The 56,203-nt window shown below is 59.2% G+C and carries 55 protein-coding genes (2 of these 55 cut by a window edge); 35 read left to right on the forward strand and 20 right to left on the reverse strand.

The genetic code is table 11. From position 1 onward, the window contains the following. A protein-coding gene (locus tag AB4Z13_RS19895; protein WP_113320821.1) for a YciI family protein crosses the window boundary here: on the reverse strand, positions 1–367 show its 5' portion. The gene continues 26 nt to the left of window position 1, outside the view; 367 of the gene's 393 nt are visible here — the first part of the coding sequence; its start codon is at positions 365–367; its stop codon lies beyond the left edge, outside the window. A gap of 378 nt (positions 368–745) precedes the next feature. Here AB4Z13_RS19895 and AB4Z13_RS19900 point away from each other — a divergent pair, with 378 nt between their 5' ends. After that, on the forward strand, positions 746–967 hold the full coding sequence (locus AB4Z13_RS19900; RefSeq protein ID WP_442206588.1) for a hypothetical protein: 222 nt from the start codon (positions 746–748) through the stop codon (positions 965–967). 107 nt (positions 968–1,074) lie between these two features. On the opposite strand, the gene AB4Z13_RS19905 is transcribed toward AB4Z13_RS19900, so the two are convergent. Further along, positions 1,075–1,539: an Lrp/AsnC family transcriptional regulator gene (locus AB4Z13_RS19905; protein ID WP_113320823.1), complete on the reverse strand. Its 465-nt coding sequence runs from the start codon at positions 1,537–1,539 to the stop codon at positions 1,075–1,077. 162 nt (positions 1,540–1,701) lie between these two features. Between AB4Z13_RS19905 and AB4Z13_RS19910 the strand changes: the two genes are divergently transcribed. From AB4Z13_RS19910 to AB4Z13_RS19930, 5 genes are all read left to right on the forward strand, one after another. Further along, positions 1,702–2,481, forward strand: coding sequence for an ATP-binding cassette domain-containing protein (locus AB4Z13_RS19910; protein ID WP_113320824.1), 780 nt, complete (start codon positions 1,702–1,704; stop codon positions 2,479–2,481). A 44-nt stretch (positions 2,482–2,525) separates the two neighbouring features. Beyond that, positions 2,526–3,299 (forward strand): transporter substrate-binding domain-containing protein, encoded by a 774-nt coding sequence (locus AB4Z13_RS19915; protein ID WP_442206589.1) that lies wholly within the window; start codon positions 2,526–2,528, stop codon positions 3,297–3,299. A gap of 12 nt (positions 3,300–3,311) precedes the next feature. Then, entirely contained in the window at positions 3,312–4,037 is a 726-nt protein-coding gene (locus AB4Z13_RS19920) for an ABC transporter permease (RefSeq protein WP_442206590.1), read from the forward strand. A gap of 12 nt (positions 4,038–4,049) precedes the next feature. Continuing rightward, on the forward strand, positions 4,050–4,739 hold the full coding sequence (locus tag AB4Z13_RS19925; protein ID WP_113320827.1) for an ABC transporter permease: 690 nt from the start codon (positions 4,050–4,052) through the stop codon (positions 4,737–4,739). Between the two features lie 120 nt (positions 4,740–4,859). After that, the gene (locus tag AB4Z13_RS19930) at positions 4,860–5,768 is read left to right on the forward strand and encodes a homocysteine S-methyltransferase family protein (protein WP_442206591.1); all 909 of its coding nucleotides are present in this window, start codon (positions 4,860–4,862) and stop codon (positions 5,766–5,768) included. Between the two features lie 52 nt (positions 5,769–5,820). Here the strand turns inward: AB4Z13_RS19930 and AB4Z13_RS19935 are convergent, their stop codons facing one another. The 8 genes from AB4Z13_RS19935 to AB4Z13_RS19970 all read right to left on the reverse strand — a co-directional run bounded on the left by AB4Z13_RS19935 (position 5,821) and on the right by AB4Z13_RS19970 (position 13,170). After that, positions 5,821–6,027, reverse strand: a complete 207-nt coding sequence (locus AB4Z13_RS19935) for a helix-turn-helix domain-containing protein (protein WP_442206651.1) — start codon at positions 6,025–6,027, stop codon at positions 5,821–5,823. A gap of 328 nt (positions 6,028–6,355) precedes the next feature. Then, positions 6,356–7,243, reverse strand: coding sequence for an MBL fold metallo-hydrolase (locus AB4Z13_RS19940; protein WP_442206592.1), 888 nt, complete (start codon positions 7,241–7,243; stop codon positions 6,356–6,358). Positions 7,244–7,291: 48 nt separating this feature from the next. Continuing rightward, positions 7,292–8,677, reverse strand: a complete 1,386-nt coding sequence (locus tag AB4Z13_RS19945; RefSeq protein ID WP_442206593.1) for an amidohydrolase — start codon at positions 8,675–8,677, stop codon at positions 7,292–7,294. A 1-nt stretch (position 8,678) separates the two neighbouring features. Next, a complete protein-coding gene (locus tag AB4Z13_RS19950; RefSeq protein WP_113320833.1) occupies positions 8,679–9,299 on the reverse strand; it encodes a cysteine hydrolase family protein in 621 nt (206 codons plus the stop codon). Positions 9,300–9,315: 16 nt separating this feature from the next. Then, a complete protein-coding gene (locus AB4Z13_RS19955) occupies positions 9,316–10,002 on the reverse strand; it encodes an ABC transporter permease (RefSeq protein ID WP_442206594.1) in 687 nt (228 codons plus the stop codon). Next, positions 9,999–10,985, reverse strand: coding sequence for an ABC transporter permease (locus tag AB4Z13_RS19960; protein WP_442206595.1), 987 nt, complete (start codon positions 10,983–10,985; stop codon positions 9,999–10,001). The genes AB4Z13_RS19955 and AB4Z13_RS19960 overlap by 4 nt, the downstream gene beginning before the upstream one ends. Before the next feature lie 2 nt (positions 10,986–10,987). Beyond that, a complete protein-coding gene (locus tag AB4Z13_RS19965; RefSeq protein WP_442206652.1) occupies positions 10,988–12,040 on the reverse strand; it encodes an ABC transporter ATP-binding protein in 1,053 nt (350 codons plus the stop codon). A gap of 14 nt (positions 12,041–12,054) precedes the next feature. Beyond that, entirely contained in the window at positions 12,055–13,170 is a 1,116-nt protein-coding gene (locus tag AB4Z13_RS19970) for an ABC transporter substrate-binding protein (protein WP_442206596.1), read from the reverse strand. Positions 13,171–13,473: 303 nt separating this feature from the next. Here AB4Z13_RS19970 and AB4Z13_RS19975 point away from each other — a divergent pair, with 303 nt between their 5' ends. Genes AB4Z13_RS19975 through AB4Z13_RS19985 form a run of 3 tightly spaced genes read left to right on the forward strand, consistent with a single transcriptional unit; the run spans position 13,474 to position 16,306 of the window. Further along, entirely contained in the window at positions 13,474–14,109 is a 636-nt protein-coding gene (locus tag AB4Z13_RS19975) for a cysteine hydrolase family protein (protein WP_113320851.1), read from the forward strand. A gap of 11 nt (positions 14,110–14,120) precedes the next feature. After that, complete coding sequence (locus AB4Z13_RS19980) at positions 14,121–15,551, forward strand: MATE family efflux transporter (RefSeq protein WP_442206597.1); 1,431 nt, start codon at positions 14,121–14,123, stop codon at positions 15,549–15,551. 35 nt (positions 15,552–15,586) lie between these two features. After that, on the forward strand, positions 15,587–16,306 hold the full coding sequence (locus AB4Z13_RS19985) for a GntR family transcriptional regulator (RefSeq protein ID WP_310381635.1): 720 nt from the start codon (positions 15,587–15,589) through the stop codon (positions 16,304–16,306). 212 nt (positions 16,307–16,518) lie between these two features. Here the strand turns inward: AB4Z13_RS19985 and AB4Z13_RS19990 are convergent, their stop codons facing one another. Further along, on the reverse strand, positions 16,519–17,595 hold the full coding sequence (locus tag AB4Z13_RS19990; protein WP_442206598.1) for a LacI family DNA-binding transcriptional regulator: 1,077 nt from the start codon (positions 17,593–17,595) through the stop codon (positions 16,519–16,521). A gap of 227 nt (positions 17,596–17,822) precedes the next feature. Here AB4Z13_RS19990 and AB4Z13_RS19995 point away from each other — a divergent pair, with 227 nt between their 5' ends. The 13 genes from AB4Z13_RS19995 to AB4Z13_RS20055 all read left to right on the forward strand — a co-directional run bounded on the left by AB4Z13_RS19995 (position 17,823) and on the right by AB4Z13_RS20055 (position 30,663). Further along, positions 17,823–18,656, forward strand: a complete 834-nt coding sequence (locus AB4Z13_RS19995; protein ID WP_442206599.1) for an ABC transporter substrate-binding protein — start codon at positions 17,823–17,825, stop codon at positions 18,654–18,656. A 60-nt stretch (positions 18,657–18,716) separates the two neighbouring features. Continuing rightward, on the forward strand, positions 18,717–20,225 hold the full coding sequence (locus AB4Z13_RS20000; RefSeq protein ID WP_113320840.1) for an amino acid ABC transporter permease/ATP-binding protein: 1,509 nt from the start codon (positions 18,717–18,719) through the stop codon (positions 20,223–20,225). A gap of 254 nt (positions 20,226–20,479) precedes the next feature. Continuing rightward, positions 20,480–21,610, forward strand: coding sequence for an NAD(P)/FAD-dependent oxidoreductase (locus AB4Z13_RS20005; RefSeq protein ID WP_442206600.1), 1,131 nt, complete (start codon positions 20,480–20,482; stop codon positions 21,608–21,610). Between the two features lie 324 nt (positions 21,611–21,934). Then, entirely contained in the window at positions 21,935–22,597 is a 663-nt protein-coding gene (locus tag AB4Z13_RS20010; RefSeq protein WP_113325174.1) for a response regulator transcription factor, read from the forward strand. Beyond that, entirely contained in the window at positions 22,594–23,964 is a 1,371-nt protein-coding gene (locus AB4Z13_RS20015) for an ATP-binding protein (RefSeq protein WP_113325175.1), read from the forward strand. Before AB4Z13_RS20010 ends, AB4Z13_RS20015 begins: the two co-directional genes overlap by 4 nt. Positions 23,965–24,051: 87 nt before the next feature. Next, positions 24,052–24,738, forward strand: coding sequence for an MtnX-like HAD-IB family phosphatase (locus AB4Z13_RS20020; RefSeq protein ID WP_442206601.1), 687 nt, complete (start codon positions 24,052–24,054; stop codon positions 24,736–24,738). A 12-nt stretch (positions 24,739–24,750) separates the two neighbouring features. Continuing rightward, a complete protein-coding gene (locus AB4Z13_RS20025) occupies positions 24,751–26,163 on the forward strand; it encodes an aspartate aminotransferase family protein (protein WP_113325177.1) in 1,413 nt (470 codons plus the stop codon). A gap of 4 nt (positions 26,164–26,167) precedes the next feature. Beyond that, positions 26,168–27,121 (forward strand): arginase family protein, encoded by a 954-nt coding sequence (locus AB4Z13_RS20030; RefSeq protein WP_113325178.1) that lies wholly within the window; start codon positions 26,168–26,170, stop codon positions 27,119–27,121. Continuing rightward, on the forward strand, positions 27,118–27,468 hold the full coding sequence (locus tag AB4Z13_RS20035; protein WP_442206602.1) for a permease: 351 nt from the start codon (positions 27,118–27,120) through the stop codon (positions 27,466–27,468). The genes AB4Z13_RS20030 and AB4Z13_RS20035 overlap by 4 nt, the downstream gene beginning before the upstream one ends. Continuing rightward, the gene (locus tag AB4Z13_RS20040; protein WP_113325180.1) at positions 27,465–28,340 is read left to right on the forward strand and encodes a fatty acid desaturase; all 876 of its coding nucleotides are present in this window, start codon (positions 27,465–27,467) and stop codon (positions 28,338–28,340) included. The genes AB4Z13_RS20035 and AB4Z13_RS20040 overlap by 4 nt, the downstream gene beginning before the upstream one ends. Beyond that, entirely contained in the window at positions 28,330–29,145 is an 816-nt protein-coding gene (locus AB4Z13_RS20045) for an alpha/beta fold hydrolase (RefSeq protein WP_113325181.1), read from the forward strand. The genes AB4Z13_RS20040 and AB4Z13_RS20045 overlap by 11 nt, the downstream gene beginning before the upstream one ends. A 52-nt stretch (positions 29,146–29,197) precedes the next feature. After that, on the forward strand, positions 29,198–30,301 hold the full coding sequence (locus tag AB4Z13_RS20050) for a GNAT family N-acetyltransferase (protein ID WP_442206653.1): 1,104 nt from the start codon (positions 29,198–29,200) through the stop codon (positions 30,299–30,301). A 5-nt stretch (positions 30,302–30,306) separates the two neighbouring features. Continuing rightward, complete coding sequence (locus AB4Z13_RS20055) at positions 30,307–30,663, forward strand: EamA family transporter (protein WP_442206603.1); 357 nt, start codon at positions 30,307–30,309, stop codon at positions 30,661–30,663. A gap of 18 nt (positions 30,664–30,681) precedes the next feature. On the opposite strand, the gene AB4Z13_RS20060 is transcribed toward AB4Z13_RS20055, so the two are convergent. Next, positions 30,682–31,509, reverse strand: a complete 828-nt coding sequence (locus AB4Z13_RS20060; protein WP_442206654.1) for a MipA/OmpV family protein — start codon at positions 31,507–31,509, stop codon at positions 30,682–30,684. 236 nt (positions 31,510–31,745) lie between these two features. Next, positions 31,746–32,558 (reverse strand): helix-turn-helix domain-containing protein, encoded by an 813-nt coding sequence (locus AB4Z13_RS20065; RefSeq protein ID WP_442206604.1) that lies wholly within the window; start codon positions 32,556–32,558, stop codon positions 31,746–31,748. Between the two features lie 109 nt (positions 32,559–32,667). Between AB4Z13_RS20065 and AB4Z13_RS20070 the strand changes: the two genes are divergently transcribed. Continuing rightward, positions 32,668–33,561 carry an NAD-dependent epimerase/dehydratase family protein gene (locus AB4Z13_RS20070; RefSeq protein ID WP_442206605.1) on the forward strand — a complete coding sequence of 298 codons (894 nt, stop codon included), beginning with the start codon at positions 32,668–32,670 and terminating at the stop codon, positions 33,559–33,561. 474 nt (positions 33,562–34,035) lie between these two features. On the opposite strand, the gene AB4Z13_RS20075 is transcribed toward AB4Z13_RS20070, so the two are convergent. After that, entirely contained in the window at positions 34,036–35,043 is a 1,008-nt protein-coding gene (locus AB4Z13_RS20075) for a zinc-dependent alcohol dehydrogenase family protein (protein ID WP_442206606.1), read from the reverse strand. Between the two features lie 92 nt (positions 35,044–35,135). Here AB4Z13_RS20075 and AB4Z13_RS20080 point away from each other — a divergent pair, with 92 nt between their 5' ends. Further along, positions 35,136–36,077 (forward strand): LysR family transcriptional regulator, encoded by a 942-nt coding sequence (locus AB4Z13_RS20080; protein ID WP_113325189.1) that lies wholly within the window; start codon positions 35,136–35,138, stop codon positions 36,075–36,077. Positions 36,078–36,187: 110 nt separating this feature from the next. On the opposite strand, the gene AB4Z13_RS20085 is transcribed toward AB4Z13_RS20080, so the two are convergent. Further along, positions 36,188–36,397 carry a hypothetical protein gene (locus tag AB4Z13_RS20085; protein WP_442206607.1) on the reverse strand — a complete coding sequence of 70 codons (210 nt, stop codon included), beginning with the start codon at positions 36,395–36,397 and terminating at the stop codon, positions 36,188–36,190. Positions 36,398–36,775: 378 nt separating this feature from the next. Here AB4Z13_RS20085 and AB4Z13_RS20090 point away from each other — a divergent pair, with 378 nt between their 5' ends. From AB4Z13_RS20090 to AB4Z13_RS20105, 4 genes are all read left to right on the forward strand, one after another. After that, the gene (locus tag AB4Z13_RS20090; RefSeq protein WP_442206608.1) at positions 36,776–38,566 is read left to right on the forward strand and encodes an ABC transporter ATP-binding protein; all 1,791 of its coding nucleotides are present in this window, start codon (positions 36,776–36,778) and stop codon (positions 38,564–38,566) included. Between the two features lie 302 nt (positions 38,567–38,868). Next, positions 38,869–39,783, forward strand: a complete 915-nt coding sequence (locus AB4Z13_RS20095; protein ID WP_113325192.1) for an esterase — start codon at positions 38,869–38,871, stop codon at positions 39,781–39,783. A 1,043-nt stretch (positions 39,784–40,826) separates the two neighbouring features. Further along, positions 40,827–41,705, forward strand: a complete 879-nt coding sequence (locus AB4Z13_RS20100; RefSeq protein WP_442206609.1) for an alpha/beta fold hydrolase — start codon at positions 40,827–40,829, stop codon at positions 41,703–41,705. Positions 41,706–41,804: 99 nt separating this feature from the next. Next, positions 41,805–43,019 (forward strand): GGDEF domain-containing protein, encoded by a 1,215-nt coding sequence (locus AB4Z13_RS20105; RefSeq protein ID WP_442206655.1) that lies wholly within the window; start codon positions 41,805–41,807, stop codon positions 43,017–43,019. A gap of 97 nt (positions 43,020–43,116) precedes the next feature. On the opposite strand, the gene AB4Z13_RS20110 is transcribed toward AB4Z13_RS20105, so the two are convergent. Beyond that, positions 43,117–44,259 (reverse strand): mandelate racemase/muconate lactonizing enzyme family protein, encoded by a 1,143-nt coding sequence (locus AB4Z13_RS20110; RefSeq protein WP_442206610.1) that lies wholly within the window; start codon positions 44,257–44,259, stop codon positions 43,117–43,119. Positions 44,260–44,321: 62 nt separating this feature from the next. Here AB4Z13_RS20110 and AB4Z13_RS20115 point away from each other — a divergent pair, with 62 nt between their 5' ends. The 5 genes from AB4Z13_RS20115 to AB4Z13_RS20135 all read left to right on the forward strand — a co-directional run bounded on the left by AB4Z13_RS20115 (position 44,322) and on the right by AB4Z13_RS20135 (position 49,288). Continuing rightward, positions 44,322–45,020 carry a GntR family transcriptional regulator gene (locus AB4Z13_RS20115; protein WP_113324374.1) on the forward strand — a complete coding sequence of 233 codons (699 nt, stop codon included), beginning with the start codon at positions 44,322–44,324 and terminating at the stop codon, positions 45,018–45,020. A 105-nt stretch (positions 45,021–45,125) separates the two neighbouring features. Next, positions 45,126–46,370: an ABC transporter substrate-binding protein gene (locus tag AB4Z13_RS20120; protein ID WP_442206611.1), complete on the forward strand. Its 1,245-nt coding sequence runs from the start codon at positions 45,126–45,128 to the stop codon at positions 46,368–46,370. Between the two features lie 69 nt (positions 46,371–46,439). Beyond that, positions 46,440–47,357 (forward strand): carbohydrate ABC transporter permease, encoded by a 918-nt coding sequence (locus tag AB4Z13_RS20125; protein ID WP_442206612.1) that lies wholly within the window; start codon positions 46,440–46,442, stop codon positions 47,355–47,357. A 3-nt stretch (positions 47,358–47,360) separates the two neighbouring features. Further along, positions 47,361–48,206 (forward strand): carbohydrate ABC transporter permease, encoded by an 846-nt coding sequence (locus AB4Z13_RS20130; protein ID WP_113324376.1) that lies wholly within the window; start codon positions 47,361–47,363, stop codon positions 48,204–48,206. Between the two features lie 14 nt (positions 48,207–48,220). Continuing rightward, positions 48,221–49,288, forward strand: coding sequence for an ABC transporter ATP-binding protein (locus AB4Z13_RS20135; RefSeq protein ID WP_442206613.1), 1,068 nt, complete (start codon positions 48,221–48,223; stop codon positions 49,286–49,288). 112 nt (positions 49,289–49,400) lie between these two features. On the opposite strand, the gene AB4Z13_RS20140 is transcribed toward AB4Z13_RS20135, so the two are convergent. From AB4Z13_RS20140 to AB4Z13_RS20155, 4 genes are all read right to left on the reverse strand, one after another. Further along, entirely contained in the window at positions 49,401–50,657 is a 1,257-nt protein-coding gene (locus AB4Z13_RS20140; RefSeq protein WP_442206614.1) for an arsenic transporter, read from the reverse strand. Between the two features lie 276 nt (positions 50,658–50,933). Beyond that, positions 50,934–51,752 (reverse strand): alpha/beta hydrolase, encoded by an 819-nt coding sequence (locus AB4Z13_RS20145; RefSeq protein ID WP_442206615.1) that lies wholly within the window; start codon positions 51,750–51,752, stop codon positions 50,934–50,936. An 18-nt stretch (positions 51,753–51,770) separates the two neighbouring features. Beyond that, positions 51,771–53,258 carry an NAD-dependent succinate-semialdehyde dehydrogenase gene (locus AB4Z13_RS20150; RefSeq protein WP_442206616.1) on the reverse strand — a complete coding sequence of 496 codons (1,488 nt, stop codon included), beginning with the start codon at positions 53,256–53,258 and terminating at the stop codon, positions 51,771–51,773. Positions 53,259–53,274: 16 nt separating this feature from the next. Next, complete coding sequence (locus AB4Z13_RS20155; protein ID WP_442206617.1) at positions 53,275–54,501, reverse strand: iron-containing alcohol dehydrogenase; 1,227 nt, start codon at positions 54,499–54,501, stop codon at positions 53,275–53,277. A 211-nt stretch (positions 54,502–54,712) separates the two neighbouring features. On the opposite strand from AB4Z13_RS20155, the gene AB4Z13_RS20160 reads away from it, so the two are divergent. Next, positions 54,713–55,393, forward strand: a complete 681-nt coding sequence (locus tag AB4Z13_RS20160) for a GntR family transcriptional regulator (RefSeq protein ID WP_442206656.1) — start codon at positions 54,713–54,715, stop codon at positions 55,391–55,393. 22 nt (positions 55,394–55,415) lie between these two features. Next, positions 55,416–56,203, forward strand: partial view of a sugar ABC transporter ATP-binding protein gene (locus AB4Z13_RS20165; RefSeq protein ID WP_162748091.1) — the 5' portion only. 781 nt of this gene lie beyond the right edge of the window; 788 of the gene's 1,569 nt are visible here — the first part of the coding sequence; the start codon lies at positions 55,416–55,418; its stop codon lies off the right edge, out of view.

Raw genomic sequence — 56,203 nt, forward strand, 5'->3', positions numbered from 1 at the left:
CGCAGATCCCCTCTGCACCCGGTTCAAAATAGGCGCGCACTTCACACGTGCCTTCCCAGCCGGGCATGAGATCCTTGTGCAGCTGCATGAACTCGACTGCCAGCGCCACGGCCTCCTCCTTGCTTTGCAGTTCGAAGATCGCATAACCGCCGACGACCTCCTTGGCCTCGACGAAAGGCCCGTCGATCACATTCAGCTTGCCCTCACGGATCGTGACGCGGGCACCGGTCGCGAGCGGCATCAGCCCTGCGGTGTCGAGCATGCGGCCGGCCTTGATTTCCCGATCGGCAAGCTTGCCGATAGCCTCGCCAAGCTCCGGCGTCGGATGCATGAAATCGGTAGATGTGACGATAGACATGAAACGCATTGGAAGATCCTCCGGTAGCGAGACGCCGGCACCATTGCCGCTGAACAAGCCCGCTCATATTGACAACGAAGCAGCCATTCGCAAATCGACAATAATCTTGAAAAATCGGATTGGAGCAAAGCGCCGTCAAACCTGCATGGTCCCCGGAGCTCTTCAAGATCGCCATAAACGAATTCACCGCAGAAAATCCTTGGATCGAACGATCCGCCAAGCCATCGCTGCGCTTTTGACTTCCACTGGGCTCCTTGCGACAACCAGCGGAATAAATGTCGTAGTTCACAAGAACGTCCGATCCTGGACAGATCACGCCACGTCGAAGGCTGGCCTTTCCTGGCGCGAGTGGGTAAATCCTCGCTGCTGATCACAGGAGCCCAGCGCATGAACGATACAATCAAGATCGATAACCGCGGCGATTTCGGACTATGGGCAATCGAAATGGCCAAGCAAATCGTTGGCGACCAGGGCTTCGAGCTTGCAAGGGCAGCGCGGGACGGCACCGATGACGATGTTCGCCAAGCCGGAAACGCGCTGGGTCAGGCGATCACCAACGCGCTCATGGATGTCTATGATGGCCTTCTTGAGGGCGTGCCCGAGGAATGAACTGTCAGGTCTGTTGAGCCTTGATTGTCACCCAATAAGTGGCCGGTGCTACCTGGGACCTCTCCGCTGCCCAAACCCAACGGGGTGGCGGGACCATTGCTTGCGCGCTATTCCAGGGGAACGAACAGGCCGAGCTTGACGTCTCGCAGCACGACATTCGTGTGCATGCGGCGGATCTGCGGGTTTTCCGCCATGATCAGGGCCGCGATGTCGTCATAGTGCTCGACGTCGCGGGCGGTGACGATCGCGATCAGATCGACCGCACCTGTGACGTAATAGACCTGCTGTATGTGATCCTGCTTCTCTGCCCAGAGGCGGAACTTCGCCAGCGCGTCGTAATTGTCCCGCTCGATCTCCATCCCGACGATGAACACCATCGATGTCGCCGTCGCCTTGCGGTCGACGACGGCCACCTCCGCCTTGATGATCCCTTCCTCGCGCAGGCGCTTCAACCGCCTCTGCACGGCCGAGACCGATAGCCCGACCCGTTCGGCGATCGTTTCGGCTTTCAGCTGGCAGTCGCGCTGAACGATATCGAGAATGTCACGGTCAAAGCGATCCAGTTGTTCCATTGTTCAGTCCAATTCTTGCCGCGGCACTTCACGCATTCTGCCGCATTTGCCGCACGGGGAAGATTATTTTGCACAAAATATGCAGAATGGATGAAAATTGCGCGAAAAAACCGCGTTATTTTATCATTATCCTTCGCAAATTCAGTTCAGCCGGAACCATGCATGTCGGATCAACCCTTTCCTGCTCTTCGCGTCGAAGATCTTCATAAAAGCTTCGGCTCGCAAGAGGTTCTCAAGGGTATTTCGGCGCAGGCCCACAAGTCCGATGTGATTTCGATCATCGGTTCGTCGGGCTCCGGTAAGAGCACCTTCCTCAGATGCATCAATTTCCTGGAAATGCCGGATCGTGGCCGGATTGCGGTCAACGGCGAGGAGATTGTGCTGAAGATCGGTCGGGGCGGACGGCCGCAGCCGCGCAGCTGGCGGCAGATCGAGCGGGTGCGGACCGGGCTGGGGATGGTCTTCCAGAGTTTCAATCTCTGGGCCCATCGGACGGTGCTGGAAAATGTCATCGAGGCGCCGGTGCACGTCATGGGCATTTCGCGGCGCGAGGCCATCGAAAAGGCCGAGGCACTGCTCCACAAGGTCGGGCTCTTCGATAAACGCGACGTCTATCCCGCTTTCTTATCCGGTGGTCAGCAACAGCGCGCGGCAATCGCAAGAGCGCTCTGCGTGAACCCTGATGTCATGCTGTTTGACGAGCCGACATCGGCGCTTGATCCGGAGCTGGTCGGCGAAGTTCTGAAGGTCATCCGTGATCTCGCGGAAGAAGGCCGGACCATGCTGATCGTCACGCATGAAATGCGCTTCGCCAGGGATGTCTCGAGCCGTGTTCTCTTCCTGCATCAGGGACGGATCGAGGAAGAAGGTCCGCCGGAGCAGATATTCGGGGCGCCGGTGAGCGCCCGCTGCCGGGAATTTACCGGTCTGCGCGCCCACTGATGCGCGAACTCTCGTCGACAACACAAACCAGGAGAATCCTGCGAATGAAACTGCTCCCCACGCTTTTCGCCGGCGCGGCACTCGTGCTTTCCGCCGTCACCGCACAGGCCGAAGTCCGCTTCGGCGTCATGAACGAATCCTATCCGCCCTTCTTCGCCAAGGACGCGTCGGGCCAATGGCAGGGATGGGAAATCGACCTGATGAATGCCGTTTGCGATGAGATGAAGGAGAAATGCTCGATCGTCGACATTTCCTGGGATGGTCTCATTCCGGCTCTCCAGAGCAAGAAGTTCGACGTGATCTGGTCGTCGATGTCGAACACCGCGGAACGCTCGAAGGTGATCGACTTCACCGACAAATATTACAACACGCCGAGCACCTTGATCGGTCCCAAGGGCCAAAAACCGGGTGCCACTGCCGAGGACGTGAAGGGCAAGACCATCGGCATCCAGGTGTCGACGATCCAGTCGGAATATTACAAGAAGTATTTCGCCGAGGCTGCGGAAGAAAAAACCTACCAGACGCTCGACGAGGCTTTTCAGGATCTCGCCTCCGGCCGTATCGACTATGTCTTTGGCGATTCACTGGCGCTTGACGCTTTCCTCAAGAGCGATGGCGGCAAGGATTGCTGTGCCAAGATGGGTGACGTCACCGACGACAAGGAAATTCTCGGCGCCGGCGTTTCGGGTGGCCTGCGCAAGGAAGACACGGAGCTGAAAGCCAAGCTGAACACGGCCATCGCTGCGGTCCGGGCCAGCGGCCAGTATGACGCCATCACCAAGAAATACTTCGATTTCGACATCTACGGCGCAAAGTAAGCAGTCCTGATAATGGCGACCACGCAACAAGGTATTCTGGACCTGCTGTCTCCCTATCCTCCGGGATGGGGCGGCGTTCTTCTGGCAGGTGCGGTCTCCACGGTCGCCATCTCGGCTTGCGCCTTCACGATCGGCCTGCTGCTCGGCACGGGTGGTGCGCTTGGAAAGCTTTCGGGCAATCGCGGGCTCCGCTTGCTGCTCGATTTCTACACCATGGTGATCCGCGCCGTTCCGGAGCTGATCCTGATCGTCGGGCTTTATTATGCCGGCACCGATGGCCTGAACCGGCTCCTGGCCGCCTTGGACCTGCCACCGGTCAATGTGAACGGCTTCGTCGCGGCCGTCATGGTGCTGGGCTTCGTGCAGGGTGCCTACATGACGGAGGTACTGCGCGGCGCGATCCTCGCCATTCCTGTCGGCCAGATCGATGCCGCCAAGGCCTTCGGCATGGGACCGGTGTTGAGGTTCCGCCGGGTCTTGCTGCCGGCGCTCCTGCCAAACGCCCTGCCGGGTCTTGCCAATCTGTGGATGTCGGTCACCAAGGACAGCGCACTGGTCGCGGTCGTCGGCTACCAGGAGCTGGCGCTCGCCACCCGTCTTGCCGGGGCAAGCACCAAACACTACTTCGTCTTTTTCCTCGCTTCGGCCCTTCTCTATCTCGCCATCACGCTCGTTTCCAACGTCATCGTCAAGCTGATCGAGGGACGGGTACGGCGAGGGCAGCCGCGCCTTGCCTGAAGAAAGCGCCCCATGAGTTTCACCTGGATCTCTTCCTATTGGCCGCTGCTTCTGACAGGCGCCTGGCAGACGGTTTGCCTGCTGGTGATCTCCGTGATGTTCGGCTTTGTCATCGCCATCGGTCTCGCCTTCGCGCAGGTCAGCGGCGGCGGGCTGACACGGCTGCTCGCCCGCAGCTACTGCACCTTCTTCCGCGGTACACCTCTATTGATACAGCTATGGCTCCTCTACTACGGGGTGGGCTCGCTGCTCCCCATGATCCCCGGCATCCGCCAGAGCCTGTTCTGGCCAGTCTTGCGCGAGGGCTTCTTCTTTGCCGCCGTCAGTTTCACGCTGAACTATGCCGCCTATGAGGCAGAGGTGTTGCGCGGCGCGCTGCTTGCAGTTCCCAAGGGCGAGCTCGAAGCGGGCCGGGCCTTCGGCCTTTCACCCTGGATGCTGACCCGCCGCATCTGGCTGCCGCGTGCCATTCGCATCGCCCTGCCGACGATTGCAGGAGAGATCGTCATGCAGCTCAAGGCGACACCGCTCGCCTTTACGGTGACGGTGATGGATCTCTACGCCGTGGCAAACAAGGTTCGGCAGGACACGCTGCTCGTCTATGAACCGCTGCTGGTCGTCACCCTCTTCTATCTCGCGCTGACCGCAGTGATCGCCCGCGTCTTTCGAGGTCTCGAAGCGCAGGTGCCGGTCCGCCGCTAGGCCGACGTAAAAGGACTGGCTCATGAATTCCCTGGCGCACGAACCACGCGCAACTCGCCCACTTTGTTATGAAAAGCCCGCCGCCGCTGACGGCGAGACAGACTGAATGGAGACCTCTTCGTGAGCACGACCCGAATTCTCGATGGCGGCATGAGCCGTGAACTGGTGCGGCTGGGTGCCGAACTGAAACAGCCGGAATGGTCGGCATTGGCTCTGATCAACTCGCCGGATATCGTGCGCAAGGTACACCAGGAATTCATCGCCGCCGGGTCTGAGGTCGTTACGACAAACAGTTATGCGCTCGTGCCCTTTCACATCGGCGAAGACCGGTTTTGGAAGGAAGGGCCGGCGCTGATCCGTCTCGCAGGTCGCCTGGCGCGCGAGGCAGCCGATGCCGTTACGGATCGGAAGGTGCTGGTCGCCGGTTCGCTGCCGCCGATCTTCGGCTCGTACGAGCCGCAGAATTTTCAGCCTTCGCGGGTGCAGGATTATCTCGAGGTGCTTGTCGAAAACCTCGGTCCCTTCGTCGACATATGGCTCGGCGAGACGTTGAGCCTGATTGCCGAGGCAGAGGCTGTCCGCAAGGCGGTGGCGACATCAGGCAAGCCGTTCTGGATTTCCTTCACCGCGGCGGATGACGCGGCAGCCATGAAGGGCGGAGAACCGAAGCTCCGCTCCAACGAAAGGGTCGAGGACGCGGCATCCTGGGCGGCATCATCGGGTGCTGAAGCCCTCCTGTTCAATTGCAGCAAGCCCGAGGTCATGCAGGCGGCAGTGGAGACGGCAGCAAGCGTGTTCCGGAAGATGGACGCTCACCTCGAAATCGGCGTCTACGCCAATGCCTTCGAAGGGGAACAGGGCGATGCAGCCGCCAATGAAGGCCTGCACGACACCCGCAACGATCTGAATGACGATGTCTATTCGCGTTATGCCTGCTCCTGGGTCGAAGCGGGTGCGACAATAATCGGCGGCTGCTGCGGCATCGGTGCTGCTCATATTCATCGCTTGAGGAAGACGTTTTTGGATTGAAGCACCCGCCGAAATCGCTCATAGCCTGGGAATTGGCAGCGGCAGCATTGCTTCAGCGGCTCCTTCCGTTGCTGGTCTGACCCAGCCGATAGGCGAACTGGGCCCGACTGAGCCCGAGCATACGGGCTGCCCGTGCTACGTTGCCATCTGCTTGCCGGATGGTCATCTGGTAGATCTGGCGGTTAAGATCATCGATGGCGAAGCCACCTCGCTCGATTGTCTGCGCCAGAACGGCCGCCAGTGCTTTATCTGTTGCCAGAGGTTATGGCAGCATTCCCATATCCTCGGCCACGGTTTCGAGCGTCGATGCAGTCACCCGATCTTGCTTCGCGGTGAACGATAATGTTGTCGGAAGCTCCCAGTCTGGCAGTTCGAATCTCATCAAGACATCACGCGAGGGGGGCGGGGCAGAGGCTCGATCGGATTGCACATCAGCGTGAGATTGCAGACCGGCATAGCCTGCATGAACCCGAAACTTCAGTCTGATCCCCCGTGCCGCTTGTTCAAGGATGCTCCATAAATCCGGTCATCGCCCAGGCCGGGTCCGTTGGCGTAGTGGATGTCATTGGAGAGCGTTCGTAAACGCCTCACCTTTCTCGGAAGGTCTTCAGCAATGCGATATTGGAGACATGCACATCTTCATAGGCGGGGATGTAGATCAGCGCGCCGCTTTTCACATCCTCGCTCACCGCTTCGGCCAGAGGCTTGCGCCAGATCTCCGGCTCTGGCGCCTCGTCACTCATCGCCTCGACATACCGGATCGTGGCGTCAATGAAGGAAGGCTCGTAGCCGCCTGCCAAAATACGATCCGGATCGCCATGGCAGGGGAGGATACGGGCGATGGGAAAGGAGCGCAGACGTTTCAGTTCTTCCAGATGCTGCGGCAGGGCGGCGGCATCCGTTATGTAGGTGACTGTGTCCTCGAGCGTGTCGCCGGCAAACAGAAGCCGCTCCTCGGGCAGCCATAGGATCGTCGCATCGGGACTATGGATGTTGAACTCGTGAAGTTCAACCGTGCGGCTTCCGACCGTGATCGACCGGCTGCCGTCGAACAGGCTGTTCGGCATGATGACAGGATCGATCTTCGGCAGGCGGGCGGCGATGCGCGGTTTTTCCGCTTCGAGAAGCCGGGCGGTCGCGCCATTCGCGACGATGATGCAATCGGCAAATACCTCGTTGCCGGCGATATGGTCGTTGTGAAAATGGCTGAGGACGACCGTGATCTTCGAGATGTCTCGCGCTTCCAGATGGGCGCGGATGGCGCGGGCATGGTCTAGGCTTATGTGGGTGTCGTAGACCAGCGCCTCATTGCCATCGACGATCGCATAGGATGCGATGCCGAGGCTGAAGGCGCCGTCGTCGAGCCAGTTGGGCCCTTCCGAATAGAGCCGCTTGCCGGCGATGCGCCCGTCATAATAGGCGAATATGCCTGGATATGGTTCGAATATGCGGAAGTCGTCAAGCATGCCCTTCATCCGGTTCCTCCTGGACATCAGCCTTTACATTATGATGAGCGGGGTGCTTCAGCGCGCCCAGGTCGCGTCCCAGAAGGACTGCGGATCCTTTGCCAGCACGTCGGAAATCGTCGGTGCCGGTCCCGGAATACGCTTGCCGCCGGTGCGTTCGCTGAGTTCCGCCTTGGCGGTAGCGATCGTTTCCGGCGATGCCAGCAATGTGATTGCGCCCATGGCAAGCGCTTCCGACGCCATCAGCGGCCCCGGACTGCTCGACGAATGTCCTGACAGCGCCGTCCATGCCCAGTGATGGATCGGCACATTGTCTGGATAGGCCCAGTTAACCCGTCCGAGCGGGATATGCCAACTGATGTCGCCGTCATCCTGGCCGTAATAATCGATGCCAGTGTCGAAATATTCGAGTTCACGATGCAGCTTGAAAGGTTTGCCGGGATCACAGGCGGCGGAAAGCTGCTCCATCCATTCGATATCGGCTTCGGTCCAGCGCGGCGGGCCGATTTCCCTCAGGCACGTATCCAGCACACGTCCGACGGTGTCATTGCCGAGATAACCGCGGCAATTGGCGATCTGCTCGGCCACCAGTTCAACGCCTTGTTCGGCAGCGATCCGGCTGTAGGTGTCGAGCATCAGCTGGTAACCTTGCTGCACTATGTCGAAGTCATGATGTCGGACGGAGGACCAGAGGCGCACTTCCTCAGGCGTCACGCCGGGTGTGATGCCCGCGAAGCGATAGACGTGCTTCAGCTGCAGGCCGGGAACCTCCTTGCGGAGGCCGTCGAATTCCGCATAGGCGGCTTCTGCGGCCAGCAGTGCGTTGCGGGTGGCGGTCTTGCCGCCATGGGCGCTTTCGCCGATGAACTTGAATTCGCCACTCGCCATGGCGTGGCATGGCCGGGCAAGCGAGCCGTTCTGGTAGTCGCCGTGCGAGGTCAGGACGAGGTCGAGCCCGTCAAACAGGCCGGCCGCCTGCAGCGCAAGCTTGCCCCAACCGATTTCCTCGGCCGGGCAACCGACGATGACGATCTCGCCGGGCAGGCCGAGTTCGATCATCGCCTTTGCGGCGGCGATGCCGGCGCCGGTATTGGCCGGGCCGATGTGATTGTGGCCGCAGCCATGGCCGGGCAGGCGACGATTGCCCCGCCGGTAGGGAACCGCGTCATTGTAGAGGCTCGGCAGCGCATCGTATTCGATCAGGATTCCGACTGTGGGGCCGTCGCCTTTGGCGATGCGGGCGATGAATGAGGTCGGCACGCCGCCGACGCCGCGCTCGACCGAAAAACCGTGCCGTTCGATGAAGTCGCAGAGGATCGCCTGCGACTTGTATTCCAGCGCCGGCAGTTCCGGCACTTTCCACATCTCGGCAAACAGTTGCTCGATTTCTGCGGCAAGCCCCGACCAGATGCGGCGTGTTTCCGTCTTCAAGCGATCCTGCATGTCAGGCAGCCTTCCCCTGTTTGAAAGCGAGGAATGCTTCGTTGATCTCTGCAGCGGTACGGCGGGCGCCATGCTGCAGATATTCCATATTGGCGAGCGCGGCGTCATGCGCCTCGATCGAGGATCCCGCGACGCAATCCTCGACGACGCGGCAATGGTAATCGGACTGGTGGCCATCCGCGAAGGTATAATGGACGCAGATATTCGTGAGGCCGCCGACGAGGATCAGCGTCTCAGCTTTCAGGCCACGCAGCAGGATCTGCAGGTCGGTACCGATGAAACCGGAATAGCGGCGCTTGACGATCACGTAATCGTCGTCACGCAAGCCGACTTCCTCGGCGGCGATTTTGGTGCCCTCCCAGTCTTCGCGCAGGTGCATGTCTTCGTCGCCATCCATTTCGCGGCCGTAATCGACGCCGCTCTTGCGGTGGCTTTCCTGCAGGAAGATGATCGGCACGCCACCTTCGCGGGCGGCATCGATGACGGTACGGGCCTTGCGCATGCGCTCGATGATGCCCGGCATAAGAGGGATCGAGCCGTCATCGTCGAAACCGACTTTCTGGATGTCGACGACGATCAGGACCGGCTGGCCGACGATCATGGGATTTTGCTTCTTTGGCATGGGATGCTCCTTCGATCTAGAAACGTGCGCCGAGAAGTTTCGGAAGATTGCCCAGGCGAGCAACGGTGATGAAGCCGAACAGGCCGATCAGCATGAACAGGACGGCGCCGACGCACATGGTCGGCGAGAAGCCGGTGCGCATGTTGGAAAAGATCTTGACCGGCATCGTCTCGGCGGTGAAACCCGCCACCATGAAGGCAATCACATATTCGTTGAGGCTGAAGATCGCGACAAAGATGAAACTCGAGATGACGAAAGGCAGGACCATCGGTATGGCGACAGTTCTGAGGATATCGTTTTCGCGCGCGCCCATCGTCCGGGCGGCCTCGACGAGTGACTTGTCGATCCCCGAAAAGCCAAGTGAGATCATCACCAGCGGCACGGCGATGAAGGTCACGGCATGGCTGATGACGATGTTCTCGATCTGGCCGACATGGCGGACCGTACCCCAGAACAACAGGAACAGGACAGCGATGACGACGGGCGGCAGGATGAAGGGAACGCCCGCCATTCCGGCCAGCAGTTTTGCAAAGCGCGAATTTGTCTTCCACTGCATATAAGCGATCGGAAAGGCGACAGTGATCGTCAGAAGCGAAGAGGCGATCGCGATGACGACGGAGCGCAGGAAGGCCGAGGTCCATGCCGGGTCTTCCATGAAGGTCCAATACCAGCGCAGGCTGATATTCTGCGGCGGAAAAGTCATCTGCGCTGTGGTGTTGAAGCTGACGCCTGCAACGATGATGAGCGGCGCCGCCAGGAAGAAGGCCAGGCAGAGGAGGAAGAACTGGCGCACGAGCTTGAGAGCAAACCGGCTCGTGACGTGTATCCTTTCCCGCCGATGCGGTTAATCACCAGGATCATCGCGCCGGTGACCAGCATCAGGAAGACTGCGATTGCGGAGGCCTGCGGCAGGTTCTGGGCGGAATTGGCGACTTCGCTGATGATGACGCCGATCGTCCAATTGCTCGGGCCGCCGAGCACGAGAGGCGCGACATAAGCACCGATCGTCATCACCACAGTCGTCAGATAGGCGGTGGCGATCGGTTTGCGCATCAGGGGCAGAAGCACGTTGAAAAAGGCCCGGGTCGGAGGCGCCCCCATGGTGGACGCCGCTTCCATATAGGAGGCATCCATGCGCGACAGGCCGGGATAGATGGTCATCACGTTAAAGGGGATGACGACATAGATCAGGCAGCTGACGACGGCATAAAAGCTCGGGGTCAGCGATACCGGCTTGTCGAGGAAGCCGAGGAAGACGGCGATGTTCGATATACCGACCCGCTTGGAGAGAATGATCTGCCAGGAGAAGGTGATCAGCACTTCGGAGAGCGCAAGCGTCGTCAGCAGACCGATCAGCCAGACGATCTGCGCCTTGCGGCTCATCCGGGTGATGAAATAGGTCGCCGGGAAGGCGATGATCATGCTGAGCGTGGCGACCGTCAGCGCAAGCCAGAGCGAGAAAGCGAGCCCGTTCATCACCATCGGCTGGAACAGGCTTGCCATCGCTTCGAGCGACCAGCCGCTGCCCTGGTAATAGGCGGGATCGACGCGGGCGACACTGACGCGCAGCAGAAGCACGAAGGGCACGCCGAAAAAGGCGACGATCATGAAGAACGGCCAGGCGAGACCGAGCGCCACCGACAAGCGCTGCCGGTTCATGCCTTCTTGTCCGGATACGCGCGACATGGTCAGTCCTCCAGCACAGTCACCGATCCCGGTGCGAAGGAAATGGAAAACTCTTGGCCGCCGTCGAGTTCAGCCCAGGCGGCCGGGGCGAGCGAAGCGACCACCTGACGGTCACCGCTTTCGAGAAAGACTTCGACGCTCGAGCCGAGGTCGCGCACGAAGGTGACTGTTCCGAAGGGGCCGTCGCTGCCGGCGGCCGACCGGCTGATGAGTGTGCTTTCCGGCCGAGCGCAGACCGTCACGCGATCTCCGGTCTTCAGCGCGGCGGAAGCGGGGCTGGTGGTAACGACGCTTTCGCCAATCCGTACATGCTCGCGATCGACGAGAATGCCCTCGGCAATATTGCTCTGGCCGATGAAGTCGGCCACGAACCGGTTGACCGGCTTGCGGTAGATATCGATTGGGCTGCCGACCTGCTGCACCTTGCCATGCGCCATGACGACGATCTGGTCGGCAATGGTCATCGCCTCACGCTGGTCGTGCGTGACGAAGATCGTGGTGATCTTCAGTTTCCGCTGCAGCTGCCGCAATTCGACCTGCATATGGTCGCGCAGCTTCGCATCGAGCGCCGACAGCGGTTCGTCCATCAGGAAGAGAAGCGGCTCCTGGGCCAGCGCGCGGGCAATCGCAACGCGCTGCCGCTGGCCGCCGGAGAGCTGATCGACCCGCCTCGACTGCATTCCGGGCAGATCGACCAGCTTCAGAAGCTCGTCGATCCGCTCCTGTTTATGGTGCTTCGCCATCGTGCGATAACGAAGGCTGTAGCCGACATTACCGGCCACATCGAGATGCGGGAACAAGGCAAGAGCCTGGAACACCATTCCGAAGTTGCGTTCGTTCGTCGGAATTCCGGTGATGTCGCGACCGTCAAGACGTACCGTGCCGCTGCTGGGCTGTTCCAGACCGGCGACGATGCGCATCAGGGTGGTCTTGCCGCAGCCGGACGGGCCGAGAAAGCAGACGAACTTGCCCTGTTCGATGGCAAGCGAGACGTCGGAGACGACCGTGTTTGCACCGAAGGACTTCGTGAGGTGTGAAATTTCCAAGCCTTGCATCATTCCGTCCAGACTTACTGACCGAGCATTTTGAGCATCTGCGTCGAGATGTAGTCGGCGTTCTTCACCTTTGCCGCGGACGCGACGACGATCGGCTTGCCGGTAAAGGAAACCGCGTTGAACTCGTCATCCGTCAAACTGAGCTTCGAACGCTCGATCAGCGGTGCTGCGCCGACATTGCGGGCGATCAGTTCGTGGCATTCCGGCGTGGCGCTCCAATCGAGGAAGGCGATCGTCGCGTCGCTCACCTGGGCGACCTTCGGAACGCACCATGTGTTGTAGCCGAGCACGGCACCTTCCTTCGGGAAGATCGAAGCGACGTCGGTGCCTTCCTTTTTCATGATCATCGAGACGTCGTGGAAGTAGAGGCCGCCGACGACCTCGTCGTTCTGATAGGCGCTTTGCATCGAGCCTTCGTCGGTCCACCAGAGCTTTGCATTGGGCTTCAGCTCGGCGATCTTGGCGATGACCTTGTCGATGCCTTCCTGGGTATCGAGCGTCGGGGGGCCGCCGAAATAGACAGAGGCGACGATGTCGAGCAGCACGCTGTTGCCGCCGCCTTGCAGGCCCCAGGCGGAAGCGCGCGGCTTCCAGAGTTCCGTCCAGCTGTCCGGCAGCTTTTCGAATTCGGACGGGTTGGCGATCAGAGTGATGTACCAGGCCATGGCGCCGACGCCGTCGACCTTGCCGCCGTCGCGATAGACGAAACCCTCCATCAGGTTGCCGAGGTTCTTGAGCTTCGAGCTTTCGACCGTTGCCCAGAGGCCGCGCTGGCGGCCGCGGATGACGTCCGCCTGACCGGCGCAGCAGATATCCATGGGTGCCGAGCCAGCCTGGATTGCCTGGCCGAGCTGGACCAGGAACTGCGAGCTGCCGGATTGCGGAATCGACTGAACCGCGATGCCGGTCTGCTTGGTGAAGGCCGGATAGACGCTCTTTGCGAAAGCTTCCTCAAAGAAGCCGCCGAAGTTCGAGACCTTGAGCGTCGCTGCGGCATAGGAGGGACGCACGAAGGGCGCCGAAAGGATCGATACAGCGGCAAGGCCGCCGGCGGCTTTCAGGACCGATCTGCGCGATATCGCCGAGTTGTTGTCCTGACCGGAAGGCGAGGAGGGCTTTTTGGATGCCATGCTGTGTTCTCCTTAACTGTCCCATGAGCGGATGATCAAGAACTATGCAACGGCCGTGCCATGTTGGAAGAATCTCACGAAAACAGATAGATATGGAAGTTGAAGAAGTTTTTGTTTGTCTCTATGCGCCCTAAAACGTGAAGCCAAATAGGCATATGCACAAATAATATGCGTATTGTATGCAATGTTGCATACTGAATTTCAACGTGTATAGTTGCGGCCGTGAAAGCCGTTCCTCCCAACCGAATCTGATGGTCGAGGAGAGGGATGGCGAGGGTGGTTATTCAAAGCGAGCGAGTGAAAATGACGTCTGAAAATCCGATCGTGCCGAAGCCTATGATCGTCGGTCGTGCCGCCCTGATCGTTGTCGATATTCAGAAGTCGGGCTTCATGCCGCGTCCGACGACGTCCCGCCTGGAATTCATGGGCGATCACATCGAGCGCAACTGGCGTGCGAAGTCGGTCGTCGATGCCGCCCGCAAGGCCGGCATTCCCGTCATCTTTGTGCAGGAAGCCCATCGCGACAGCCTGATCGACTTCGGGCGCGAGCTGGATGGCTCGGAAAGCATTCATTGCCTCGAAAGCTCGCCGGGCACGCCCTTCCCAGTCGAGGAAATGGAGATGCGTCCGGATGACCTGCGCATTACCAAGCGCCGCTATTCGGTCTTCTACGGCACCGAAATGGAAATCCTGCTGAAAGCTGTCAAAGCCGAGACCCTGTTCTTCGTCGGCGGCTTCACCGATGTCTGCATTCATTACAGCTTTGTCGATGCGCACCAGGGCGATTATTACTGCCGCGTCATCGAGGATTGCGTATCCGGTTCTGGGCAGGCTGCACATGATGCGGCGCTGGTCGCCATGGAATATCTGCAGGCCGGCGCCCGCCGCAGCGCCCAGGAGGTCATCGATGCCTTCGCCGGTCAGGTTGCTGCAGCCTGATCGGGACAAGCATGAGCCGTACGACATGGAATGAACTGCGCTCGCTTGCAGGCATCGCAGCTCCCCTGGCTGTGACCCAGGCAAGCCAGCTCGTTATGAGCCTGGCGGCGAGCGTCATGCTCGGCCGTCTCAGCGGCTCGGCGCTCGCGGCCGGTGGCCTCTGCGCCATCTTCATCCAGGCGCTGACGGTCGTCTCCCAAGGTGTGATCGCCGGCGCGCACCCGCTGATGGCGGCCGCAAAAGGAAGAAGCGAAACGGGGACGGTTGAGGAGGATGGCGCGGCCTATGCCTATGGCGGGGCCGTGCTGGTCGGCCTCGTTTTTTCGCTCCTATCGGTGGCGATCCTCCTCAATCTGCCGTCCGTACTTGCGCCGTTCGGTGTCGCGCCCGAGATTCTTGGCGATGTAGAGCAGTTCATCAGCCGGGCGGCCTGGGCGCTACCGGCTATCCTGTGGATCGCGCCGATCCGTCTCTATTGCTCGGTATCGGGAAAATCCTGGCTGATCATGGTGTCGGTCGGGCTTGGGGCGCTCTCGTATGTGCCGCTTCTGTCGTATCTTACCTTTGGTGCCTTCGGCGATCCCGGCCATGGGATTGCGGGTGCCGGCCTTGCCTATGTGATCGCCTGGTGGCTGATCGCCGGCGGTTTGACGGCCTATGCAATTGCTCGAGGACATTTGCCGCTTTCGACGTTCCGCAGCGCCTTTCCGACGGCGGCAAAGGCGGCGAGGGATGTCTGGTCGATCGGCTGGCCAATCGCGCTGATCTATGCGGCGGAGCTCGGTATGACGCTGGTGCTGACACTGATTACCAGCGGCTTGGGGACGGTTGCGATCGTTGCCAACCAGATTGCCTATACGCTGAACAACATCGCCTTCAACCCGATCGTTGCGATTGGCCAGGCGACAACCGTCCGCGTCGCCTACCATCTGGGTGCCGGCAGAGACGCGGTCGCCCGGCTGGCTGGCAATCTCTCACTGATCGCCGCAGCCGGCCTGATGGCGCTGTTCGGTGCGATCTTACTCGTGGCGTCGGAAGACATTGCCAGCGTGTTCCTCGCCGAAGGGGCCGCCGAATTTTCGGCGATCCAGGCGCTGGCGCAGAAGCTGATCATGATCCTCGCGGCGTTTCTCATCTTCGATGGCATACAGTCGGCAGCCAATGGCGCCCTGCGCGGTTTGAAGGACACGAGAGTGCCGATGATCATTGGTCTTTGCGGTTATTGGCTGCTCGGCATGCCAATCGCAATCTTTCTCGCCTTCGGGCTCGGTCTCGGCGCCGTCGGCATCTGGTTCGGCGTATTGGTGGGCATTACAAGTGTCGCCTGCACGCTTCTCCTGCGCTGGAGGAGGCTTGCCGATAGCGCGGTTGTATCGGTGACGGGATCGTCTAATACACGCCGAGGTCGAAGCATGTTGCGCAAGCTCACCAGTCCGACATAAGAATACTCGCAAAGATGGCCGCTTTGGACAACATAATGAAGACTAGACCCAGCCGGGGCGAAGACAATTCCTTGATCAAGGAAGCCGGATCGCGGCGGAAGCTGACGCGTGCCGAGGAAGTGCGCACGCGCCTTGCAGACGATATCGTCGATGGCAAGCTCTCGCCGGGAATGCCGCTAGACGAGACCGAGATCGCCGCAAGCTACGGCGTTTCGCGAACCCCTTTGCGGGAAGCGATCCGGGACCTGGCAGCCATGGGCCTCGTTGAGACGCGGCCGCATCGTAGCGCAATAGTCACCCGTCCTTCGCCGGAACATCTGCGGCAGATGTTTCACGTCATGGCGGAGCTTGAAGCGCTTTGCGCAAGCCTCGCCGCCGCCAGCATGACCCTTTCGGAACGGCGCAATCTCGAGACCATTCACGAAGGCCTTGCCCAGATTCTCAAGGAAAACGATCCGAGCCATTACCATGTGCTCAACGAGAAGTTTCATGCCGCGATCTATGCCGGCAGCCACAACGCCTATCTTGTGGAGATCACGCTCGCGACACGTCGGCGGCTATCGCCGTTTCGTCGCGCACAGTTTCTGACCACGGGACGTTTGGCGAAATCGTACAAAGAACATGACGCGATCCTCGTCGCCATCCTGCAGGGCAACCGCGAACTTGCCGCCGATACGATGCGAAGCCATATCCTCACGGTGGAGGATTCCTACGAGGAATATGCCGGCTTAAAAGCCCCGTCCGTTTCTCTGTAGCGCCGGTGCTTAGAGCCCTTGTCGATTGCAAAATAGTACGATTGTGACCACATGCGATTCGGCGGAATTGGTCGTCTGGGCCGCCAAAAAAGGGGCCCTGACGCGCATTTGCTGATGTTTTCGAGCGCGTTTTGCTGATTTAGTAAAGGATCAGTAGATGTGCCGTCATGATGGGCGCAAGGACAGTGCCGTCCGGACCGCGTGGAGGGCTATCACGGTAGGGTCGGAGCGCTGGAGATAGACGCACGTTCAACGAACTCTGTTTGAAGGACGACTTCGCGTCCTGGCCCCGCAAACCCGTTCAAGCGCTCGACGAGAAGACGCGCAGCCATTTCACCGAGCTGATAGACCGGTTGGCGCACGACCGTTACGGGAGGAGAGGTGACCGCGGTCCAGTCAGCATCATGAAACGAGATGAGTGACAGATCATCTGGAATTGCCAATCCGATCGCGCGGCTCGTCTTGAACACTTCCAGCCCGATCACGCTGTCGGAGGCGATGATTGCCGTTGGACGATCCTTTCCCTCGAGCAGCCGCTCGGCGATCTGACGCGTTTGCTCGGGGATTACGGCGCCCATGTGGATCCAACGTTCGACCGGGCCAAGACCGGCCTCGCGACAGGTGCTAAGAAAGCCCTCAATTCGCCTGCGAACGGAACCGGTATTGATGTCACCAGGCGTTCGGAAAAGGTGATCGGGCGTGTCGCAGGCCGTGAGATAGGCGATATGCCGGTGTCCCAACGCGATAAGCTGGCGTGTGACACCCTCGGCTGCCTGCCGGTCGTCGGCAATGACCGTATCAACCTCGAAAGCATTGATGCCGCGGTCCAGCAACGCCAGTGGCCGTCCTGAACCGACAACCTCCCGAAGATGCTCGACGTCGGTCTCCTTGGCCGGAGAGACGATCAGGCCGTCTACCCGCTTGGCAATCAGCGTCCGGATCGCGGCTTTTTCTGCCGATACGTCTTCAGCCGAATTTATAAGGATGACGGTAAAGCCGGCTTGCCGGGCGACGTCCGTGATGCCGCGCATCGCGAGGCTGAAGAAGGGGTTTTCAATATCGCCCACGACCACGCCGATCGTGCCGGAACGTCCCGTCGTCATACTGCGTGCAAGTTCGTTGGGCCGATAGTCGAGCGCGCGGGCGGCGGCGGTGACAGCATCGCGCACCCGATCGCTGACGGTCCCATAGCCGCCCAGCACGCGCGCAGCGGTTGCCTTTGATACGCCCGCCTTGCGCGCGACATCGGCCACCGTAACGGAGACGGTTTGAGGTGAGTTCGGATTCATGAAAACTAGCCTTACAAGAGATATTGACGACTAGCAAATGCGAAGATAACAATTGATAAAAAGCCAATGAGACCGGTCTCAACTCAAAAGAGACCGGTCTCACATAAAAATCCATCGAAATCCGACATGCGCTCGCATGGGCCGGACGTGCGGTTTCTGCCGTCGCCCGGATGGGACCCCTGCGTCGTGGAAAATCGCAAACGATACCACCAGAGGAGAATGAAACTATGAAATTTCCCGAGATTGTCACGTCCCCCTTCGCCAGAGTTCGAGCAGCCCTTTTTGCCATCGCCCTTGGCCTTTCAGCAGGTGCAGTGCCGGCCTCTGCCGAAGACAATCCCTATGGCCTGATCGATCCGGGCGTTATCAGCGTCGGCACGATGGGTGACGCAAAGCCCTACGCTTTCACGACCGCTGACGGCAATTTCACCGGCTTTGACATCGAACTTTTTCTCAATGTCGCCGAGCGCATGGGCTTCAAAAAAGAGCAGGTGGTCTTCACTGGCCAGGAATTCTCGGCCCTTATGCCATCGGTCGCCAACAGCCGCTTCGACGTTGCGGCCGCAGCGATCGGTACCACCGCAAAGCGCAAGGAGACGGTCGATTTCTCTGATGGCTACCTTGCGGGTTACCTCACCGTGTTGACGTCGGATGCCGGCATTACCGACGTTGCGGGCCTCAAGGGCAAGCGGCTCGGCGTCGTGCAGGGAACGCTGCAGGAAATCTATGCGCAGAAGAACTTCACGAGTGCCGACCTCGTGAAATTTCCGGACAACAATTCCGCTGTGTCGGCCCTCAACAACGGAACGGTCGATGCGCATTTCCTCGACTACGAGGCTGCCAAGGACTATTCGGCGCGTTACCCAGTGCTGAAGGTGGCGATCAACATCCCGAGTTTTGATGCGCCGGCCGGCTTCGTCGTCCGCAAGGGCAACGACGCACTGCGCGAAGCTCTGAACAACTGTCTTCATGCCGCCATGCAGGACGGAACATGGAAAAAGCTCCACGAAAAATGGTTCCCCGGCACCCCCATGCCAGACGCCTATCTTCCCAAGCAGTGATGCCACCTTCCGGTCCGACCTCTGTCGGTCGGGCCGGCCTTTCTTGCAAGGGACCATTTGATGAACTGGCTTGAAAATCTGCGTCGCAGCTTCCTTGACTGGAATGCGATGGCCGAAGTCCTGCCGACCATGATCACTGTCGGCCTGAAGAATACATTGATCCTGGCCGCGGCTTCGACCGTGCTTGGCGTCGTCATTGGCATGGTGCTTGCCATCATGGGCATCTCTCGCTCACCTTGGCTGCGCGTTCCCGCTCGCGTCTATACCGATGTCTTCCGCGGTCTGCCGGCCATCGTCACCATTCTTCTGATTGGCCAGGGCTTTGCGCGCATCGGCCGCGAACTCTTCGGCCCGTCGCCCTATCCCCTTGGCATCCTGGCGCTCAGTCTGATTGCCGGTGCCTATATCGGCGAAATCTTCCGCTCAGGCATTCAGAGCGTCGATCGCGGCCAGATGGAGGCGTGTCGAGCGCTGAGTATGAGTTACGGCCAGGGCATGCGGCTGATCGTCGTGCCCCAAGGCGTGCGCCGCGTGTTGCCGGCGCTTGTCAACCAGTTCATCGGCAATGTGAAGGATTCGAGCCTTGTCTACTTCCTCGGCCTGCTTGCATCGGAGCGCGAGATTTTTCGCGTGGGGCAGGATCAGGCGGTCGTAACCGGTAATCTTTCGCCGCTGCTGCTCGCAGGCATTTTCTATCTCATCGTCACCGTGCCGCTGACCCATGTCGTCAACGCGATCGACAATCGCTTGAGACTTGGAAAGCAGCGCCCTGCGATCATCACCAGTGGGCTGGAGGAGGTCAGCGAACTCGACGGCACCGGCAGCATATCTCAACCTACATTCAAGGGGGGCAGCCTCGATGTGTGCCGGCTCGGCATGGCCTATGGCGAACTCGATGTGCTGAAGGGCGTCGATCTTACGGTGAAAGCTGGTAGCGTCACCTGTATCATTGGTCCGTCCGGCTCGGGCAAATCCACTCTCTTGCGCTGCCTCAACCGATTGGTCGAGCCGAAGAGCGGGGATATCCTTGTCGACGGACAAAGCATTCTCGCCATGAAGCCGGAGCGGCTGCGTCGGCGTGTCGGCATGGTCTTCCAGCACTTCAACCTCTTCCCCGATCACACGGCGCTCGAAAACGTCATGCTGTCGCTAACGAAGATCAAGGGCCTGCCGAAGGCTGAAGCCGAACGCATCGCCAAGGCGCGGCTTGCTGATGTTGGCCTTGCAAGCCGCCAGCATCACCGTCCCGGTGGTCTTTCGGGTGGTCAGCAGCAGCGTGTTGCGATCGCCCGCGCGCTGGCGATGGAACCTGAGGTCATCCTGTTCGACGAGGTGACAAGCGCGCTCGATCCCGAACTGGTCAAGGGTGTGCTCAACCTTATGGCCGATCTTGGAAAGCAGGGAATGACCATGGTCGTCGTCACCCACGAGATGGGCTTTGCCCGTCGGGCCGCCGATCAGGTCGTGTTCATGGACGAGGGCCGCGTGGTCGAGGCGGGAACGCCCGAGGCGATCTTCGACAATCCCGAAAGCCCGCGCCTCCAGCGCTTCCTTGCGGAAGTGCTCTGACCACTCGGCAAATGGAGATGACTATGACACGAACGATAGGATGGGGCGTGCTTGACTGCGCAAGGAATACGGCGAGCAGGCCGACGCCTTTGCCTCAACCGTTTCAACGGAGGAACCGCTCTTGTCAGGGCTGGATGATGCCATCGACAACATGAAGGCGATTGACGTTCTCATTCGCTCTGCGGGGACCGGCGGCTGGCAAGCCTTCTGATCTCTTTCCCGATCATCACGCACTACCACTGAAAGACACGAGAATGAACGACAACATCATCAGTTCAACGGTCATCATCGGAGCCGGTATCTTCGGCGTTTCCACCGGTCTGCAGCTGGCCCGGCGCGGCATCCGGGTGACCATCGTCAATGACGGTCCGCCGGCCAACGGCGCTTCGGGCCGTTCGCTCTCCTGGCTCAATTCTGCGCGCATGCGCTCCAGACCCTATCATTTGTTGCGCATGGCAGGGATCGACCGTTATCGCACGCTGGCTGCACGTAACCCCGATGCGGACTGGCTCCGCTTCGAGGGCGGCCTGACCTGGGACGCCGAGGGCGAGGGGAATGAGATCGTTCGCGCCTTCGACTACGAGACCTCGATTGGCTATGACGCTCAGCATCTTTCGGCCGACCGAATCGCGAGTGTGACCCCGGGCGTTGATGCAAGGGCCGTCACGTCGCCGGGCGCCATCTTCAATCCGGGGGAGGGTTGGGTCGATTTGCCGAGATTGATCGACCATTTGCTTGAGGAGTTTCTTACGCTGGGCGGCGTGCTCATTACGGATCAGGGCAAAGCCAAAGTCGTGGTCGAGGGCGGGCGGGCCGTCGGGGTCGACACGACATCCGGTACCCGTTTCAAGGCGGATTCCGTCCTTCTTGCCACTGGCCCTGCCGTACCGGAAATGGCTGCCGACTCTGGGCAGACGATCGGCGATGGGACTCCGATAGCACTTCTGGTGCAGACCAAACGGCTTGACCATCCCCTCAAGGCCGTCTTGAACACGCCGCGTGTCGCGGTGCGTCCGGCACCAGACGGAACCCTTTCGCTTGATGCCGACTGGGCGGCAGATCAAGGCGTGAAGATCAATCCGGATGGCAGCTATGAGATCGACCACTCAGTCGTTGTGGCTTTGCTTGAAGAAGCGTCGAAGGTGTTGGAGGGCAATCCGAAACTTGAGGTTGCTTCCATCGGCGTCGGCGGCAAGCCAATCCCCGGCGATGGAGAACCGGTCCTCGGTGCATTCAAAGCCATTGCAGGCTACCATGTTGCCTTCAGCCACAGTGGCGCAACGCTCGGCCTCATCGTGGGCGAGTTGCAAGCTTTCGAAATCGCCACGGGGAGGGAGCATCCTATGCTTGCTTCGTTCCGACCTGAACGGTTTGCTGCGCATTAGTTGGCATGTGGTTCTTGCATGTGGTCCCGCCGCGAAATACAGCGGGACCCTTAGCGCAATTGTCGCACCAAGGTGAGCGGCGAGGTAATTCCATTGATTTGACACAATGCCGAGCCGCAATCTGCTGGCTGGGACAGTTTGCGTTCCCTCGTGGCGTGAGAGCGTCAAGGCATTGAACAACGAGGTGGCGTCCTCGCTGCTTCGAGCCGTATGCCGAGTGGTAGCGTGGAAGGGCTTCGGACAGCCCGCGGAAACCTTCCCGGATTTCGGCCTCAATCGAGACCGAAGAAGCAGGTTGAGAGTTGAAATCGCAAGGACGCGGACGTGCGCATACTCCTGGTCGAAGATGATTACATTCTCGGCTCCTCGCTGAAACGCGCATTGGAGAAGCACGCCTATGGCGTGGATTGGTTCCGCGATGCCGAGACGGCGCTCGATGCGCTGCGCGACAGCCAATTTGGATGTGTGATCCTCGACGTCAATCTTCCCAAGGCAAGCGGCTTCGAGGTTGTCCGTTCGCTGAGAAGGGGAGGCAACGACGTCCCGATCCTGATGCTGACAGCGCTTGACAGCGTACGCGATCGTGTCAACGGCCTGGACGAGGGTGCGGACGATTACCTCGTCAAGCCCTTTGACCTTGACGAACTGCTCGCCCGGCTGCGTGCGCTTATCCGGCGACGGCAGGGCCGTACCGAAACCATCATTCGATGCGCCGACGTCGAGCTCGACCCTTCAGCCATGGTGGCGCGTCGAAATGGCGTACAGCTTCACATCCCGGCCAAGGAGTTCCATCTGTTACGGCTCCTCATGGAGCGGAGTGGACGTTACGTTACGAAGAACGATATCGAATATGCGCTCTACGACACGGATGTTTCGGTCGAGAGCAATACGATCGAAGTGACGGTCTACAATCTGCGCAAGAAGCTCGGTACCGATTTCATCCGATCGATCCGCGGCGTTGGCTACATGGTCGAGCGGCAGCAGTGACACTCAGCCAACGCCTTTTTCTCCGCATTCTCCCGACCCTCATCATCACGATCGCCATCGTCGGCATCTTCGCCTATCACAGCGCAACGCGCGAGATCGACAACATCTACGATGCGCAGTTGATCAACGATGCCAACGTGCTCTGGTCGTTGATGAAGCACCCCCTCACAAGATTGACTGCGAGGCCGACGGTGCAGGTTCCGGATCTTGATTTCAATATGGACAATCAGCTTGCGCTTAACGAGGACGCGGACGACTATGCCGACGCCCATTCGTTTCGCGCCTGGAAGGGGCCGGCGCTGGCCTTTGCCAGCAGCAACGCCTTTCCAGCCGAGGTCAAGCGCTTCTCGGCCGGTTTCTCCGATGTGACCTATCAGAACGAGCTCTGGCGGATCTACTCTCTGCCGATCCCGAATAGCGACGTGACCATCGAGGTCGCCGAAAAGATCATCCTTCGGGAAGGCCTCGTCGATAACATCCTTCTCAATCTCGCCTTTCCGCTGCTCGTCCTTGTGCCTGTCAGTGCCATCATCATCTGGCTCGCCATCAATAACGGGCTTGCGAATGTCCGGGGACTGGTCTCGCAGATCCGGACCCGCACGCCGGATGATCTGTCGATGATTGCGACGGGAAGACTGCCGCGGGATCTGACGCCGCTTGTCCACTCGCTCAACAACCTTTTGCGAAAGCTAGGCCACTCGCTGGCAATGGAGCGGCGCTTTTCCGATCTTGCCGCCCATCAACTGCGAACACCGCAGGCCGGCATCAAATTGCTTCTGCAAATGTTCGATCGTGCCGATTCCGACGAGGAGCGCGCCGCCCTGCTGAAGGATCTTGTTGTCAGCAACGAGCGCGCCATGCATCTCATAGAACAGCTGCTGCGGCTTGCACGGGTCAGCCATCAGCCGCTGCAGCTGGAGGCGTTGCCGCTGCGCCAGATTGCGGCGGCAGCCCTGGCGGATTTCGGGGTCATGCTCAATCGCCGCGGTTTCAATGCCGGGCTGGTCGGAACCCACGACCCACAAGTCTTGACCGACCGTGCCCTGCTGCGCGTCATGATCGATAATCTCCTCGACAATTCGATCAAATATTCCCCTGCCGGCGGTCGCATCGAGGTACGCATCGAACCTAGCTCGCGCGGCTTTCGCCTCTCCATTGAAGACAGCGGCCCCGGTATCCCACCCGAACAGCGAGAAGCCGCATTTCAGCGGTTCAACCGCCTTGACGCGCGAGCCGGGGAGGAGGGCGCGGGATTGGGATTGCCGATCGTCGCCGATATCGGCAACCGTCTCGACATTGGGATCAGCCTCGGCACGCCTGCCTGGGGATCCGGCCTGAAGGTGGATCTCGATATTCCTGCCGCATAAGCGGTCAATTCAGTTTCGCTTCACATTCGCCTCATCTCGCCTTCAGGTAGCGACGCTAAATGCTTCGTCACATTGAAGGAGCATGCGATGCAGGTGTTTTGCGATTTCGACGGAACCATATCGAAAGAAGACGTGACCGATCTGGTTCTGGACCGTTTCGCGCGTCCAGAGTGGCGCGAGATCGAAGATCAGTGGACCAACGGCAGGATCACAGCCGCCCAGTGCATGCGCCGCCAGATCCAGCTGCTTCAGGCAAAACACGAAGACATCGACGCATTCCTGGACACGATCGAAATCGACAGTGCCTTCGGAGCTTTCAAGGCATTCTGTGAAGAGAACGGGTTAAGCCTCATCATCGTCAGCGACGGTGTCGATCATTTTATCAGGCGGGTCCTTGCCAAACATGGTCTTAAAGACATTCAGATCATCGCAAACAAGCTGATTTCTCGCCCGCACGCTTGCACTATGCCCGATTTCGATCTCGGCTTTCCGTTCAAGAGCGCAGCCTGCGCTGCCGGCGCCGGCGTGTGCAAATGCGCCCAGGTGAGGCCGTCCGGCAACCATATCTATATCGGCGACGGCCGCAGTGACTTCTGCGTCTCCCACGAGGCGCAGCTTGTCTTCGCCAAGGCCAAGCTTGCGGATCATTGCCGCGCGAACTGCCTTCCTTTCATCCCCTATAGCGGTTTCGCCGAAATCCAGGCGAGTGTCGCAGCCATCCTTTCCAGCCCGTCACGACAGCCTGTTGCGCTGCCCGTGGCAAAAACTGCGTGAGAAGAGGACTTCATGCGTTCCAACCTGAAACTTGCTGCAAGCATGCACCCCATCGCTTCCGAAGACGAGCTGCGACGGCTCGAAGAGACCTATTGCTCCCACGGCGATACGGTTCACTATTCGCAGAAGCCGAAATTCTTCGAAAGCTGCGATGGTTCATTCGTCTTTGACGCAGCCGAGACGCCATTTCTCGATCTCCAGATGTGGTATTCCGCCGTCAATTTCGGCTATCGCAACGAGCGTTTGAACAATGTCGCGCATCGGCAGCTGGATCGATTGCCGCAGGTCGCCTCGCAATATCTCCATCGCGAAAAGGTCGAACTCGCAGCGCTGATCGCTCGGGATGCCGAACATAAATTCGGTTCGAAAGGTCGTGTTCACTTCAATGTCGGCGGCTCGCAGGCCGTCGAGGATTCCTTGAAGCTCGTTCGCAACTATACCGGCGGCAAGAGCCTGATGTTCGCCTTCGAGGGCGGATACCACGGGCGAACGCTCGGCGCGACGTCGATCACCTCAAGCTACCGCTATCGTCGGCGTTACGGCCATTTCGGCGAGCGTGCCCAGTTTATCGAATTCCCCTATCATTTTCGCGGGCCGAAGGGCATGTCGAAGGAAGAATACGGGCACTATTGCGTCCAGAAATTCGCGCGGCTGTTTGAAAGTGAGTACAACGGCGTCTGGGATCCGAAGGCCGGAAAATCGGAATATGCCGCCTTCTACATCGAACCCATCCAGGGTACCGGCGGCTATGTCATTCCGCCGATGAATTTCTTCAAGGAGCTCAAGAAGGTCCTCGACGATCACGGCATCCTGCTTGTCGTCGACGAGATCCAGATGGGCGTCTATCGGACCGGCAAGCTCTGGTCGATCGAACATTTCGGCGTGTCGCCAGATGTGCTCGTCTTCGGCAAGGCGATCACCAATGGTCTCAATCCGCTCTCGGGCATCTGGGCCAAGGAAGAGATGATCAACCCGACGATCTTCCCGCCAGGCTCCACGCATTCGACCTTTGCCAGCAACCCGATGGGCACGGCCGTCGCTCTCGAAACGCTGAAGATGGTGTCTGAGACCGACTTCGGCGCGAATGTGATGGAAAAGGGCGCGCATTTCCTCGAAGGCCTGAAGGACCTGCAGTCGCGGCATGCGATCGTCGGCGATGTCGATGGCCTTGGCCTTGCCCTTCGCATGGAAATCTGCGGGCCTGACGGCTTCACCCCCGACAAGGCGACGCTCGACTGGATGGCGGATGAAGGCATGAAGGGTGATCTTGTGGTCGATGGCAGGAAATATGGATTGGTGCTCGATGTTGGTGGATACCACAAGAACGTCATCACTCTTGCTCCGAACCTGATGATCAGCCGCGAGGAGATCGAGCTTGCGATCTCGCTGCTCGACCAGCTTCTGACACGCGCCGAGCGGAGATAGAACCTTGCAGCTCCTCCTTCTCCATCTTGATGATGCGTTGGAGTTGCAGCCCGACTTCGTGCATTCCTGCCGGATGGCAGGGGCGCGCGAAGTCGAGGCCAAGGATAGCGGCCGCGCCATCAGGCTGTGGGGGCGCCGGCCGGACCTTGATACCGTCTGGCGCAACCTGGCGAAGGCACGGCCATCAGCCGGTGACGGCGCCCGCCTTTGTTTCATGGGATCGGGCGACTTCCATCATGTGACAGCTCTTCTTCTGTCGCAGGCTCTGGAAAATAGCAGCAAAGCCGTTACCGTCATCCATATCGACAATCACCCCGACTGGGTCCATTTCGACCCTGGCATGCATTGCGGTTCCTGGGTCAACAAAGCGCTCGAACAGCCACTGGTCAAAAAAGTGATAACCCTCGGGGTCTGCAGCCGCGATCTCAAGTCGCCGGAGCGCAAGGGGGCCAATCTCATGCCGCTATCCGATGGCCGCCTGGAACTCTATCCCTATCAGCATCCGCCGAGCAAAGTGAAACTGCACTACGGCTCCGGCCCGAGTTTCAGCCAGATCGACGGCGCCCTGCACTGGCAATCGATATCGGAACTCGGCGAGAGCAATTTCCTCGACCGGCTTCTTGGCCGCATCCAAACCGAAGCGGTCTATGTAACGATCGACAAGGACGCTCTCTCCGACGCCGATGCCGTGACCAATTGGGATCAGGGCTGCATGCGGCTACCCTACGTCCTTTGGCTGCTCAGCGAAATCGGTGAACGGTATCGCGTCATCGGAGCAGACGTGACCGGCGATTATTCGACGCCGCACTACGGCGGCGATTTCTACACCCGCGCGATGAAGAAAGCAGAGGTGCTGATCGACCAGCCCTTCCGCCGTCGCGACATGAAAGTTGTCCGCAACATCAACAGCGCGGCAAACCATGCACTGCTCGAAGTCCTGTCGGAGCTGATGGCATGACGACGGGACTGACAGGATGGACGTTCGCCATCATTGCTTTTTGCATTCTTGCCGAAACCGGCCGCGAGCTGTGTTTCAAGTATGGCGCAGCGAGCGCGCTGTTTGAGACCATGCAGAAACCGGTCATCTGGCTCGGGATCGTTTTCTGGGCAGTCGAACTGGTGATGTGGACGCGCGTGCTGGAACAGGTGGCGTTGTCGGTGGCCTTTCCGCTGATGGCGCTGAGCTATGCGGCGATCGCTTTTGCGGGCGCCGCCATCTTCAAGGAAACCATCAATCTTCGCCACGCTCTCGGCATCGTCCTGGTGACGGCCGGCGTGGTCTGTGTTGGAGCGACGGGACTATGAAAATCTTCGCGCACACGAAATGGGATATTGTGCCGGTGCTTGCCGCGACAGCGCATCTGGCATTCAACATCTATCTGATCGCCGGCTTCCAAAGCCGGCCGCTCTGGCTGTCGGCGGTGCTCGGTGCGGTCTATGCCGTGTCGATATCGTGGAACATCAACAGCATCTCGCACAACTTCATCCACACGCCGTATTTCAAGCCGAAGTGGATGAACTACGCATTCAGCCTGCTCGAATCCGTAACGATCGGCTTTTCGCAGGTCTACTATCACTGGGTGCATATGCGTCACCATTCCGGCAATAGCGACCGTCCCAACGAGAACGGCGAGACGGTCGACCTCCTGTCGATCTACAAGCACGGCAAGAACGGCGCGCCGGAAAATGTCTTCTCCTATACCTTTCTCAGCTTCTTTCGCGATGATGTCGGCGACATCCATCGAGCGATTGCAAAAAAAAGGCCATTCGATGCGAGATGGGGGCGCATCGAGCTCGTGTCATTCTTTGCCTTCGTCCTCTTCGCTCTTATCTACGACTGGAGAGCGGCGTTCTTTTTCCTGCCGTTTTATTATCTTGGCAACTGCCTGTCCTCCCTCAACGGCTATTACGAGCATCTGAACGGCGACCCCGATGTCCCCATCGCCTGGGGCGTCAGCAGCCATAACGGTTTCTACAACTGGCTCTGGTTCGGCAACGGCTATCACGCCGAACATCACTACCGCCCGAAGATGCACTGGACGAAGCTCAGGACCTTCCACGATCAGATCAAGCAGGAGCAGGAGGCGGCGGGCACACATGTGATCAGCACTTGCCATGCTCTGGGTTTCATGGCGAAGGAGAACCGCCAGCAGGGAGAATTCCCGCATGTCGGCTGACAGTCTTTCCTTCTTTCTCGAGGGCACGAACGGCAAGGGCGTCATCCTCGTTCATGGGCTGACGGGGGCGCCGGCGGAAATGCGGCTTGTGGCGAGGCAATTCCATCGCCGCGGCTTCAGCGTCTACGCCCCGCTGCTGGCCGGCCACGGCGAGGACGAAGCGGCGCTCCGTCGCTCGCGCTGGGAGGACTGGCTCGGCAGCGTCGAAACGGCGGCTGGTTGGCTTTGCGAACGCAGCGATATGGTCTTTGCCGCCGGAATTTGCGTTGGCGGCAAGCTGGCGATGATGGCAGCCGATCGCAATCCCATGTCGATCCGTGCCGTCGCCGTCTATTCGCCCTGTTTCCATTACGATGGATGGGACGTGCCGCGCTATTATTCGCTGTTTTCTCCGCACATTCGCTGGATCTCGTTTATCCCATTCATCGACCGGCTGAATTTTCGCGAGACGGCCTCCCTCGGCATCAAGGACGAGCGCATGCGCCGAATGGTGGCCGGCATGACAGGCGAGGGCATGCTCGAAACCTTTCCCGGCCGCGGCCTGATCGAAATGCATGAGCTTGGCCGGACGTTGAAAGCGCGGCTTCCCGACATCAGGACACCGACCCTGATCCTCCATTCGCGCGAAGACGATCTCAGCGGCCCCGCGCATGCCCAGTATATCGCCGCGCATATTGGCGGGCGCCGGGAGCTACGCTGGCTCGACGACAGCTATCACATGATCCATCTCGATCGGCAGCACAGGCGGGTGGCTGATATGACAGCGGAATTCTTCGAGGCAGAATATGCAGCAGCAAGCGCTTAAAGTGCGGTCACCTGAAGCGCAGGTCTCAAGCGATACGTCATCCGTGGCGGCGATGATTGTTCCGAGCATTCGAATGCTCGACCGCGATGAGTGGAACGCCTGCTTCCCTGGTGAGGTCGAGACCTATGACTATCTGCTCGCGGTCGAGGAAGCCAGTATCGAGGGTTTTGAGTGGCGCTATGCGGTCGTGCGCGAAGACGACGAGATTGTTGCCGCCATGCCGGCATTCCTTTGCAGCTACGCCCTTGAGACGACGCTGGAGGCCGGGCGTTTCCGGAAGGCGGTGGAAAGCATCCGCCGCATCTTCAGCGGCTTCCTGACGCTCCGCCTCGCCTGTCTTGGCTCACCCTGCACGGAGACGGCTTCCATTGGCTTTCATCCTGATATCGCCCAGTCCCGCCGGCCGGCGCTTTTTACGGAACTCCTCGACGCTTTCGAGGCGCATGCGCGCATGGAAGGCTGCTCGCTGACGGCGCTGAAGGATCTGTCCTACCCTATTCCGTCAGGCGTCGAACCGGTATTGTCGGCGAGAGGTTACGCCGAGATCGGCGGACTGCCGACAGCATGGATGGACATCAGGTTCGGTACGATCGAGGCCTATTTTGCCACCCTGTCTACAGCAACCCGCAAGGATATGCGTCGGAAACTGCGGAGCCGGCAGGAGGTGCGGGTCGAATACCGCACGGAATTCGGTGATCTTCTGCCGCGCGTCATGCAGCTCTATCGTGAGACGCGCGAGCGGAGCGGATTACAGTTCGAAGAACTGACGCCGGCCTATTTTGAAGGGGTGCTGAAAGGCATGCCGGGCCGATCTTTTTGCGCAATGTATTTTGTGGGCGACGAACTGCTTGCTGCCAATCTGCTGATCCACGACGAGGACAGGTTGGTCGACAAGTTCTTCTGCATGGACGGTCAGAAGGGCAGGACCTACAATCTCTATTATCTCAGTTGGTTCGCCAATATCGAATATTGCCTGAGCCATCGCATGGGCCGCTATCAGAGCGGGCAGGCCTACTATCGCAACAAGGTTCGGCTTGGAAGCTGCCTGACGGCAAATGCGATGTATTTCCGCCATTCCAATTCACTGCTGCAATTCATCCTCAAGACGGTCTCGCCGCTTTTTGCCGCAGACGATGGTGGCGAGGTGCAAGAGTGAGAACGATGCGGCCGATCTGGCTGATGGTGCCGCTCCTGAACACGGCGCAACAGATATTGCTGAAGCAGAGCGCCGTCGATGCGGGCAGAGCGGGCGGAGCTTGGTTGGTCGATATTCTGTCGTCACACTGGTTCCTGGCGGCGATTGTCGCAGAGATCGTCTGCTTTGCCATCTGGATAAGCGTGCTCTCCGAGCTCGATCTCAGCAAGGCCTTCCCGCTCTCGGCCATCAGCTATGTTCTCATCATGGGCGTTGCCTGGCTCGCCTTTGGCGAGCCATTGCCGTTGCTTCGGCTTGCGGGCAGCCTCCTGATCCTGGTCGGTGTCTGGTTGATCGCAACGGCGTCGAGACCGGCCAGTTGAGCGGTTGAATGACGGATTTCAGAAGCTGACGTTGAAGGCCTTGGTGAGGGAGATGCCGATCACATTCTGGTTCTCACTGCCGAGCTTCGATGTGATCGGGCTGTTGGCCGCATCTCCGGTCAGGCGATCGAAGCGATCATAAATCTGCAGCGTCCAGGTCGGGGTCACATTATAGGCGGCGGAAACCGTAAAGCCGATCGACTTCAGGCCGCCCTTTGCATCGAAGGCGGGTAGGGCGCCGTTCTGCAAAGCTTCGCTCGACGAAATGCCGAAATAGGTCCGCATATAGGCGCCGTTGCCGAACGAAGCACGAGGGCCGGCCGAGAGCAGCCATCTGTCGCCGAGCGGCTGGAACCAATCGGCGCCGATATCGACGACGAGACCGCTGCCATTCGATAGGGCCTGGCGGATTTCGGAGCGGAATCGAAGCTGGTTCGGAATCGCCCAATATTGTGCAAAAATCCCGGCATCGACGTCCCAATCCACCGAGTGGATGCCTTTCAAGCGGTCATCATCGGATTGCGAACGGCTGTCGCGCAAACCGACTACCGGACCCGCTTCGAAGCCGCCGAAGTCGATAAGGCCATAATCGATATTGTCGTCCGGCGCGCTGTGCTCATCCGGTTCGTCGAAACGCCTGATATCGAAAGAGGGCAAGGCGCTGAAGCCATCATGCTTCGAGCCCGGAAATTTCGGACCGTACTCGACACTCGCACCCAATGTCACGATCCAGGTGCCGGAATCGGGTTGGTTGCGCGCGTCTCCGCTATCGGCGGCACGCGCTAGCGACGTGGTCAACAGCCCCCCCAAGGCGACAGAAAAAAGCGTAAGCCTCTTGGCTCTCATTCTCAACGAGATTGCTCTCCGGATAAAGCATCGCCCCTAGGCGCCACGATGCAGCCGAAAAATGGCCGCCAAGGCGAGGCTAGTCAATAGGCTATCTGCGCGAGGGCATGTCGGGGTCCTGATCCCTGCGCGATTATCATTCCATTGGTCGCCGCGGAGGCGACGCGGACTGTCTCGAAATTGCCAATCATCTTCGACATCCGCTTTCCTCGACTTGTTTGATACTCCTGCACACCTTACATCGCGCTGGCTCGCCTCAACCCGAACGGGGTTTGACCGATCTCGCGTCGCATCCATTGAGCGAGATGGGATTGATGTGCAAAGCCTGTTCGATGGGCAATCTCGCTGATACTGAGGTTTGTCGAGACCAACAATGCACGAGCTCTTTCGATTCGACGATGCAGCACATAGCGATGTACGGTCAAACCGGTCGCGGCCTTGAACCACGTACGCAGGTGCGAATTGCTGACACCGGCGACTCTGCTCAGCGTGTCGAGGCTCAAGCTGGTTTGAATCTGTTCTTCGATGAAGTCCATCACCCGCTTTAACTGAGCATCAGACAGCCGACGCTCAATGGCGGGAGCCGAGCATTCACGGCCCAATAGGCGCACCGCTATCGCGATGCCAATGCTCTCCGCGTACAATGGTCCGCTTGGCGAACCAGCTTGGTAGTCTGCCTGGATTGCACGCGTCAGGTGCTCAATCTGCTCGTCTCGGAGGAGGTGGCGCGTCTGGAGCCGGCCGGGTCCTTTTACACCGGCACTGTCAGCGACGTCCTGGAGGAGCGATTTGGGAAGGCTCAATATGATTGTGTCGAAATCGGACTCAGCATCGAATCCGCCAAGCTCTCCTGCAGCCAGCACATCTATGTCCCCTGCGCGACGCACGAAGTGTCTGTTCACCTGACCACAGTAGGAGCGTGTCGCGGGGCTCGCGTGAACAGCAACGCGGTGCCGATCCGCCTCCGGAAGAAGAAAGCTTCCGGCCCCAATTTTGAGAGACGCGATCGATACGCTACCCGACTGATATGCGGTGGAATGCAGGTTCACGGTGCCCTCCATAATTGGCGGAACGTGCTCAAAATTTGGCGATTACGGCGCGATTTTCAATCTGCTCCTTTGCAAACTGTGTTCATCGCAATGGTGAGCAGAGGTTGATATGAGCACTTATGTTGTTGTCGGAGCCGGTCCGGTTGGAGTTGAAACGGCGAGGCTACTTGGTGACGCGGGTCATGATGTTACGATCACAAGCCGAAGCGTCAATTTGGAGGATCAGACGAACGTAAGGACTGTCCGGGCGGACGCTTCCGACGCGGAAGCTTTCACGCAGGTGTGTAAGGGGGCAGATGCGATCTTCATGTGCGCGATGGCAGCATATGATCGCTGGCCGACGGATTTTTTCCCGATCATGGATGGTGTCACTCGCGCGGCTGAGAATGTCGGCGCAAAATTGATTGTCCTCGGAAATCTCTATGGCTATGGGTCGAACCCTGAGGGACTGCTCAGGCCCGACCAACCGCTCGACCCCAGCTCTCGCAAGGGCACCGTACGCACCATCATGTGGCAGCGGGCATTGCGGGCCAGTGTTCCCGCCATCGAGGTACGGGCGAGCGATTACCTTGGGAAGGGAGCAGTGACATATTTCTCGCTATTGGCGCTGCCGTCACTTCTGGCGTCGAAGCCCGTCACGTTCCTAGGCGACCTGGACGCGAAGCATGCTTGGTCATTCACCAAGGACGTAGCACGCACGTTGGTGGCCGCTGCAGAATATAGGGGCGCATGGGATCGCGCGTTCCATGTTCCGTCACACCATATCTCGCCCCGCGAGTTGATCCTGAGATCCGCGGCTTTCCTCGGTCAAGAGCCGCCCGCGCTCGGAACGTACTCACATGCGCAGATGGAAGAATTCGGCATGCACGAGCTTGTGGAGATGAGCTATCTCTTCGAAAGGGCGCTGCTGCTAGACGCCTCGGACACGGAGTCTCTCCTCGGCGTGAAGGCGAAGGAGATTGACGTGATGATCGCGGACACGATTGGGGAGCGCCAAAGATAGCTTTCCTTCATTCGCAATTCCTTCCGAGAAAACCGTGGGATTGATATGTGCATCGTCGCCGCTCGCTTCGGTACTTTGCATGAGGCGGGCGGCTGTTATAGGCTCTCCTGCGATGCTTTGCGCCAATTTAAGGCTCCTCCGTTCAACCGGATCCGCGATGCGGCTGCTTCTACCGAAGCAGGATTCCGACCTGCCAGAAAGACCATGGCGCCTCCGTTGGCAAATGTTTGTGCAACGGTGCTCCCCACCGCGCCGCCCGCGCCATGAACGACTGCAACTTTCTTGTTTAATCTCATCTCTAACGTCCTCTCGATATGGTGGCCACCACGGCCACCCCGATCCAAGGACTGACCGATGAGCTGAAATTCACCGGTCGTACGCGAGTTAGCCGCCCTCGAGCCGCTAGGCGAGCAAGACGTTTGCGGCTCAGAAATGAGGCCGACGTTACCGTCGACCCAGCCCATCGCGAAGCGGTTACCAATCCAACCGAATTGCAATTTTGCCGACGGGGCCGTGGGATTGCGCATAATACGCTTCCGCCAATTCTCCGATCCCGAACGTCTTGGCGAGGACGGGTTCGATCCGCGATGCCTGTATCGCCTGCATGGCCTTGGCAAAATCTTCTGCAGAGCCCGTATTGTTGCCCTGCACCCTGAGCGCTTTAACGATGATGGGCATCAGGTCGATTTCCAGAGCGGTGCCGGTGACGAAGCCAATTGTAAAGACGACCCCTCCATAGCGCGCCGCCGACAGAGAGCGGGGGAAGGTTGCCGTTCCCACGGTATCGAGGACGAGATCTGCGCCAAGGCCGTTCGTCAACGTGACGACGTCCTGATCCCAATTGGGGGAGGCCGTGTAATTGATTGTTTCGTCGGCGCCGATCTCGCGCGCATACGCGAGCTTTGCATCGGATGAGGACGTCACGATCACCCGGGCGCCTCGAGCCTTGGCAAGTTGAAGAGCAATCGTGGAGGCGCCCCCGGTTCCCAGAAGCACAACGTTTGAGCCCGGAACGATATTGGCGCAGGAAAGAGCGTTCCAGGCGGTTGTTGCCGCGATTGGCAGTGTTGCTCCCTGCTCCCACGAAAGGTGGTCAGCGAGTCTAACGACTGATTGGGCATCTACGGTCGCGATCTCCATCAAGGACCCAGGAAGCGTAACACCGCGGGTGATCCCAGCCTTTTCCACTGATCCTCGGCCAGAGAACCACATCGCTTTGGGATGTAGGGCCACCCGGTCACCGAGGGCGACGCCGGTGGCGCCATCACCGATCGCGATAATTTCGCCGACGCCATCGGCCACAGGCACCAGCGGATAAACAATGCCAGGATATTGCCCGAACGCCACAGCAAGGTCGAGAAAATTGAGGCTCGCCGCGTGCATGCGGACAAGCAATTGCCCATGGCCGGGCGGTGGCGGATCGGGAAGGTCTATTCTTTTCAACTGGTCCAACGACGGGCCGCCGAGTGATATTGCGAACATCGAGTTTGCCTCTTTTGAGTTTCACCAAGCCGAATATGATACTGCAAGAAAAAACTGGAATAGGGATAATCGGCAGGTTATAACTGCAAAATATGCAGCAATCTTTCCATCTTCCTGATATCGAATGTCTGACTGCGTTTGTGGCCGTCGCAGAGGCCGGATCATTTAACGCGGCGGGACAGCGGCTACACCGGGATGCAACCGTTGTATCCCGGCGGGTAAACTCACTCGAGGAGATCCTTGGCGTGAGGCTTCTGGAGCGTTCGACACGTCGGACGGCACTTACGGAGGCCGGGGAGGCCTATCTTCACAGGATTCGCCCGCTGCTACAGGGACTGGTTGCTGCGGGCCAAGAAACCGAGCGATTTTCGGACGGTGAACCGCGCGGGAGGCTCAGGCTGGCTTTGCCTGGCAGCTTTGGCCGAATGTGGTTGATGTCCCTTCTTGTCGAGTTTCGCGAGACGTTTGCGACGGTGTCGCTCGACGTTTCTTTCTCAAACCGCTTCGTGGATCTTATCGGTGAAAACTTCGATCTCGCAATTCGTCTGGGCGTTTTGCCGGACTCGCGGTTGGTGAGCCGTAAGCTTGCTGACCGGAAGCGAGTGATTGTCGCTTCACCGGACTATCTCTCCAAGCGAGGCACGCCAGCCACGCCACAGGATATTCTGGCGCATGATTGCCTGATCTTCACGGGAAAGGCCAACCCCAGCGCCTGGGAATTTACAGCGCCGCGGGGAGGTCAGCTTTCCATCCCGATCACCGGCCACTTCGCGTCGGATGATGCGGAAGCGCTGGTGCACGCGGCGGTCGCAGGACATGGTTTGCTCTATGCGACGGACTGGCTCGTCGGCCGCGAGCTTGCCGACGGTCGTCTTGTCAGCGTCCTGGATCGATTCCCAATTCCCGACGAGGGCGCCATCTACGTCGTTCATCCGTCCACGCAGCACATCCCAAACAAGACACGCGCCTTCGCTGACTGGATCACGCAGCGATTTTCGCAGCCCCTTCCGTGGCAGTTGCGACAGACGTCGTGAGGGCGCCGCCGTCTCAGGTTCGGTGCGGAGCGCCGAAGACGGAGTTGGCCGGCAGGGGGAAAGTGATCCTTGAGGTTCGTCCTCCAGCGCGAGCACGTGAATGGAATGAGCTAACCAAGGGCCATCGCGAAATCTTCCCACTTCAGCTCACCTAAAGGACCAGTCGGCGGAAACGCAGAGGCCGCAATAACAAGGATGTCGGGGAGCACTGCTCTGAAGACGGTTTGCGGTGCCTCGTCGTTCGGCGTGTCGAGTTGCAGGATGTCGACCGAAGGGAAACCCGCGGCCAGTTTGTCAAGGTCTTCGCGGTTCCGCGCCACCGAAAAGGCCCCTGGGCCGATATGACTAAATACAAAGCCGCAAGTTGCTAAATTGTGTCATTTTCGCATCACTTTCCATAAGGTTGTAAAAAACCGGTTGGCAATGGCGAATTGGTTCGGTACAAAATACTAACCGCTCCAGATCGAACATAAGGGAGGCGTTGCATGAGACCAGCAATCATCGAAACCTTCCTATGTGGAATGTCCCGACACTAGGTCATTTCCATTCGCGGCCCGCCTCGAGCGCGCGACACGCGGTTTTATGTCTCTTCATAGCCCGATTGATCTGACGGGATCACTTCGTCTCCCGTACGGGCTGTGCCCTTTAACTCTCTATTTTGAGGACCGGCTACCGAGATACGGGCCGGGCTGGTTAAAATGACTCGCAAGAAGCTCGATTTTCGCGCTGATGCCTATCGCCACGTGCTCGGCTTTGTTTTCCATCATTGGACCCATCGGCCGGCATTGGTCGGCATGATCATGATGCTTGTGATCTCAAGCACGCTGGCCGAAGTCATGGTGCCGGTGTTTTCCGGCCAGATCGTCGATGCCATTGCAGGCAGCAATGGGATTGATGGTGCCCTGCGCGCCTTTGTCATCGTCGTGGCTCTGGGCCTGACCAGCGTGGCACTGCGCTGGTTCATCTTCAATGGCATCATCCGGCTGACGCTGCGCACAATGGCGGATGTGGTCAACAATGGCTTCCACAAGGTGCAACGGTTCTCAACCGACTGGCACGCCAACAGCTTTGCCGGTTCGACGGTGCGCAAGATTACCCGTGGCATGTGGGCGCTCGACTCGCTCAACGACCTGCTCCTGGTAGCCTTGTTGCCGTCCATCGTCATGCTGGTCGGCGCCAGTATCGTGCTAGGAAGCTACTGGCCGATCATGGGCCTGGTCGTGAGCGTGGGGTCGCTCATCTATATTGGAGTGACTGTGACGCTCTCCATGGGTTTTGTGTCGCCGGCGGCAAGGCTTGCCAATGCTTGGGACACTAAGCTTGGTGGTGCGCTGGCGGATGCCATTAGTTGCAACTCAGTGGTCAAAGCCTTCGGCGCCGAGAGCCGCGAAGAGACGCTACTGGCCCACGTGCTCGCCAAATGGGACAGCCGTACGCGGCGAACATGGAAGCGCGGCACATTGAGCGGCACGATCCAGGGCTTCATGATGGTTTCCATGCAGGCCGGTATCTTGGGAACGGGCTTGATTATGTGGCAGCAGGGGCTGGCGACAGCCGGGGACATTACCTTCGTGCTGGCAATGTTCTTCGTCCTGCAGGGCTATCTGCGCGATGTAGGCCAGCACATCCGCAATCTGCAGCGGGCCGTCAACGACATGGAAGAATTGGTGCTGCTCGACAAGATGCCGCTGGGTATCGAGGACAAACCGCGCGCAGCGCCGATCAAGATTGGCAGGGGTGAGATTGTCTTCGACCGAGTCACCTTCCAATACGGCGCTCATCCCAACCCGCTTTATGAGGATTTTTCGGTCACCATCAAGCCGGGCGAGCGCGTGGGACTGGTGGGACATTCGGGCTCGGGCAAAACGACCTTCGTCAAGCTCATCCAGCGTCTCTATGACGTGAAGTCGGGCTCGATCCGCATCGACGGGCAGGATATCGCCCAAGTCAAACAGTCAAGCCTGCGCGGCCAGATCGCCATCGTGCAGCAAGAGCCCATTCTGTTCCATCGCACGTTGGCGGAAAACATCGCCTATGGTCGGCCGAACGCCTCACGGCGCGAAATCGAGCAGGCGGCGAAACAGGCCAATGCGCACGACTTCATCATAGACCTGCCCAAGGGTTATGAGACGTTGGTGGGGGAACGTGGCGTCAAGTTGTCGGGCGGGGAGCGGCAGCGTGTCGCCATTGCCCGGGCGTTCCTGGCTGATGCGCCCCTGCTGATTCTGGACGAGGCGACATCGAGCCTCGACAGCGAGAGCGAAGTGCAGATCCAACAGGCCATGGAACGTCTGATGGACGGCCGCACGACGCTTGTCATCGCGCACCGGCTGTCCACGGTGCGAGCGCTGGACCGACTGCTGGTCTTCGACAAAGGAAAGATTGTTGAAGAGGGCGACCACCAGACGCTGATCCGGTTCAATGCAGGCATCTATCGCCGGCTGTTCGAGCGGCAGGCGCTGGAGCTAACCAAGGGTCTGGTGGCCTGACGGAAAACACGGGTGGTGGCTTAATTGGCGCCGCCAATCCACTGTTGTCTCAGGAAGGTCTCTTGCCGGGTGCCCACCCGGCAAGAGACAAGATCGTACAGAAGCACGTCTGTGCAGATACAAGGGAGATTGCAGGCTCAAGATGCGAGCCAGCGGCCATTCCGTGCATAAGTGCAGATGGTGCTGCACGATGTCGCCGGATGTCCTGCCGACAATTGACCCAACTATTTCTGTGGACCAGATGGGTCCGATGCATTCAAAGTTCTGTCGTTCTACCAATTGGGGGAGGGGACCCGTCAAGGATGAAGCAGATTTACACGACTCTGGGACCAAAGCGTCGCGAAGAACTCGGGATGATTCTCCCGCACGAGCATGTGTTCGTCGATCTTAGAACGCCTGATCAGCCCGGCTATGCCGAGGCGGAGACAGACGCCGTTGTGGCACTGATGGTCCCACAGATTGAGGCGATCAAAAGACAAGGCGTTACGCTGCTCGTCGAGTGCACGACCGGTGGTGTCGGAAGACGTGCTGACATTGATCTTGCTGTGTCGAAGGCAGCCGACTTTCCGATCGTCGTCCCGACCGGCAACTATCGCGAGCCATGGATACCCGCTTGGATAGTCGAGGCTAGTGAGAGTGATCTCGAACAGTGGATGGTAAGTGAGCTCACCGAGGGAATGGAGGACACCGGTGTACTGGCGGGATGGATTAAGCTCAGCGCTGGCGACGATGGAATTACGCCGCTCGAAGCCCGTATCCTGCGCGCAGCGGCAAGAGCATCCGTGCGGACCAATGCGGTGATCGGCTCGCATACAATCCGGGGACGCGTTGTGATGGATCAGTTGGACATTCTTCAGTCAGAGGGCTGCGCACCAGAGCGCTTCATATCCATTCACACTCAAGAGGAAAAAGACTTCGGGCTTCACCGGGCACTGGTGGAGCGCGGTGCGTGGATCGAATACGATCATGTGGGAAGGGCTCCAGACCAAGAACTGGTCGCAATGATAATGCGCGCCCTTGAAACCGGGCTGGGCGAGCACCTGCTCATAAGCCACGATCTCGGCTGGTATGATCCTGCGCAGCCCGGTGGTGGAATCCCGCGACCTTACACGCACCTTGTCGAGAACCTGCTGCCAGCGCTCACAATCGCGGGCGTAAGCCAGGATGCGATCCGCCAACTCACCGAAATCAATCCCTTCGAGGCATTCGCACGCTGAAGAAAGGCGCAGTTCTCGTTTCTGGACGTTGCTGCGATTGTTTTGCCAGGAAGAGCGAAGGCTTCCTGTCTGGCTTTGTACGAGGGGTTGCCGAAGGCGCCCAGACCTATCTCATCTGGCTCCGGGCGGTTAAGGAAGGACTTTAAAATATAGATTTTCTTCTTGCTGCACGGACCAATGTGTCTCCGCTGGCCGGGATCATCAGGTGTTGGGCAATGCCGGGTGAAGGCTGTCCTCTCAATGCCTCGCTTCCGCGCAACCAGCGATCACGGTTGTTACGGGTCGTGGTGAGAAGATGTGACAAGATGTGAGCGAAATTCCTGAATTGTGGCAGGTGTTCGCCAATTTCGATGAACACATACGGATAGTGGCTACACAGAGCCGCTTTTTAGGAAAACCACCATGTCTATGTTTCGCAAAATCGCCGCAACAGGTCTTATCTCCCTGACCCTCGCAGTTGGCTCCATCGCAACGCCCGCACTGGCTCACGGTGGAGGCGGAGGTCACGGAGGCGGAGGCAACGAGGGAGGGGGGCACATGGGAGGGGAGCACATGGGAGGATTCAGTATGGGCCATTTCGACAGGGAAGGAAACCGCGGTGCGTTTTTTGCCCACGACCGCTTCGATGGACGGTTTAGGGATCGCGGGCCGTTCTTCCTGGGCAGCAACGACGACTATGATCGCTGCTATTGGCAATGGGACGCCGAGCGCCCCGGGCGCCCGGTCAGGACCGAGGTATGCTACTAGTGGACGCGAAACGTAAGGTCCTTCTTACCAGCCGATGACAGGCACGAAGCAAAACCAGCAGTCCACCGTGCTTGGCCTTCCAGCTCAAACCTTGCCGCAGCTTTCTTCCTACAATGCTGCGGCAACGGCGATCGGCGGAGTTTAGGACAAGTGTGTCCTGCGCCTCGAAGCGTGCGGCATCCCTTACAGGTTCGCAGTGACACCAATGTGTTCGTTCACGGCTCCCCGGACTCAATCCTTTTCTCTGGCGCGGTGCAACGACGGCCGTGCTTTTCAAGCGATATAAGGTCTAATCGATGTCAATGCGAAATAGCCTCAATCCCGGACATCATGTCGTCGATATCGACGGAATTCAGCAAAGCTTTCATGTCGCGGGCCAGGGGCCGGTCATGGTCGTTCACCCTGGCGGCCCAGGGATCCACTGGCAATATCTTCGCATGGGTTTTTTGGAGCGGCATTTTACCATGCTCTACCTTGAGCCGATCGGCACCGGTGGCTCGGGCCGGTTGGCGGAGCACCCCCATGGCTATACCGTCGAACGCTTCGCCAAACAGCTGGGCAGGTTCCTCGAAACACTCGATCTTTCGAACGTTGTGCTTCTTGGCCATTCCCACGGAGGATTCGTCATCCAGCAATATACGATCGAGCACCCGGATCGCGTATTAGCGATGATCCTGTATTCCTCGTCGGCGGTGACAGGGAGTGACTTCATGGCGGCGGCCGCAGACGGTGTGCGGAGTTTTGCTGATCGCCACCAGTTGGAGGGACGGGCAGTACTGCGAGCGTGGCAGTCGGTTCCGAAAATGTCGAGCGACGAACACTATACCGAGATCATGCGCGACCTGCTTCCCGCTTACTTTGCCGACGATGTTCACGAGAAGCTTGATCTTGGAGTATTCCGCTTGCGGATAAAGGCGACAATTCTGATCGGCAATAATGAGCCGTTTGACGTCCGCTCAAGACTTCAGGACCTTTCCGTACCGGCGCTTGTTCTGGTCGGAGCTCACGATTTCATATGCGGTCCGAAATGGGCAAGAACCCTGGGTGACAGCTGCTCGAATTCGGAGCTGGTGCACTTCTCCCAAAGCGGTCATTTCGCGCACTTGGAACAGCCGGAAGAATTCTTAAACGCCGTCCTCGCATTTTCTGAAGCTCACGGACTGACCCCGCGATGAAGTTGTGCCTGATCTGCTATGTCAGCGCGAGAAGATTCATTCAAAAGTAGCTCTCGGAGATTATAGACATCAGCATCCCGGTTGTTTTTCGGTTTGACGATGGATCTTGCTACAGTTCTTCTTCTTCACAAGTGCTCCTTCATAGTCGGCGCCATCTGCTGTTTCTACGTCAGGTGGCGCTCCAGAGAGCCAGGTCTCGATTTTCTGGCCATCGGCGACGGCCTTCTTGCCGTTGCATCCACGCTTGCCGGGGTCGGAGAACAGGGCATACTGCCATATGAGATTTGGACTCTGGCAAGCTTTTCCATCGGTGTCACAGGTTATGCGTTGATGACGACGGGACTGATCCAGTTGAGCCGTCGCGGGCGAAAGCGTTCGGATTGCCTTCTGGTGGGTTTCTCCCTCATCTTTTCCGTCGTTGTTGGTTGGATGCATTGGTATGCGGATAACCAAACGCGCGCCGCAATATTCAATGCGAACACCGCGGCTTTCCTTGGCATCTCCTGTGTTGTCATCTTACGGGATTTCTTCCTCGACCGCCTGCCGGCGAGATTGGGTCTGCTTGCATCACTCGCTGCTGCCATGGGCTTTTCGACGCTGGTCACTGTCGGAATGATCTTTCCGCAGTATGGGCCGGTCGAACCCCGCTATGCCTTTTTCATGCTCATCATTTGCCATTTCTCCGTCGCGCTTTTCGTGGTTGTCCTGGTCCAGGAACGCGCAGAAACTCAGCTCAGAAGTCTGGCAAATACCGACGCGCTGACGGGAATCCCAAACCGGCAGCACTTCCTGGCATCCCTTCCGAGCGAGCTCAGGGGAGGCGACGCTTTCATCATGATAGACATCGACCACTTCAAGAGTGTCAACGACCGCTACGGCCACGAAACTGGCGATGAGGTTCTTGTCGGTGTCGCCCAAGCCATCGCCACAGCCGCTGGACGCAAGGTCACGCTTGGCCGTCTTGGTGGCGAGGAGTTTGCGCTGTTTCTGCGTGATCAAACCGAAGAAACTGCTGTTGCCAAGGCGGATCAAATCCGCAGGACGGTCAATGCCTCGGCATTCGCATCTGGCGCGGAGACTATAGTGCCGAGTGTGAGCGCGGGCGTTGCCGTTTGGAGAGGCGATTGCAATGCACAGAAGCTGCGGGATCAGGCAGACCAGGCACTCTACCTTGCGAAGCGAGGCGGCCGTGACCGAGTTGAGCTATATGCAGATCCACAAAGCATGGAAGAACGCCCCTCAAGCGCGACGGCAACGACCGCAACCCAGCATTCGAGCGGATCCGAACATCCCCTGGGGGAGCTTGCCGCTTAGCAGCAATTATCAGGTAGCCGGCTCTGTTGGCGTCGCTCCCATATCCCTGCCCAGCCATCTCACCTGCAGTGGCTGTTCGCCTCTTGCAAACTCCTCCTCACGAAAGGAGGGGGAGGCGGTTGTTTTTCGGAGCTGGGCCAAGCTTGGACCGCTCCAACCGGTGTGGCCGGGCCCATTCGCGCCGCGCTTCCCCGGAAAGCACGAGACCATGACCCAAGCGGTCCGGCGCGTAGGCGAAGCCGTCGCGGATCTCGATCGGCGTCTCGACCAGGTGGTCAAAGTTCTGGAAGGAATATTCCAGCCATTCGACCTCCGGCAGTGCGACAGCCATGTGCACACCGATCTCCAGGAAAGTATTGCCGAGGCTGACCGGCACGCCCAGTTCGGCGGCCAGCCAGCCGATCCGCATGACGTCCGTCACCTGGCCGTGAACGTTCAGAATGTCGGTGCCGTGATGGTCGAGCAGGATCCTCTTGCCGGACAGGTCGAGATATTCCCCGCTGTTGATCTGTGTCCAGTTGACGGCGTGACGCAGGGTTTGCAAACCCTCGAAATCGTGGCGCAGAATGGGATCCTCCACCCAAAGGAGATCGTGCCCTGCATCGCGTATTGCCGTCAGCTTGACCAGGGCCTCCTTGGAGCTCCAGGCTTCGTTCGGATCGATCATGATCTGCGATCCCTCCGGCACGACCTTCTTCAAGAGTTCGAGGCGACGAAGGTCGCGGGCAAAATCGGGATGACCAACCTTAATCTTGAAGGCCGTGTAGCCGATGCTTGCAGCATGCGCGAACAGCGCGCTGAAGGCGTCGTCGCTCAGGTGGAAATCAAGGCCGCTCGCATAGGCGCGGACGCGGTTGCGTCGGCTTCCGAGAAGACGGTGCAAGGGCATGCCCGCCTGCTTGGCGCCGAGTTCCCAGAGAGCCACCTGCAGCGCTTCGTGGAACGGCAGGGAGTAGGCGCGCTGGTTGCCGCCGCGCGGCCTGTTCACGCGATGAACCAGTCCGATCGCCTTTTCTCCCTTGATTGTCGGCCAGACCTCGCTCTCAAAAACGGCCTCGATCTCCGCCTGATCCGGCAGAGGATAAAAAAGCGTCTGGATGAATCCGAGCCCCACCTCGCCTGTGTCCGAGATCAGTTCGAGTGCTGCGACGTTGGTCTCGTCGGCGCGAACCTGGCTGTCGCCGATTACGCGGTCGCGGGCAAACTGAAATCGGGTTATACGGAAGTGGGAGAGAGACATCGCAGCGCTCACTGATCGTTTAAAATGTTGATCTGATCGATCAGAAAGGTGATATCGGACCTATGAAGAAACTGCAAGAGCCAGATGTCGCGAAGTCGGCGATCGGGGATGCCGCAGCAATGCGCCTCAGCGACATAGCCTATGAGCGCATCCTGGAAAGCCTGTTCGAAAGGAAGGTGCCTGTGGGTGCCTTCATCTCGCAGAACGAGCTGTCGGCAATTGTTGATGTTCCCGTGGCACCCTTGCGCGACGCGCTGCGGGTGCTGGAAGCGGAGGGCATTCTGACCATCCATCCTCGCTCGGGCATCCAGTTCGTCCGCCCGGGCATGGAACTGACGCGCTCCACCTATCAGTTCCGCTCGATCGTCGAGCGTGCGGCTATTCGGGTGTTTGCCGAGGAGGGCGACGAGCACCTGATGAATGCCCTGGAAGTCAGGCATTCAAGGCTTATTCGCCAGCTTGAGCGCAACGGCATAGGGCCGGAACAGCTTCTGGAGACGGACGCGCTTGAATTGGAGTTGCACGGCGAGATCATCAAGGCCCTGCGCAATCCGCTGATCGACAGTGCCTACAGGCGCATGCACAACTATCTGCGTCTTCTGCGGCTCGAGCGAAAGGTCACGACGCCGATCCTTGTGCGCACGTTGAAGGAGCACCTCGATATCCTCGAAGCATGCAGCACGAGGGACGCGGATGCTGCCGAAAGGGCCCTGATCGCGCACTTCCAGGCTGCCGTACAACGCAATCTCGGTCTTGTCTGAGCGTTTCTGCATTCGCTGTCTTCGAGCGAGCGTGTTGCGGGATTTCCAAAACGATGATATTGCCGTCTGATCGATCAGATTGATGGTCTGATATCTCGGGAGGAGATGGTAGTGCAACTAAGCAAGCGTGAATTCCTGATAGCCTCGGCAGCTCTGAGCCTGGCGGCCAGCCTTCGCAGCGCCAACGCCGCCACCGCCATCAACTACTGGCACCATTTCGCCAGCCAGTCGGAGATGGCCGGACTCGCAAAGATCATCCAGCTTTTCGCGGCAGCAAATTTGGATGTGACGGTGACCCAGGAGGGCATCCCCAACTCCGAATATATGGCGAAGGTTTCGTCGGCGGTCGTTGCCGGAGGGCGCCCCGACACCGGCATGGTGATCGCCGAGCGTTTTGCTGACCTCACGGCGATGGGAGCGTTGATTGACATCAGCGCGCGCGTCAACAATTGGGCCGGCAAGGCGAACCTGCCCGACAACCGCTGGACGGGAATGTCGCAGGATGGTGCTATCTACGCAGTTCCAGCCTACGCCTTTGTCGACTGGATGTACTACAGAAAGGACTATTTCGAGGAAGCTGGGCTTTCCGCTCCTCCCAAGACCTTCGAGGAATTCCTGGTCGCTTGCCGAAAGCTGACAGATCCTTCCAAGAACCGCTATGCATTCGGGATGCGCGGCGGCGCCGGGGCTTTCAAATACGTCATCGACGTGATGGAAGCGTTCGGCTCGCCGCTCGTCAAGGATGGCCAGGCCGCCATCGACAAGCCGGCCGCCGTCGAGGCGATCACCTTCTACGCCGATCTCTTCCGCAAGGAGAAAGTGGTTCCGCCCAGCGCGCCGAACGATAGCTACCGGCAGATCATGGAGGGCTTCAGGACCGGTCAGACGGCGATGGTCTGGCACCATACCGGTTCGCTCATCGAGATCTCTGCAGCACTCAAACAAGGCGAGCAGTTTTCCACCGCACCGATGCCTGCGGGTCCGAAGGCGCATATTGCCCGCGTCGCCTACGCAGGCAACGGGATATTCAAGGAAGACAATGTCGAAGCCGCGTGGAAGTGGATCAGCTTCTGGGGCGAGACCGATGCGGCCATCGCGCTTCTTGAGGCAACGGGATATTTCCCGGCCTCCACGGCAGCGTTGAAGGACGAGCGCATCACGGGCAACCCGATCTACAACGCGGCAACGCAGACACTGGAGTTCGGGCGCCTGCCCAACAGTTTCGTCGGCGCCGCCGGTTGGTCGGAGAATGTCGTCAATCCGACCTTCCAGGCAGTCCTCACCGGTCAGTTGACGCCGGAGCAGGCCGTGGACCGTATCATCGAAGGCCTCGAAGCCGCCCTTCGCTAACCTCGTTCAGGCGCGATGTCCCACAAGGGGCGCGCGCCTTAATCAAGGACGGCGCATCGCCGACATCCAATGACATCAGCCTCATACCGCCAACCGCTTCGCCGCCTTGGCGAACTCTCGGAAACACGCTCCTGGGTCTATCTTCTCCTGTTGCCGAGCCTCCTTCTGCTACTCCTCGTCGTCGCTTATCCGACGATCTATGGCTTCGTCATCAGTGCGCGGGAAATGCGCCTCACCCGGCCCGGCCTCAACGGCTGGGTGGGGATGAAGCACTATGTGGCGATGATGTCCGATCGCGTGTTCTGGATCTCGTTGAAGAACACTGCGATATGGGTGATGGCGGCGATCGCCGTCGAGATGACGCTCGGCTTCATCGCTGCCGTTGCGCTGAACCGAAATCTGCCGGGGACGAAGATCTTCGGCGTTTTGATCCTGCTGCCCTATTTCCTTCCGAATGTCGTGGCCGGACACATGTGGGCCCTGCTTCTCGACCCGCGACTTGGTGTCATCAATGACATCCTCGTCCGGATAGGCGTGCTCAATACCTACAAGGCATGGTTTGCCGACCCGAGTACCGCGCTTGCGGCCACGATCCTTGTCGAAGCCTGGCACGGTTTTCCGTTCTTTGCTCTGCTGTTTCTCGCTGGTCTTAAGGGGATTCCCGAGGACCTTTACAAGGCTGCTGCGGTAGACGGTGCCGGATCCTTTACGAAATTCCGGTTGATCACGGTGCCGATGCTGAAAACGGTGATTGCCGCTGCAGTCATCCTGCGTGTCATCAGCCTTGTCAATTCTCCCGATCTTCTATTGGTCCTGACCGGCGGCGGCCCCGGAAACGCGACGCAAGTGCTGTCACTCTATGCTTTTCAGACCGCTCATCGGGATTTCAATTTTGGCTATGCCGGCGCTCTGTCGGTCGTGATGTTCCTGATCCTGATGATCTTTGCGACGATCTACATCCGCCTGTCACGCATAACGAAAGAATGATCCATGTTTCGAACCAAACACAGCAGGCGTTTGGCAGCCGATGTTCTCACCTACATCGTCCTGTGTGCGCTCGGGACCTTCTGCCTTGGTCCGATCCTCTGGATGTTCCTGACCTCACTGAAGGCAGAGACGGACATCGTCACCTCGCAGATGCAGTATATTCCCCAGCACGTGACATTTCAGAACTATGTGGCGATCTGGACGCAGTCCAACTTTCCGGTATTGATCACCAATAGTCTGATCGTAACGATCGTCACCGTCGCCATCTGCGTCGTTGCCGGCACGCTGGCCGCTTATGCGTTTGCACGGATGACATTCCGCGGTCGCAACAGCCTGATGCTGGGCTACCTGCTGATCCGCATGTTCCCCGCCGTGATGATGATCATCCCGCTCTATGTGATGATGAAGACCGTGGGGCTGGTGGACAGCCGTTTCGGCCTAGCGCTTGCCTATACCAGCTTCCTGCTGCCGCTCTTCGTGTGGATGCTCAAGGGCTTCCTGGACGCCGCACCAAAGGAGCTGGAAAGCGCTGCGCGCATCGACGGGTCGACGCGTCTCGGCGCCATGGTCCGCATTGTCTTGCCGCTAGCGCGGAATGGTCTCCTCGCCAGTTCCGTCTTCATCGCCATCGCCGCCTGGAACGAGTTCATTTTCGCCCTCATGCTGACCACCGGGCAGGGGTCACGCACGTGGCCCGTCGGGCTCCAGCTGATGGTCGGTGAATTCCAGCTTCCCTGGGGCGTTCTGGCCGCCGGAGGCATCCTCAGCATCCTGCCCGTCATGCTTCTTTTTGCAATCGTCCAACGGGCGATGGTCCAGGGGCTTACTGCCGGTGCGATCAAGGGTTGAAGGGACAATATCGAATGGCTACGCTCTCACTCAAAAACATCCGAAAGTCCTACGGCGCGCTTGAAGTTCTTCACGGGATAGATGTCGAGCTGGAGGACGGCGGTTTCCTTGTTCTGCTTGGACCATCCGGCTGCGGCAAGTCGACCTTGCTCAACATTATCGCTGGGCTCGACGATTCCTCCAGCGGCGATATCGCCATCGGAGGTCGCTCGGTATCGGCTCTGCCGCCGAAAGACCGCAATATCGCGATGGTCTTCCAGTCCTACGCGCTCTACCCGACGATGTCGGTCGAACGTAACATCGGTTTTGGTCTGGAGATGCGCGGTGTGCCTGCGGATCAGCGGCGCGAAGCCGTGGCGCAAGCGGCCGACATGCTGCAGGTCACGCATCTCCTCGATCGCAAACCGGCAAACCTGTCCGGCGGGCAGCGCCAGCGCGTTGCAATGGGCCGCGCAATCGTCCGGAATCCGGACCTGTTTCTGTTCGACGAGCCGCTTTCCAATCTTGATGCCAAGCTCAGGGTCGAGATGCGCACCGAGATCAAGAGGCTCCACGAGCGTCTCGGGACCAGTATCGTCTACGTGACGCACGACCAGATCGAAGCCATGACACTCGCCACCAAAGTGGCGGTCATGAAAGGCGGCCACCTTCAGCAGCTGGCCGATCCGCGAACCGTCTACGAGCGCCCCGCCAACATGTTCGTCGCCGGCTTCATCGGCTCACCGGCCATGAATTTCCTCCACGGGCGCGTGGTCGGAAGCGAGGGTGGCTGGCAGTTCAGGGCGGAAGGCGTAGCGCTGGAACTTGGATCCGGCAACGGTGGATTGACCGAGCGAGACCTGATTCTCGGTGTTCGTCCGGAGGAGTTCAAGGTTGTGCAGGGATATGGCGCCTTCAATGGCGTCATCGATGTGGTCGAGCCGACGGGACCAGATACGATCCTGACGACGGTCATCGGTCGCCAAACCGTTATCGCCCGGGTGGAGCCACGTTTTGCCGGGAAAAGGGGAGAGCCAATTGCCTTTGCTGTGGACCCATCGAGTGTCAGTCTCTTCGATGCAGAGACGCAGCTGAGGCTATAGTGCAGACGTAGATTGGCCTCCTGTCGCGTCGCAGCGTGGAGGCGAATGTCATCATTGACGGACAGTTTTGGATTATCACGCCTTCTTCGCGAGACGTTGCCCGTTGAAAGTTTCAGAAAAGAACGAGCGACAGCAAAGACAAAATCAGTGCCGGAAACATGACGACAGTTCCGAGCTTCAGAAACTGCCACGCGCTGACGTGTAGTCCCTCGCGGCGAAGGACAGACAACCACAATATTGTCGCCAAGGATCCGGTGACGGAAAGATTGGGGCCGAGATCGACTGCGATCAGCACCGCTCCGGCGATCTTGTCTGAGACATGCGCCGCCTGCACCGCGCTTCCCGCAACCAGGCCTGCTGGAAGATTGTTAACAAGGTTGCAGATAATCGCAACAAGCACGCCTGCAATGCCGGCCGCCTGTGTTTCCGATGTTGCAGCGAGCAGGGCCAGTTGGTCTGAGAGCATGGTCGTCAGGCCGGTGCGATCCAGGGCTTCCACGACGACGAACAAGCCAGCGACCAGAGGCAGGACGCTCCAACTGACGCCCTTGAAGGTCTCGATTGGACTTTGCCGGGTCAGCGCCAGGACGAGCACCGAGGTAATCGTGCCGGCGAGAAAGGTCGGCATACCCAAATCAATATGCATCGCCGATGCGGCGATAAGAATGATGGCCGTCAGGACAATTCCCCACCCGGCCAGCCGAGCGCTCGCCGAAAGGATCGGCCTGGCCACATTTTCGGCAACGCTGTCCGAAGCAAGAGCCCGGCGCTGGGTCCAGTAAAGGCAGCCAAATGTAACCACGATCGAAACGATCGACGGAAGCATGAAAGTCGACATCCAGCGCGCCAGGGGCGGCATCTCGCCGCCAGCAAAGATTACCAGATTGGCGGGATTGGAGATGGGGAGGACAAAGCTCGCCGCATTGGCGATGAAGGCGCAAGTCAGGAGGTAGGGCATTGGGTCCCGAACCCGGGCAGCCCGGCAGGCAGCGAAGACGGCTGGGGTGAGAACAACGGCCGTCGCATCATTTGAGAGAAAGACCGTCACGATAACGCCAACCACATAGACAAGTAGGAACAGGCGTCTGGGGGAGCCGCTGGAGTGCGCTGTGGCGATCGCTGCAATCCAGTCGAACAGGCCTTCCCGACGAGCGAGTTCCGATAAAAGCATCATCCCGATCAGAAAGAGATATACGTCGCCGCCTTTCGAGATCCCCGCGATGACATCGTGTGGTCCAATCAGGCGAAAGGCAAAGAGCAACAAGGCGCCAAATATGGCCCATACCGCTTCCGGCCATCGGAATGGACGAACGACCACACCCATGGCGGTCAAGCCGGCAATGCTCCAGGTGATGGCGTGTTCTGTCATTCAGTCGCTGTTTTCGGTTGGCAGGCCGGCTTTTATCAGCCGACACGGCAGGCGCAAGAGAATTATCTCGGGGACGTTTGCCCGGGCCAATCGGAAGCACCAAGCGAGAAGGCCGATTTTCAGTTGCGCCAGGCCGCTGGCCGCAGACTGGTGTTAGCTCCCGCAGGATCGGCACAATACAAGGCTTTTGGTGTGGTTGGATCGGTCAAAACGCTAGGCGTCAAAGGCGCTCTTGACCGAAACCACCTGATCCTGATCAAGATTAGTCCTTGGACATCACCGGGCGTATGCAATTGTTTTGCCGAGGATTCGGCCGATAGCCGTTTCCGGCAGACCAAGATCGCGAACGCTACTCATATGGTTGGAGCCTTCGAGCCTTTCGTTGGTCACCGACAGTCCTTGCTGTCGCAAGCGCAATGCGAAGGCGTCAGCCTGCTGATGAAACGGCGGCGTTTCTTCAGCACCGATCGCGATAGTGGCATGACAGCCCCCGTCATAGGTGTGCAGCATCGGCGAAAAGTCGGCAACCTCTCTATCGGTGATGGCTATCTCTGAACGCAGAAACGATGACTGCAGGGGCTTCAGGTCGTAAAGGCCGCCAAGCAGGAGAGCCGCCGACACGCCCGAGAAAGCCTCCTGTCGATGAAACAGGAAGCTCGCAAGATGCGCACCGGCGGAATGACCGCTGACCGTAAAGCGCGATCCATCGCCGCCGTGGCTCGCGATATGTTTGAGCACCCATTGCTTGGCCCGCCGAACCTGGTCGACGAGCACCTCCATCCGGACATGCGGCATCAGGGCGTAATCAACAATGACGGCGATTGCCCCTTTGCCGGTAATGGTGTCGGCGACATAGGAGTAGTCGCGCTTGGAAAACATCCGCCAGTAGCCGCCGTGGATGAACATGTGCACCGGCAGCCCGTCACGCGTACCTTCCGGGTAGAAGATGTCCAGGGTTTCGCTTGCATCGTCTCCATAGGAGATTTCCTTCATGCGGAGCCTTGCGCGGGTTGAAGCACTCCTTGCCTTGATCTCCGACACGATGGCGTCGAATTCCGGCACGTGTCCCCGTATGCGGAACGGATCGGTCTCCAAAGATTTCCCCCTGGCGTGTCAGAAGCTCGTTGCGATATATTTGGCTTCCATGAATTCGGCGATGCCGTGATGCTGCCCGCCCTCACGGCCGAGACCACTCTGCTTGACGCCGCCAAAGGGCGCCGCCGGATCGGAAACCAGACCCCGGTTGAGCGCGATCATACCCGCTTCCAAAGCGGAGGAAACACGCAGCCCCCGCGCGATGTCGCGCGTGAAGACGTAAGCGGCAAGGCCGTATTCGGTGTCGTTGGCACGTCCTATCACCTCGTCCTCGGTCTCGAACCTGTAAAGAGGCGCAACCGGTCCGAAGATTTCCTCATGCGCCATCTCGACGCCATCAGGCATGTCGACAAGAACTGTCGGCGGGTAAAAATAACCCGGCCCAGCAGAGACCTCGCCACCACACATGGCCCGCGCGCCCTTTTCCTTTGCGTCGCCGACCAGGCGATCAATCTTCTCCACAGCCTTTGGCGTGATCATCGGCCCGCATTCTGTCAGGGCGTCGACGCCCGGACCAACGGTGAGAGCTGCCATTCTTTTGGTCAACCCTTCAGCGAAGGCCGCGTAGATTCCTGACTGGACGTAGAGGCGGTTTGCGGCGGTGCAGGCCTCGCCGGCATTGCGCATCTTGGCGACCATCGCGCCGTCGAGCGCTGCCTCCAGATCGGCGTCATCAAAAACGATGAACGGAGCGTTGCCGCCGAGCTCCATGGAACATGAGACGACATGCTTGGCCGCTTCTGCGAGAAGCAGGCGACCGACACCTGTCGAGCCCGTAAACGAAAGTTTTCTAACGCGTGGATCCGTCAAAATGGCGGCACTGAATGGAGCAGGGGCGCTTGTCGTCAGAACGTTGACGACGCCTGGTGGTACGCCGGCCTCTTCATAGATCGAGGCCAGCGCGTAGGCCGTCAGTGGCGTCTCGCTTGCTGGCTTCAGGATTACGGTACAGCCAGCGGCGAGGGCCGGGGCGATCTTTCGCGTGGCCATCGCAGCCGGGAAGTTCCAAGGGGTGATCAGCAGGCAGATGCCGATCGGCTGGTAGTCGACAATGATCCGGTTGGCACCCGACGGAGCGACGCCGAATTCTCCCGTTATGCGGACGGCCTCTTCGGCGTTCCAGCGAAAGAACTCGGCGGCATAGGCGACCTCGCCGCGGGCGTCGCGCAGCGCCTTGCCGTTCTCGAGTGAGATCAAGGCAGCAAGCATTTCGGAACGCTCGATCATCAGCTCGAAACAGCGTCGCAAAATCTCCGAGCGCTTGCGCGGTGGTGTCGATCGCCAGGCCGGCGCAGCCTGGGCCGCGGCCTCGACGCTTGCCCGTGCATCCTCGACGGTCGCGTCCGCCACTGCCGCAAGAAGCGCCCCGGTCGAGGGGTCGATCACATCGATCTTGCGCCCGCTTTTCGGCTGCCGCCAGCTCCCATCAATATAGAGGCCGCGGGCCGCAGCCTCGATGTCTGGCAGGTGGCTGTCGGCCTGTGGCACTTGCTGGGCAATGGTCATTTTGTTCCTCGAATTTCTAAAGGGCGGAGGCGGCAAGATCGCCGTCATAGGCGGCACGAACGAGACGTTTCATGGCGTCGATGTCGAAGGGCCGCGGGTTGTTCTTGATCAATCTGTCGATGCTGAGCGCCTGTTCGGCGGTCCAGTCGAGCTTGTCGGCGGAAAGCCCGAGATCGGCGAGCGTCGGCGTGATGCCGATGGCCTGAAAGAGCCTGCGGATCTCCTCAATGGCTGCGTCTGCCATCTCCTGCTTCGTCTTGCCGGTTGGATCCAGACCCAGCGCTTGCCCGATCTCAGCCATTTCGGTCATCGAGGCGGAGCGGTTGTAGTTCATGACATAGGGCATCATCGTTGCGACGCCGAGCCCATGGGCCGTATGGGTCAATGCGCCTGCGGGATACTGGATGGCGTGCGCTGCTGCCGTGCCGGCCGTGCCGAATGCACAGCCGGCAGCCAACGCACCCATCATGACGTCAGCGCGCGCATCTTCGTTCGATCCCTCCTTGCAAGCCGCCTCCAAGCTGCGTCCCAAGAGTTTGATGGCGAGAAGCGCGAAATGATCAGTAAGTAAACTCTTACCAATGAAGACGTGATTCTGTGGCAGCGACGGGTCGGTGCCGCGTCGAGCGGCCGTGAATGCCTCGATTGCATGGGTCAGTGCGTCTGCGCCTGCGACAGCGGTCAGGCCCGGCGGGCAGGACATCGTCAGGTCAGGATCGCAGATGGCCGCTGCGGCGATGAGATATGGGCTCGATATGCCGACCTTCAACGTCCGGTCCGGGTCGGAGATGACGGCAACCGGCGTCACCTCGGAGCCGGTCCCCGCCGTAGTCGGGATGGCGATGATCGGGATTGTCGGACCGGGAACCTTGAACTCACCGTAATAGTCGGCGAGGCTTCCGCCGTGGCTCAGCAGAAGGGCGGCGCATTTTGCCATGTCGAGGCAACTCCCTCCGCCTATCCCGATCACCATGTCGGGCGCGAAGCTTCGAGCCTCTTCAACGCATGAGGCAACAGTGTCGCGCGGGACATCCGGCAAGACCCGGTCGTAGACCAATGTCTCGATCGATGCTGCGTTCAGCGCGGCGACGAGTTCGGCGAATGTGGACGTTCCTGCGAGGCGCTCATCCGTGCAGATCAGTGCCCTTCGACCAAGCCTGGTGGCGACTGCCGGCAGCGCAAAACGTTGGCCTTTGCCGAACAGGATTTCTTTCGGAAGCCTGATGGCGGCGAAGAGGGTCATTGTGCTGGTCCTTTCACCAGTTGTGGGATGAAGAAAGACCGTGAGGAAGTGTCGCAAAATTGGCGCGCGATTTCTGTCGCACCCACCCAAATGACCCTCATGAAACCTCCGATATAAAATCCTATAGGATATGGGATTGCATACCGCCGAGCATCGTGTTAGCGATTGTTCCTGTCAAGAGGCAAAAGAAATACAGGGCCGGAATACGATGATGCTCAATGCCACGCCTGATCCGAGTGGTTTCATCCAGCGCAGCAACAGTCTCGCGGACAGCGTCTACGAGGTGATTTTTGCGCAGTTAATGTCCTTGAAGATCGCTCCAGGTGCGCGCATCACCGTCGATAATCTCGTCAAGGAGTTCAACGTCTCCCAGACCCCGATCCGCGAAGCGCTCGGCCGCCTCGAGGGAGAGGGGCTTGTCGTCAAGACGCATCTCATCGGTTACAGCGCTGCCCCGCAGATCACCCATCGGCGCTTCGACGAGCTTTACCATTTGCGGCTGCTTCTCGAACCTGATGGTGCGGCAAGGGCAGCAAGGGCGATGGACGATGAGAAGCTTGCCATCCTGCGGGAGGCGGCCGGTGTCATGGGGCGCCGGGAAGGAGGCGATGAACGGCTACGCTATTCGACCTTCGCGCGGCAAGACGCCCTTTTCCATGACAGGATCATGGAATTTGCCGGCAACGAGCTCATTCGCCAAACCCTTAGCCACCAGCACACGCATTTTCACATCTTTCGACTGATGTTCCATTCCCGCGTCACCGAAGAGGCCTTGGACGAGCACGAGGCACTTCTCGCCGCCTTCGCTGCAGGCGACCAGTCGGCCGCCGAAAAGGCAATGAGAACCCATCTCGAACATTCGCGGGACCGGCTCGTGCCGGCCTTCGATTAAGGGGCGGGTAATGTCGAACGTCATGACCATCGAGAGGAGAGGGAGGAGCGTGGTGGCCGAGACAGAAGACCTCGCCTCTCGTCCGGTCCTTCGTGCAGAGGGCATGTCGAAGCAATACGGATCCGTCACCGTACTCTCGGAGGTCACGCTCGATATCTTCCCCGGTGAGATCCATGCCATCATCGGCGAGAATGGCGCCGGCAAGTCGACATTCATGCGGCTCCTCTCCGGTTATGCCGAACCCACTGCCGGAACGCTGTCGATGGGCAGCCGCAAGGTCGGTTTCTCGAAGCCGGAGCAGGCCCAGGAGGCGGGTATCGTTCTGGTGCACCAGGAGATCCTACTTGCCGATGCCCTGACCGTTGCCGAAAATCTCTTCCTCGGCCGGGAACTGATGCGCCATGGCTTGGTCGATGATCGGACGATGCGGCGTCTGGCCGTCGAAAAGCTTCACGACCTCGGCTGCCACGTGTCGCCGAATGCTCTGGTGCGCGACATCTCGCTTGCAGATCGCCAGCTCGTGCAGATCGCGCGCGCACTTCTCGACGACTACAAGCTTGTCATTTTCGATGAGCCCACCGCAGTCCTGACGGGTGAGGAGGTCGAGCGGCTGCTCGCAATCATCCTGCAGCTGAAGGAACAGGGTGCGGCGGTGCTCTACATCAGCCACCGCCTGGATGAGGTCCAGCGGCTTGCCGACAAGGTGACGGTGCTCAGAGACGGCAAGATGGTCGGCACATATCCCGGCCATAGCCTGACGCAGATGGACATGGCGCGGCTGATGGTCGGGCGCGATCTCGCCGCACTTTA

Source organism: Rhizobium sp. YAF28 (assembly GCF_052113285.1).
In the GTDB taxonomy this organism is placed as follows: domain Bacteria; phylum Pseudomonadota; class Alphaproteobacteria; order Rhizobiales; family Rhizobiaceae; genus Rhizobium.

What these genes read in the sequence shown, in the direction of transcription:
- AB4Z13_RS20070 (WP_442206605.1), top strand. Translation starts at nt 32,668, where the DNA reads ATGAGCACTTATGTTGTTGTCGGAGCCGGTCCGGTTGGAGTTGAAACG.
- AB4Z13_RS20110 (WP_442206610.1), bottom strand. Translation starts at nt 44,259, where the DNA reads ATGTCTCTCTCCCACTTCCGTATAACCCGATTTCAGTTTGCCCGCGAC.
- AB4Z13_RS19905 (WP_113320823.1), bottom strand. Translation starts at nt 1,539, where the DNA reads ATGGAACAACTGGATCGCTTTGACCGTGACATTCTCGATATCGTTCAG.
- AB4Z13_RS20025 (WP_113325177.1), top strand. Translation starts at nt 24,751, where the DNA reads ATGCGTTCCAACCTGAAACTTGCTGCAAGCATGCACCCCATCGCTTCC.
- AB4Z13_RS20150 (WP_442206616.1), bottom strand. Translation starts at nt 53,258, where the DNA reads ATGACCATTGCCCAGCAAGTGCCACAGGCCGACAGCCACCTGCCAGAC.
- AB4Z13_RS19945 (WP_442206593.1), bottom strand. Translation starts at nt 8,677, where the DNA reads ATGCAGGATCGCTTGAAGACGGAAACACGCCGCATCTGGTCGGGGCTT.
- AB4Z13_RS19975 (WP_113320851.1), top strand. Translation starts at nt 13,474, where the DNA reads ATGACGTCTGAAAATCCGATCGTGCCGAAGCCTATGATCGTCGGTCGT.
- AB4Z13_RS20000 (WP_113320840.1), top strand. Translation starts at nt 18,717, where the DNA reads ATGAACTGGCTTGAAAATCTGCGTCGCAGCTTCCTTGACTGGAATGCG.
- AB4Z13_RS20140 (WP_442206614.1), bottom strand. Translation starts at nt 50,657, where the DNA reads ATGACAGAACACGCCATCACCTGGAGCATTGCCGGCTTGACCGCCATG.
- AB4Z13_RS20050 (WP_442206653.1), top strand. Translation starts at nt 29,198, where the DNA reads ATGATTGTTCCGAGCATTCGAATGCTCGACCGCGATGAGTGGAACGCC.
- AB4Z13_RS20040 (WP_113325180.1), top strand. Translation starts at nt 27,465, where the DNA reads ATGAAAATCTTCGCGCACACGAAATGGGATATTGTGCCGGTGCTTGCC.
- AB4Z13_RS20125 (WP_442206612.1), top strand. Translation starts at nt 46,440, where the DNA reads ATGACATCAGCCTCATACCGCCAACCGCTTCGCCGCCTTGGCGAACTC.
- AB4Z13_RS20120 (WP_442206611.1), top strand. Translation starts at nt 45,126, where the DNA reads ATGGTAGTGCAACTAAGCAAGCGTGAATTCCTGATAGCCTCGGCAGCT.
- AB4Z13_RS19925 (WP_113320827.1), top strand. Translation starts at nt 4,050, where the DNA reads ATGAGTTTCACCTGGATCTCTTCCTATTGGCCGCTGCTTCTGACAGGC.
- AB4Z13_RS20045 (WP_113325181.1), top strand. Translation starts at nt 28,330, where the DNA reads ATGTCGGCTGACAGTCTTTCCTTCTTTCTCGAGGGCACGAACGGCAAG.
- AB4Z13_RS20055 (WP_442206603.1), top strand. Translation starts at nt 30,307, where the DNA reads ATGCGGCCGATCTGGCTGATGGTGCCGCTCCTGAACACGGCGCAACAG.
- AB4Z13_RS20035 (WP_442206602.1), top strand. Translation starts at nt 27,118, where the DNA reads ATGACGACGGGACTGACAGGATGGACGTTCGCCATCATTGCTTTTTGC.
- AB4Z13_RS20100 (WP_442206609.1), top strand. Translation starts at nt 40,827, where the DNA reads ATGTCAATGCGAAATAGCCTCAATCCCGGACATCATGTCGTCGATATC.
- AB4Z13_RS19990 (WP_442206598.1), bottom strand. Translation starts at nt 17,595, where the DNA reads ATGAATCCGAACTCACCTCAAACCGTCTCCGTTACGGTGGCCGATGTC.
- AB4Z13_RS20075 (WP_442206606.1), bottom strand. Translation starts at nt 35,043, where the DNA reads ATGTTCGCAATATCACTCGGCGGCCCGTCGTTGGACCAGTTGAAAAGA.
- AB4Z13_RS19915 (WP_442206589.1), top strand. Translation starts at nt 2,526, where the DNA reads ATGAAACTGCTCCCCACGCTTTTCGCCGGCGCGGCACTCGTGCTTTCC.
- AB4Z13_RS19910 (WP_113320824.1), top strand. Translation starts at nt 1,702, where the DNA reads ATGTCGGATCAACCCTTTCCTGCTCTTCGCGTCGAAGATCTTCATAAA.
- AB4Z13_RS20080 (WP_113325189.1), top strand. Translation starts at nt 35,136, where the DNA reads ATGCAGCAATCTTTCCATCTTCCTGATATCGAATGTCTGACTGCGTTT.
- AB4Z13_RS20090 (WP_442206608.1), top strand. Translation starts at nt 36,776, where the DNA reads ATGACTCGCAAGAAGCTCGATTTTCGCGCTGATGCCTATCGCCACGTG.
- AB4Z13_RS19950 (WP_113320833.1), bottom strand. Translation starts at nt 9,299, where the DNA reads ATGCCAAAGAAGCAAAATCCCATGATCGTCGGCCAGCCGGTCCTGATC.
- AB4Z13_RS20155 (WP_442206617.1), bottom strand. Translation starts at nt 54,501, where the DNA reads ATGACCCTCTTCGCCGCCATCAGGCTTCCGAAAGAAATCCTGTTCGGC.
- AB4Z13_RS19900 (WP_442206588.1), top strand. Translation starts at nt 746, where the DNA reads ATGAACGATACAATCAAGATCGATAACCGCGGCGATTTCGGACTATGG.
- AB4Z13_RS19955 (WP_442206594.1), bottom strand. Translation starts at nt 10,002, where the DNA reads ATGACTTTTCCGCCGCAGAATATCAGCCTGCGCTGGTATTGGACCTTC.
- AB4Z13_RS20060 (WP_442206654.1), bottom strand. Translation starts at nt 31,509, where the DNA reads ATGAGAGCCAAGAGGCTTACGCTTTTTTCTGTCGCCTTGGGGGGGCTG.
- AB4Z13_RS20020 (WP_442206601.1), top strand. Translation starts at nt 24,052, where the DNA reads ATGCAGGTGTTTTGCGATTTCGACGGAACCATATCGAAAGAAGACGTG.
- AB4Z13_RS20105 (WP_442206655.1), top strand. Translation starts at nt 41,805, where the DNA reads ATGGATCTTGCTACAGTTCTTCTTCTTCACAAGTGCTCCTTCATAGTC.
- AB4Z13_RS19980 (WP_442206597.1), top strand. Translation starts at nt 14,121, where the DNA reads ATGAGCCGTACGACATGGAATGAACTGCGCTCGCTTGCAGGCATCGCA.
- AB4Z13_RS19920 (WP_442206590.1), top strand. Translation starts at nt 3,312, where the DNA reads ATGGCGACCACGCAACAAGGTATTCTGGACCTGCTGTCTCCCTATCCT.
- AB4Z13_RS19965 (WP_442206652.1), bottom strand. Translation starts at nt 12,040, where the DNA reads ATGCAAGGCTTGGAAATTTCACACCTCACGAAGTCCTTCGGTGCAAAC.
- AB4Z13_RS20095 (WP_113325192.1), top strand. Translation starts at nt 38,869, where the DNA reads ATGAAGCAGATTTACACGACTCTGGGACCAAAGCGTCGCGAAGAACTC.
- AB4Z13_RS19995 (WP_442206599.1), top strand. Translation starts at nt 17,823, where the DNA reads ATGAAATTTCCCGAGATTGTCACGTCCCCCTTCGCCAGAGTTCGAGCA.
- AB4Z13_RS20160 (WP_442206656.1), top strand. Translation starts at nt 54,713, where the DNA reads ATGCTCAATGCCACGCCTGATCCGAGTGGTTTCATCCAGCGCAGCAAC.
- AB4Z13_RS20135 (WP_442206613.1), top strand. Translation starts at nt 48,221, where the DNA reads ATGGCTACGCTCTCACTCAAAAACATCCGAAAGTCCTACGGCGCGCTT.
- AB4Z13_RS20115 (WP_113324374.1), top strand. Translation starts at nt 44,322, where the DNA reads ATGAAGAAACTGCAAGAGCCAGATGTCGCGAAGTCGGCGATCGGGGAT.
- AB4Z13_RS20005 (WP_442206600.1), top strand. Translation starts at nt 20,480, where the DNA reads ATGAACGACAACATCATCAGTTCAACGGTCATCATCGGAGCCGGTATC.
- AB4Z13_RS19985 (WP_310381635.1), top strand. Translation starts at nt 15,587, where the DNA reads ATGAAGACTAGACCCAGCCGGGGCGAAGACAATTCCTTGATCAAGGAA.
- AB4Z13_RS19960 (WP_442206595.1), bottom strand. Translation starts at nt 10,985, where the DNA reads ATGTCGCGCGTATCCGGACAAGAAGGCATGAACCGGCAGCGCTTGTCG.
- AB4Z13_RS20130 (WP_113324376.1), top strand. Translation starts at nt 47,361, where the DNA reads ATGTTTCGAACCAAACACAGCAGGCGTTTGGCAGCCGATGTTCTCACC.
- AB4Z13_RS19940 (WP_442206592.1), bottom strand. Translation starts at nt 7,243, where the DNA reads ATGAAGGGCATGCTTGACGACTTCCGCATATTCGAACCATATCCAGGC.
- AB4Z13_RS19970 (WP_442206596.1), bottom strand. Translation starts at nt 13,170, where the DNA reads ATGGCATCCAAAAAGCCCTCCTCGCCTTCCGGTCAGGACAACAACTCG.